Annotated in this window: 54 protein-coding genes and 1 pseudogene (1 of these 55 running past the window's edge); 37 read left to right on the top strand and 18 right to left on the bottom strand. The window is 59.0% G+C overall.

Features of this window, described 5'->3' with window-relative positions; genetic code table 11:
• The 9 genes from ACZZ0A_RS18670 to ACZZ0A_RS18630 form a co-directional block, all read left to right on the top strand.
• Nucleotides 1–713, top strand: the 3' portion of a protein-coding gene (locus tag ACZZ0A_RS18670; RefSeq protein WP_003227460.1) for a response regulator. 19 nt of this gene lie to the left of the window's left edge; the window shows 713 of its 732 coding nt (coding positions 20–732); the start codon falls outside the window, past its left edge; its stop codon occupies nt 711–713.
• Nucleotides 703–2,172, top strand: coding sequence for an ATP-binding protein (locus tag ACZZ0A_RS18665; RefSeq protein ID WP_463543567.1), 1,470 nt, complete (start codon nt 703–705; stop codon nt 2,170–2,172). The genes ACZZ0A_RS18670 and ACZZ0A_RS18665 overlap by 11 nt, the downstream gene beginning before the upstream one ends.
• A 185-nt stretch (nt 2,173–2,357) precedes the next feature.
• Nucleotides 2,358–3,617 carry a D-mannose isomerase gene (locus ACZZ0A_RS18660; RefSeq protein WP_463543566.1) on the top strand — a complete coding sequence of 420 codons (1,260 nt, stop codon included), beginning with the start codon at nt 2,358–2,360 and terminating at the stop codon, nt 3,615–3,617.
• 118 nt (nt 3,618–3,735) lie between these two features.
• The gene (locus ACZZ0A_RS18655) at nt 3,736–5,037 is read left to right on the top strand and encodes an ABC transporter substrate-binding protein (RefSeq protein WP_007917875.1); all 1,302 of its coding nucleotides are present in this window, start codon (nt 3,736–3,738) and stop codon (nt 5,035–5,037) included.
• A 150-nt stretch (nt 5,038–5,187) separates the two neighbouring features.
• Complete coding sequence (locus ACZZ0A_RS18650; protein WP_007917874.1) at nt 5,188–6,096, top strand: carbohydrate ABC transporter permease; 909 nt, start codon at nt 5,188–5,190, stop codon at nt 6,094–6,096.
• Nucleotides 6,089–6,934 (top strand): carbohydrate ABC transporter permease, encoded by an 846-nt coding sequence (locus ACZZ0A_RS18645; RefSeq protein WP_007917872.1) that lies wholly within the window; start codon nt 6,089–6,091, stop codon nt 6,932–6,934. The genes ACZZ0A_RS18650 and ACZZ0A_RS18645 overlap by 8 nt, the downstream gene beginning before the upstream one ends.
• A 2-nt stretch (nt 6,935–6,936) precedes the next feature.
• Nucleotides 6,937–8,097 carry an ABC transporter ATP-binding protein gene (locus ACZZ0A_RS18640; RefSeq protein WP_463543565.1) on the top strand — a complete coding sequence of 387 codons (1,161 nt, stop codon included), beginning with the start codon at nt 6,937–6,939 and terminating at the stop codon, nt 8,095–8,097.
• A gap of 223 nt (nt 8,098–8,320) precedes the next feature.
• The gene (locus tag ACZZ0A_RS18635; protein WP_007917870.1) at nt 8,321–9,670 is read left to right on the top strand and encodes a carbohydrate porin; all 1,350 of its coding nucleotides are present in this window, start codon (nt 8,321–8,323) and stop codon (nt 9,668–9,670) included.
• Between the two features lie 113 nt (nt 9,671–9,783).
• A complete protein-coding gene (locus tag ACZZ0A_RS18630) occupies nt 9,784–10,638 on the top strand; it encodes a D-hexose-6-phosphate mutarotase (protein WP_007917868.1) in 855 nt (284 codons plus the stop codon).
• Between the two features lie 151 nt (nt 10,639–10,789).
• Here ACZZ0A_RS18630 and ACZZ0A_RS18625 read toward each other — a convergent pair whose 3' ends face one another.
• A complete protein-coding gene (locus ACZZ0A_RS18625; RefSeq protein ID WP_171057240.1) occupies nt 10,790–11,650 on the bottom strand; it encodes a MurR/RpiR family transcriptional regulator in 861 nt (286 codons plus the stop codon).
• Nucleotides 11,651–11,876: 226 nt separating this feature from the next.
• On the opposite strand from ACZZ0A_RS18625, the gene zwf reads away from it, so the two are divergent.
• The 4 genes from zwf to ACZZ0A_RS18605 all read left to right on the top strand — a co-directional run bounded on the left by zwf (nt 11,877) and on the right by ACZZ0A_RS18605 (nt 15,584).
• Nucleotides 11,877–13,343, top strand: coding sequence for a glucose-6-phosphate dehydrogenase (gene zwf / locus ACZZ0A_RS18620; RefSeq protein WP_007917863.1), 1,467 nt, complete (start codon nt 11,877–11,879; stop codon nt 13,341–13,343).
• Complete coding sequence (pgl, locus tag ACZZ0A_RS18615; protein WP_007917859.1) at nt 13,330–14,043, top strand: 6-phosphogluconolactonase; 714 nt, start codon at nt 13,330–13,332, stop codon at nt 14,041–14,043. Before zwf ends, pgl begins: the two co-directional genes overlap by 14 nt.
• A gap of 17 nt (nt 14,044–14,060) precedes the next feature.
• Complete coding sequence (locus ACZZ0A_RS18610) at nt 14,061–14,726, top strand: bifunctional 4-hydroxy-2-oxoglutarate aldolase/2-dehydro-3-deoxy-phosphogluconate aldolase (RefSeq protein WP_016773539.1); 666 nt, start codon at nt 14,061–14,063, stop codon at nt 14,724–14,726.
• A 279-nt stretch (nt 14,727–15,005) separates the two neighbouring features.
• A complete protein-coding gene (locus tag ACZZ0A_RS18605) occupies nt 15,006–15,584 on the top strand; it encodes a peptidase associated/transthyretin-like domain-containing protein (protein WP_095112261.1) in 579 nt (192 codons plus the stop codon).
• Here the strand turns inward: ACZZ0A_RS18605 and ACZZ0A_RS18600 are convergent.
• Nucleotides 15,581–16,762, bottom strand: a complete 1,182-nt coding sequence (locus ACZZ0A_RS18600; protein ID WP_463543564.1) for an aminotransferase class V-fold PLP-dependent enzyme — start codon at nt 16,760–16,762, stop codon at nt 15,581–15,583. The genes ACZZ0A_RS18605 and ACZZ0A_RS18600 overlap by 4 nt on opposite strands.
• Nucleotides 16,763–16,791: 29 nt before the next feature.
• On the bottom strand, nt 16,792–17,028 hold the full coding sequence (locus ACZZ0A_RS18595; RefSeq protein ID WP_003227425.1) for a DUF3820 family protein: 237 nt from the start codon (nt 17,026–17,028) through the stop codon (nt 16,792–16,794).
• 205 nt (nt 17,029–17,233) lie between these two features.
• Here ACZZ0A_RS18595 and ACZZ0A_RS18590 point away from each other — a divergent pair, with 205 nt between their 5' ends.
• Nucleotides 17,234–17,701 (top strand): ferritin-like domain-containing protein, encoded by a 468-nt coding sequence (locus tag ACZZ0A_RS18590; RefSeq protein ID WP_007917852.1) that lies wholly within the window; start codon nt 17,234–17,236, stop codon nt 17,699–17,701.
• A 393-nt stretch (nt 17,702–18,094) separates the two neighbouring features.
• Here the strand turns inward: ACZZ0A_RS18590 and ACZZ0A_RS18585 are convergent, their stop codons facing one another.
• Both ACZZ0A_RS18585 and ACZZ0A_RS18580 read right to left on the bottom strand, forming a co-directional pair.
• The gene (locus tag ACZZ0A_RS18585) at nt 18,095–18,565 is read right to left on the bottom strand and encodes a MaoC family dehydratase (protein WP_003227420.1); all 471 of its coding nucleotides are present in this window, start codon (nt 18,563–18,565) and stop codon (nt 18,095–18,097) included.
• Nucleotides 18,566–18,607: 42 nt separating this feature from the next.
• On the bottom strand, nt 18,608–19,552 hold the full coding sequence (locus ACZZ0A_RS18580; RefSeq protein ID WP_414893481.1) for an alpha/beta hydrolase: 945 nt from the start codon (nt 19,550–19,552) through the stop codon (nt 18,608–18,610).
• A 200-nt stretch (nt 19,553–19,752) separates the two neighbouring features.
• On the opposite strand from ACZZ0A_RS18580, the gene fadD2 reads away from it, so the two are divergent.
• Nucleotides 19,753–21,441, top strand: coding sequence for a long-chain-fatty-acid--CoA ligase FadD2 (gene fadD2, locus ACZZ0A_RS18575; RefSeq protein ID WP_095112256.1), 1,689 nt, complete (start codon nt 19,753–19,755; stop codon nt 21,439–21,441).
• Nucleotides 21,442–21,788: 347 nt separating this feature from the next.
• Nucleotides 21,789–23,486, top strand: coding sequence for a long-chain-fatty-acid--CoA ligase FadD1 (gene fadD1, locus ACZZ0A_RS18570; RefSeq protein ID WP_007917844.1), 1,698 nt, complete (start codon nt 21,789–21,791; stop codon nt 23,484–23,486).
• Between the two features lie 340 nt (nt 23,487–23,826).
• Here fadD1 and ACZZ0A_RS18565 read toward each other — a convergent pair whose 3' ends face one another.
• Nucleotides 23,827–24,204, bottom strand: a complete 378-nt coding sequence (locus ACZZ0A_RS18565) for a hypothetical protein (RefSeq protein WP_007917843.1) — start codon at nt 24,202–24,204, stop codon at nt 23,827–23,829.
• A gap of 196 nt (nt 24,205–24,400) precedes the next feature.
• Between ACZZ0A_RS18565 and ACZZ0A_RS18560 the strand changes: the two genes are divergently transcribed.
• From ACZZ0A_RS18560 to def, 3 genes are all read left to right on the top strand, one after another.
• Nucleotides 24,401–24,592: a CsbD family protein gene (locus tag ACZZ0A_RS18560; RefSeq protein WP_007917841.1), complete on the top strand. Its 192-nt coding sequence runs from the start codon at nt 24,401–24,403 to the stop codon at nt 24,590–24,592.
• Nucleotides 24,593–24,756: 164 nt separating this feature from the next.
• Complete coding sequence (locus ACZZ0A_RS18555) at nt 24,757–25,707, top strand: YihY/virulence factor BrkB family protein (protein ID WP_007917840.1); 951 nt, start codon at nt 24,757–24,759, stop codon at nt 25,705–25,707.
• 2 nt (nt 25,708–25,709) lie between these two features.
• Complete coding sequence (def, locus tag ACZZ0A_RS18550; RefSeq protein ID WP_007917839.1) at nt 25,710–26,249, top strand: peptide deformylase; 540 nt, start codon at nt 25,710–25,712, stop codon at nt 26,247–26,249.
• A gap of 123 nt (nt 26,250–26,372) precedes the next feature.
• Here the strand turns inward: def and ACZZ0A_RS18545 are convergent, their stop codons facing one another.
• Nucleotides 26,373–26,789, bottom strand: a complete 417-nt coding sequence (locus tag ACZZ0A_RS18545; protein WP_463543563.1) for a GNAT family N-acetyltransferase — start codon at nt 26,787–26,789, stop codon at nt 26,373–26,375.
• Nucleotides 26,790–27,114: 325 nt separating this feature from the next.
• Here ACZZ0A_RS18545 and ACZZ0A_RS18540 point away from each other — a divergent pair, with 325 nt between their 5' ends.
• The 6 genes and pseudogenes from ACZZ0A_RS18540 (at nt 27,115) to ACZZ0A_RS18515 (ending at nt 32,623) form a co-directional block, all read left to right on the top strand.
• Entirely contained in the window at nt 27,115–28,056 is a 942-nt protein-coding gene (locus ACZZ0A_RS18540) for a fatty acid desaturase (RefSeq protein WP_095112253.1), read from the top strand.
• Nucleotides 28,057–28,196: 140 nt separating this feature from the next.
• Nucleotides 28,197–28,988, top strand: coding sequence for a phosphate/phosphite/phosphonate ABC transporter substrate-binding protein (locus tag ACZZ0A_RS18535; protein WP_463543562.1), 792 nt, complete (start codon nt 28,197–28,199; stop codon nt 28,986–28,988).
• Nucleotides 28,989–29,184: 196 nt separating this feature from the next.
• Nucleotides 29,185–29,712 carry a sigma-70 family RNA polymerase sigma factor gene (locus tag ACZZ0A_RS18530; RefSeq protein ID WP_463543561.1) on the top strand — a complete coding sequence of 176 codons (528 nt, stop codon included), beginning with the start codon at nt 29,185–29,187 and terminating at the stop codon, nt 29,710–29,712.
• Nucleotides 29,709–30,722: an ABC transporter substrate-binding protein gene (locus ACZZ0A_RS18525; RefSeq protein ID WP_007917822.1), complete on the top strand. Its 1,014-nt coding sequence runs from the start codon at nt 29,709–29,711 to the stop codon at nt 30,720–30,722. Before ACZZ0A_RS18530 ends, ACZZ0A_RS18525 begins: the two co-directional genes overlap by 4 nt.
• Nucleotides 30,723–31,303: 581 nt before the next feature.
• Nucleotides 31,304–32,080 (top strand): annotated as a pseudogene (locus ACZZ0A_RS18520) (PAS domain-containing protein); the annotation flags it as partial.
• Between the two features lie 3 nt (nt 32,081–32,083).
• Nucleotides 32,084–32,623 (top strand): methyl-accepting chemotaxis protein, encoded by a 540-nt coding sequence (locus ACZZ0A_RS18515; RefSeq protein WP_225919999.1) that lies wholly within the window; start codon nt 32,084–32,086, stop codon nt 32,621–32,623.
• A 139-nt stretch (nt 32,624–32,762) separates the two neighbouring features.
• Here ACZZ0A_RS18515 and ACZZ0A_RS18510 read toward each other — a convergent pair whose 3' ends face one another.
• From ACZZ0A_RS18510 to ACZZ0A_RS18500, 3 genes are all read right to left on the bottom strand, one after another.
• Nucleotides 32,763–33,308 carry a hypothetical protein gene (locus ACZZ0A_RS18510; protein ID WP_007917816.1) on the bottom strand — a complete coding sequence of 182 codons (546 nt, stop codon included), beginning with the start codon at nt 33,306–33,308 and terminating at the stop codon, nt 32,763–32,765.
• A gap of 155 nt (nt 33,309–33,463) precedes the next feature.
• Nucleotides 33,464–34,888, bottom strand: coding sequence for an MFS transporter (locus ACZZ0A_RS18505; protein ID WP_007917814.1), 1,425 nt, complete (start codon nt 34,886–34,888; stop codon nt 33,464–33,466).
• A 126-nt stretch (nt 34,889–35,014) separates the two neighbouring features.
• The gene (locus ACZZ0A_RS18500) at nt 35,015–35,455 is read right to left on the bottom strand and encodes a PACE efflux transporter (RefSeq protein WP_095112248.1); all 441 of its coding nucleotides are present in this window, start codon (nt 35,453–35,455) and stop codon (nt 35,015–35,017) included.
• A 122-nt stretch (nt 35,456–35,577) separates the two neighbouring features.
• On the opposite strand from ACZZ0A_RS18500, the gene ACZZ0A_RS18495 reads away from it, so the two are divergent.
• Nucleotides 35,578–36,450: a LysR family transcriptional regulator gene (locus tag ACZZ0A_RS18495; protein WP_463543560.1), complete on the top strand. Its 873-nt coding sequence runs from the start codon at nt 35,578–35,580 to the stop codon at nt 36,448–36,450.
• 147 nt (nt 36,451–36,597) lie between these two features.
• On the opposite strand, the gene gntR is transcribed toward ACZZ0A_RS18495, so the two are convergent.
• Nucleotides 36,598–37,629, bottom strand: a complete 1,032-nt coding sequence (gene gntR / locus ACZZ0A_RS18490) for an HTH-type transcriptional regulator GntR (RefSeq protein ID WP_007917805.1) — start codon at nt 37,627–37,629, stop codon at nt 36,598–36,600.
• A gap of 215 nt (nt 37,630–37,844) precedes the next feature.
• On the opposite strand from gntR, the gene ACZZ0A_RS18485 reads away from it, so the two are divergent.
• Both ACZZ0A_RS18485 and ACZZ0A_RS18480 read left to right on the top strand, forming a co-directional pair.
• Complete coding sequence (locus tag ACZZ0A_RS18485; protein WP_007917804.1) at nt 37,845–38,378, top strand: gluconokinase; 534 nt, start codon at nt 37,845–37,847, stop codon at nt 38,376–38,378.
• 82 nt (nt 38,379–38,460) lie between these two features.
• Nucleotides 38,461–39,816: a GntP family permease gene (locus ACZZ0A_RS18480; RefSeq protein WP_463543559.1), complete on the top strand. Its 1,356-nt coding sequence runs from the start codon at nt 38,461–38,463 to the stop codon at nt 39,814–39,816.
• A 167-nt stretch (nt 39,817–39,983) separates the two neighbouring features.
• Here ACZZ0A_RS18480 and alaC read toward each other — a convergent pair whose 3' ends face one another.
• A complete protein-coding gene (gene alaC / locus ACZZ0A_RS18475) occupies nt 39,984–41,201 on the bottom strand; it encodes an alanine transaminase (RefSeq protein ID WP_007917802.1) in 1,218 nt (405 codons plus the stop codon).
• A gap of 138 nt (nt 41,202–41,339) precedes the next feature.
• Between alaC and ACZZ0A_RS18470 the strand changes: the two genes are divergently transcribed.
• The 3 genes from ACZZ0A_RS18470 (at nt 41,340) to ACZZ0A_RS18460 (ending at nt 43,363) form a co-directional block, all read left to right on the top strand.
• Complete coding sequence (locus ACZZ0A_RS18470; protein WP_007917797.1) at nt 41,340–42,002, top strand: LysE family translocator; 663 nt, start codon at nt 41,340–41,342, stop codon at nt 42,000–42,002.
• Nucleotides 42,003–42,069: 67 nt separating this feature from the next.
• Nucleotides 42,070–42,564 (top strand): GyrI-like domain-containing protein, encoded by a 495-nt coding sequence (locus ACZZ0A_RS18465; RefSeq protein ID WP_007917791.1) that lies wholly within the window; start codon nt 42,070–42,072, stop codon nt 42,562–42,564.
• A gap of 310 nt (nt 42,565–42,874) precedes the next feature.
• A complete protein-coding gene (locus tag ACZZ0A_RS18460) occupies nt 42,875–43,363 on the top strand; it encodes a GNAT family N-acetyltransferase (protein ID WP_414894733.1) in 489 nt (162 codons plus the stop codon).
• A 140-nt stretch (nt 43,364–43,503) separates the two neighbouring features.
• On the opposite strand, the gene ACZZ0A_RS18455 is transcribed toward ACZZ0A_RS18460, so the two are convergent.
• Both ACZZ0A_RS18455 and ACZZ0A_RS18450 read right to left on the bottom strand, forming a co-directional pair.
• Complete coding sequence (locus ACZZ0A_RS18455; protein WP_095112243.1) at nt 43,504–44,109, bottom strand: pyridoxamine 5'-phosphate oxidase family protein; 606 nt, start codon at nt 44,107–44,109, stop codon at nt 43,504–43,506.
• 18 nt (nt 44,110–44,127) lie between these two features.
• Nucleotides 44,128–44,613 (bottom strand): GNAT family N-acetyltransferase, encoded by a 486-nt coding sequence (locus ACZZ0A_RS18450; protein ID WP_122844465.1) that lies wholly within the window; start codon nt 44,611–44,613, stop codon nt 44,128–44,130.
• Nucleotides 44,614–44,754: 141 nt separating this feature from the next.
• On the opposite strand from ACZZ0A_RS18450, the gene ACZZ0A_RS18445 reads away from it, so the two are divergent.
• The 3 genes from ACZZ0A_RS18445 to ACZZ0A_RS18435 are packed head-to-tail and all read left to right on the top strand — an operon-like array spanning nt 44,755 to nt 46,799.
• Entirely contained in the window at nt 44,755–45,180 is a 426-nt protein-coding gene (locus ACZZ0A_RS18445) for a YybH family protein (protein WP_007917780.1), read from the top strand.
• A 40-nt stretch (nt 45,181–45,220) separates the two neighbouring features.
• The gene (locus ACZZ0A_RS18440; RefSeq protein ID WP_463543558.1) at nt 45,221–45,565 is read left to right on the top strand and encodes a YciI family protein; all 345 of its coding nucleotides are present in this window, start codon (nt 45,221–45,223) and stop codon (nt 45,563–45,565) included.
• Entirely contained in the window at nt 45,558–46,799 is a 1,242-nt protein-coding gene (locus ACZZ0A_RS18435; protein ID WP_007917778.1) for an RNA polymerase sigma factor, read from the top strand. Before ACZZ0A_RS18440 ends, ACZZ0A_RS18435 begins: the two co-directional genes overlap by 8 nt.
• Nucleotides 46,800–47,132: 333 nt before the next feature.
• Here the strand turns inward: ACZZ0A_RS18435 and ACZZ0A_RS18430 are convergent, their stop codons facing one another.
• A complete protein-coding gene (locus tag ACZZ0A_RS18430) occupies nt 47,133–47,987 on the bottom strand; it encodes a LysR family transcriptional regulator (RefSeq protein ID WP_414894730.1) in 855 nt (284 codons plus the stop codon).
• Nucleotides 47,988–48,076: 89 nt separating this feature from the next.
• Here ACZZ0A_RS18430 and ACZZ0A_RS18425 point away from each other — a divergent pair, with 89 nt between their 5' ends.
• The gene (locus ACZZ0A_RS18425; protein ID WP_447786793.1) at nt 48,077–48,514 is read left to right on the top strand and encodes a multidrug/biocide efflux PACE transporter; all 438 of its coding nucleotides are present in this window, start codon (nt 48,077–48,079) and stop codon (nt 48,512–48,514) included.
• A gap of 60 nt (nt 48,515–48,574) precedes the next feature.
• Here ACZZ0A_RS18425 and ACZZ0A_RS18420 read toward each other — a convergent pair whose 3' ends face one another.
• A complete protein-coding gene (locus ACZZ0A_RS18420) occupies nt 48,575–49,333 on the bottom strand; it encodes an SDR family NAD(P)-dependent oxidoreductase (RefSeq protein WP_414894728.1) in 759 nt (252 codons plus the stop codon).
• A 120-nt stretch (nt 49,334–49,453) separates the two neighbouring features.
• On the opposite strand from ACZZ0A_RS18420, the gene ACZZ0A_RS18415 reads away from it, so the two are divergent.
• Entirely contained in the window at nt 49,454–50,350 is an 897-nt protein-coding gene (locus ACZZ0A_RS18415; protein ID WP_007917769.1) for a LysR family transcriptional regulator, read from the top strand.
• Between the two features lie 124 nt (nt 50,351–50,474).
• On the opposite strand, the gene ACZZ0A_RS18410 is transcribed toward ACZZ0A_RS18415, so the two are convergent.
• Nucleotides 50,475–52,088 (bottom strand): inorganic phosphate transporter, encoded by a 1,614-nt coding sequence (locus tag ACZZ0A_RS18410; RefSeq protein WP_123376430.1) that lies wholly within the window; start codon nt 52,086–52,088, stop codon nt 50,475–50,477.
• A gap of 225 nt (nt 52,089–52,313) precedes the next feature.
• Nucleotides 52,314–53,336 (bottom strand): transporter, encoded by a 1,023-nt coding sequence (locus ACZZ0A_RS18405; RefSeq protein ID WP_007917764.1) that lies wholly within the window; start codon nt 53,334–53,336, stop codon nt 52,314–52,316.
• A gap of 276 nt (nt 53,337–53,612) precedes the next feature.
• On the opposite strand from ACZZ0A_RS18405, the gene ACZZ0A_RS18400 reads away from it, so the two are divergent.
• Entirely contained in the window at nt 53,613–55,235 is a 1,623-nt protein-coding gene (locus ACZZ0A_RS18400) for a methyl-accepting chemotaxis protein (protein WP_007917763.1), read from the top strand.
• The last annotated feature ends 94 nt before the right edge of the window (nt 55,236–55,329 follow it).

Here is a 55,329-nt window from a genome sequence, read left to right as displayed (position 1 = left end):
CGATATTGTTGGTCGATGACGACCAGGAAATACGCGAGTTGCTGGAAACCTACCTGACCCGCGCCGGGTTTCAGGTGCGGGCCACCGCCGACGGTGCCAGTTTCCGTCAGGCCCTCAACGAGGCGCCGAGCGATCTGGTGATCCTCGATGTCATGCTGCCCGACGAAGACGGCTTCAGCCTGTGCCGTTGGGTGCGTCAGCATCCGCGTCAGGCGCAGGTGCCGATTATCATGCTCACCGCCAGTTCCGATGAAGCCGATCGCGTAATCGGTCTCGAACTCGGTGCCGACGACTACCTCGGCAAACCCTTCAGCCCCCGCGAACTGCAAGCCCGCATCAAAGCTCTGCTGCGGCGTGCGCAATTCGGTCAGGAGCGCAGTGGCAGCGACGTGCTGGCCTTCGATGAATGGCGCCTAGACATGGTCAGCCACCGCCTGTTTCACACCGACGGCGAGGAAGTGATTCTCTCCGGCGCCGACTTCGCCCTGCTGAAACTGTTCCTCGATCACCCGCAGGAAATCCTCGACCGCGACACCATCGGCAACGCCACCCGGGGCCGCGATCTGATGCCACTCGATCGCATCGTCGACATGGCCGTCAGCCGTTTGCGCCAGCGCCTGCGCGACACCGAGAAACCGCCACGACTGATTCGCACCGTGCGCGGCAGTGGCTACCAACTGGCAGCCAACGTGGTTGCCGGCAATGGCCACTGAGTCGCTGCGTAAACTCGCCGCCAAGGTGCCGGTGCCGCGCTCGCTGCTCGGGCGCATGTTGCTGCTGACGTTGCTCGCGGTGTTGTTTGCGCAGACCTTGTCGAGCGTGATCTGGGTTTCGCAACTGCGCGCCACGCAGCTCGAAGGTCTGGTCACCAGCGCCCGCAGCCTCGCCCATTCGATGACCGCCAGCGTCAGTTATTTCCGCTCGTTGCCGGTGGCATATCGACCGCTGGTGCTCGATCAATTGCGCAGCATGGGCGGTACCCGCTTTGTCGTGACGCTCAACGACAAGCCGTTGGGCATGGACGTGCTGCCGGTCACACCGCGTAAAGCGGCGGTGATGAAAGCGGTCGACGAAGTACTGCGGCAGACGTTGGGCCATGACACCGATATTTCGGTGACCTTTGTCAGCCCCGAAGATCTGCGGATTTTCAATGCCGGGCTGAAGCTGGATGAATTGCCACGTTCCTGGGCGCATTACGCGCTGACCCTGGAACCGGTGAATCCGCCCGTTTTGGTCACGCAAATTCAGATGGCGCCGGGCGAATGGCTGTACATCGCCTCACTGTTGCCCGAGCCGTACACCAGTCTTGAAGAACAGGGACTGCCGTCGCAACAAGTGTGGTTCATCGTCCTCACCAGCGGATTTTTGCTGCTGTTCATCGGCCTGTTGGTGCACTGGCAGAGCCGGCCGCTCAAGCGTCTGGCACGTGCCGCACGGGATCTGTCGCTGGGCGCCGACGTCGAACCGGTGGCCGAGGGTGGTGGCAGTGAAGTGGTCGAAGTGGGGCGCGCCTTCAACACCATGCGCGAGCGCATCAGCCGCTACCTGACTGAGCGCAGCCAGTTGTTCAGCGCTATTTCCCATGACCTGCGCACGCCGATTACGCGTTTGCGTTTGCGCGTCGAATTGCTTGAAGACGAGAAGCTGCAAGCCAAGTTCGGCCGTGATCTGGATGAGCTTGAACTGCTGGTCAAAGGCGCGTTGCAATGCGTGAAGGACACCGATATTCACGAGAACATCGAACCGGTGGATCTCAACCACGTGCTTGATTGTCTGGTCGAGCCCTATCTGGCGCCGAACGGCAACGGTCGGGTGACTCAGCATGGTCGCGCGTTGGCGGCGTATCCGGGTAAACCTTTGGCTTTGAAGCGTTGCATCGGCAACCTGATCGACAACGCCTTGAAGTACGGGCAGAACGCGCATCTGCATATCGATGACGATGACAGCGCGTTTGTCTTGCACGTTGATGATGAAGGGCCGGGGGTGCCGGAGCAGCGTTTGGAGCAGGTGTTTGAGCCGCACTTCAGATTGGCGGGGCAGCAGCAGGGTTATGGCCTCGGCCTCGGGATTGCGCGCAATATCGCTCATAGCCATGGCGGTGAGGTGACGTTGCAGAACCTGCGTGAGGGTGGGTTGCGGGTGACGTTGCAGTTGCCGCGGTCGATGGATTGAAGATCAAAAGATCGCAGCCTTCGGCAGCTCCTACACCGATCCCTGTAGGAGCTGCCGAAGGCTGCGATCTTTTGACTTTGCTTTTCATGTCACGAATCAGTGACAAACCCCGCCCCCTTCGTTACAAGCCCACCCCGACCCGTTGTTTAGACTCCCCGCAGTCATAACAACAAAAAAGGCCCCCCATGGATCTCTTCCAACCCGGCTTCAGCAGTTGGCTGAACGCCCCTGCGCACCAGCAATGGCTCGCCGCCGAAGGCCTGCGTCTGCTGGATTTCGCCAAGGCATCAAAACTGCCCGAAGGCTTCGGCAACCTCGACGAACGCGGCCGTCTGCCAGCGAACGCGCAAGCCGAAACCATGAACACCGCGCGCATGACCCACAGCTTCGCCATGGCCCACATTCAGGGCTTGCCGGGTTTTGCCGAGCTGGTCGATCACGGCATCGCCGCCCTGCGCGGGCCATTGCGTGATGCGTTGCATGGCGGCTGGTTCGCGGTCGCCGAACACCGCGATGACAACACCGGCAAGAACGCCTACCTGCATGCCTTCGTTGCGCTGGCGGCCAGCTCTGCGGTGGTTGCGCAGCGTCCCGGCGCGCAAGCGTTGCTGGATGACGCCATCGATATCATCGACACGTATTTCTGGAGCGAAGAAGAGGGCGCCATGCGCGAATTCTTCAATCGCGACTGGAGCGAAGAAGAAGCCTATCGCGGCGCCAACAGCAACATGCACGCCACCGAAGCGTTCCTCGCGCTGGCCGATGTCACTGAAGATCCGCGCTGGCTGGTGCGCGCGCAACGTATCGTCGAGCGGGTGATCCACGGTCACGCTGCCGGCAACGGTTACATGGTCATTGAGCATTTTGACCGCGACTGGCAACCACTGCGTGACTACAACCTAGACAATCCTGCTGACGGTTTCCGCCCCTACGGCACCACGCCGGGTCACGGTTTCGAGTGGGCGCGGCTGTTGCTCCATCTCGAAGCCGCGCGGGTGCAGGCCGGTATGCTCACGCCCGGTTGGCTCGCCACCGATGCGCAAAAACTGTTCGAGAACAATTGCCGCAACGGTTGGGACGTCGATGGTCTGCCAGGCATCGTCTACACCCTCGACTGGGACAACAAAGCGGTAGTGCGCCACCGCTTGCACTGGACCCACGCCGAAGCCAGCGCCGCCGCCAGTGCCTTGCTCAAACGCACCGGAGATGCGCAATACGAAACTTGGTACCGGTTGTTCTGGGAATTCTGCGAGATGAATTTCATCGACCGTTGCGACGGCAGTTGGCACCACGAACTCAATCCGCAAAACATCCCAAGTGCCGATATCTGGCCGGGCAAACCCGATCTGTATCATGCCTGGCAAGCGGTGCTGATCCCTCGTCTACCCTTGTCGCCCAGTATGGCGACTGCGCTGGCACAGTTATCCCAGAGCAGTCCTGTGTAACCATGTGGTGACATTCGCGCGTCCCTTCGTTACCTGCGAAGGGAAACGTCCTGTTTAAACTCCTGTGCAGCGCAAGCACCAGACTTGCATGCATAACAACAAGAAAGGTACATCTCAGATGAATGCGATTTCTCGCCTCGCTACTGTCATTTCTGTCGCCTCCCTGTTCCCGCTCGCAATTCTGCCTCTCAGTGTTTCCGCTGCCGAATCCAAAGGTTCGGTCGAAGTCGTGCACTGGTGGACGTCCGGTGGCGAAAAAGCTGCCGTTGATGTGCTCAAGGCCCAAGTCGAAAAAGACGGTTTCACCTGGAAAGACGGCGCTGTCGCCGGTGGTGGCGGTGCGACTGCCATGACCGTGCTGAAAAGCCGGGCAGTCGCTGGCAACCCGCCTGGCGTTGCCCAGATCAAAGGCCCGGACATCCAGGAATGGGCATCCACTGGCCTGCTCGACACCGACGTTTTGAAAGACGTCGCCAAGTCGGAAAAGTGGGACAGCCTGCTCGACAAGAAAGTCTCCGATACCGTGAAGTACGACGGTGATTACGTGGCCGTGCCGGTGAATATTCACCGCGTGAACTGGCTGTGGATCAACCCGGAAGTGTTCAAGAAAGCCGGGATCACCAAGAACCCGACCACCCTCGAAGAATTCTATGCCGCTGGCGACAAGCTGAAGGCTGCGGGCTTCATTCCGCTGGCTCACGGCGGTCAGCCTTGGCAGGACAGCACCGTGTTCGAAGCCGTGGTGCTCTCGGTCATGGGTGTCGATGGTTACAAGAAAGCCCTGGTTGACCTGGACAACGCCGCGCTGACCGGCCCGGAAATGGTCAAAGCGCTGACCGAGCTGAAGAAAGTCGCGACCTACATGGACGCCGACGGCAAAGGTCAGGACTGGAACCTGGAAGCAGCCAAGGTCATCAACGGCAAGGCCGGCATGCAGATCATGGGTGACTGGGCCAAGTCCGAATGGACCGCCGCCAAGAAAGTCGCGGGCAAAGACTACGAGTGCGTAGCTTTCCCGGGCACCGACAAGGCGTTCACCTACAACATCGACTCGCTGGCCGTGTTCAAACAGAAAGACGCCGGCACTGCGGCCGGTCAGCAGGACATCGCCAAAGTCGTGCTGGGTGAAAACTTCCAGAAAGTCTTCAGCATCAACAAAGGCTCGATCCCGGTTCGCAACGACATGTTAAACAACATGGACAAGCTCGGCTTCGACTCCTGCGCACAGACTGCTGCCAAGGACTTCCTCGCGGACGCCAAGTCCGGCGGCCTGCAACCAAGCATGGCGCACAACATGGCGACCACGCTGGCCGTGCAAGGCGCGTTCTTTGATGTCGTGACCAACTACATCAACGACCCGAAAGCCGACCCGGCCGACACCGCCAAGAAACTCGGCGCTGCGATCAAGTCCGCCAAGTAATGCTTGGCCCCGGTAGGAGTGAGCCTGCTCGCGATAGCAGTTGATCAGGTAACAGATTTATCAACTGACACACCGCAATCGCGAGCAGGCTCACTCCTACAAGGGGGCGAGTTGCCCAAGTAGTCCTTTTCTCTCGTACTGGATTTCCCCATGAGTTCTGTTGCTGTGTTCAGCAAGGCCTCGCCGTTCGATGCATTGCAACGCTGGCTACCCAAACTGGTGCTGGCGCCGAGCATGTTCATCGTGCTGGTGGGCTTCTATGGCTACATCCTGTGGACGTTCGTGCTGTCGTTCACCACCTCGACTTTCCTGCCCAACTACAAGTGGGCCGGTCTGGCGCAATACGCGCGGTTGTTCGACAACGACCGCTGGTGGGTCGCGAGCAAAAACCTCGCGGTGTTCGGCGGTATGTTCATCGGCATCACCTTGGTGATTGGCGTGTTGCTGGCGGTGTTCCTCGACCAGCGCATCCGTCGCGAAGGCTTTATCCGCACCATTTACCTGTACCCGATGGCGCTCTCGATGATCGTCACCGGTACCGCGTGGAAATGGCTGCTCAACCCGGGCATGGGCCTGGACAAATTGTTGCGTGACTGGGGCTGGGAAGGCTTCCGTCTCGACTGGCTGATCGACCCGGATCGCGTGGTTTACTGCCTGGTGATCGCCGCTGTGTGGCAAGCCTCGGGCTTCATCATGGCGATGTTCCTTGCCGGCCTGCGTGGCGTTGATCAATCGATCATCCGTGCCGCCCAGATCGATGGCGCGAGCATGCCGACGATCTATTGGAAAGTGGTGCTGCCAAGCCTGCGTCCGGTGTTCTTCAGTGCGGTGATGATCCTCGCCCACATCGCGATCAAGAGCTTCGACCTCGTCGCGGCGATGACTGCCGGCGGCCCGGGTTACTCCTCCGACCTGCCCGCGATGTTCATGTATTCCTTCACCTTCAGTCGCGGCCAGATGGGCATGGGCTCGGCCAGTGCGATTCTGATGCTCGGTGCGATCCTCGCGATCATCGTGCCTTACCTGTATTCCGAGCTGAGGACCAAGCGCAATGACTAGTCTCGCTGCCAAACCTGCTATCAGCCTGAGTCGCATCGCGATCTACGCGGTGCTGATCCTCGCCGTACTGCTTTATCTGGTGCCGCTGGTGGTCATGTTGCTGACCAGCTTCAAGACTCCGGAAGACATCAGCACCGGCAACCTGCTGAGCTGGCCGACCGTGGTCAGCGGCATCGGCTGGGTCAAGGCCTGGGCCACGGTTGACGGTTACTTCTGGAACTCGATCAAGATCACCGTTCCGGCCGTGATCATCTCCACCGCCATCGGTGCGTTGAACGGTTATGTGCTGTCGTTCTGGCGCTTCCGTGGTTCGCAGCTGTTCTTCGGTCTGCTGTTGTTCGGCTGCTTCCTGCCATTCCAGACTGTGCTGCTGCCAGCCTCGTTCACCCTCGGCAAGATGGGCCTGGCAAGCACCACCACTGGCCTGGTGTTTATCCATGTGGTTTACGGTCTGGCGTTCACCACGCTGTTCTTCCGTAACTACTACGTGAGCATTCCGGATGCGCTGGTGAAAGCTGCACGTCTGGACGGCGCGGGTTTCTTCACCATTTTCCGCCGGATCATTCTGCCGATGTCGACGCCGATCATCATGGTTTGCCTGATCTGGCAGTTCACCCAGATCTGGAACGACTTCCTGTTCGGTGTGGTGTTCTCCAGTGGTGATTCGCAGCCGATTACGGTAGCGCTGAACAACCTGGTCAACACCAGCACCGGCGCCAAGGAATACAACGTTGATATGGCAGCGGCGATGATCGCCGGCCTGCCGACCCTGCTGGTCTATGTGGTCGCAGGCAAGTATTTCGTGCGCGGGCTGACGGCCGGCGCAGTCAAGGGGTAATCATGGCAACGCTCGAACTTCGCAACGTCAACAAGACCTACGGTGCCGGCCTGCCGGACACCCTGAAGAACATTGAACTGTCGATCAAGGACGGTGAGTTCCTGATCCTCGTCGGCCCGTCGGGCTGCGGCAAATCGACCTTGATGAACTGCATCGCCGGTCTGGAAACCATCACCGGCGGCGCGATCATGATCGGTGATCAAGACGTCAGCGGCATGAGCCCGAAGGATCGCGACATCGCCATGGTGTTCCAGTCCTACGCGCTGTACCCGACCATGAGCGTGCGCGAGAACATTGAGTTCGGTCTGAAGATTCGCAAGATGCCGCAGTCGGCGATCGATGAAGAAGTCGCGCGCGTGGCCAAGCTGCTGCAGATCGAGCACCTGCTCAATCGCAAGCCGGGTCAGCTTTCCGGTGGTCAGCAGCAGCGTGTGGCGATGGGCCGTGCACTGGCACGTCGACCAAAGATTTATCTGTTCGACGAACCGCTGTCCAACCTCGACGCCAAGCTGCGCGTCGAGATGCGCACCGAAATGAAACTGATGCACCAGCGCCTGAAAACCACCACGGTCTACGTAACCCACGACCAGATCGAAGCGATGACCCTGGGCGACAAGGTTGCGGTGATGAAGGACGGCATCATTCAGCAGTTCGGCACGCCAAAAGAGATCTACAACGACCCGGCCAACCTGTTCGTCGCGAGTTTCATCGGTTCACCGCCGATGAACTTCATTCCGCTGCGTCTGCAACGCAAGGACGGTCGTCTGCTGGCGCTGCTCGACAGCGGTCAGGCGCGTTGCGAGCTGCCGATGAGCATGCAGGACGCCGGGCTCGAAGATCGCGAAGTGATCCTCGGCCTGCGCCCGGAGCAAATCGTGTTGGCGAACGGTGAGGGCAATGGCCTGCCAAGCATTCGTGCCGAAGTGCAGGTGACTGAGCCGACCGGCCCGGACACGCTGGTATTCGTCAACCTCAATGAAACCAAAGTCTGCTGCCGTCTGGCGCCGGACGTGGCACCGCAGGTGGGCGAGAACCTGACGCTGCAATTCGATCCGTCAAAAGTGTTGTTGTTCGATGCCACGACCGGTGAGCGCCTCGGCACTGCCGGCCAACCACAGACCGATGCGCGGTCTGCGAACGTGGCGCAATTCAAAGGCCGCTGAAGATCAATGCTGGAATGCGGTCATGTGGGAGCTGGCTTGCCAGCGATGAGGCCGGCACATCCAACATGGATGTCGCCTGAAGCACCGCCATCGCTGGCAAGCCAGCTCCCACAGGGATTGGATTCCAAAAGGAGCACGCGGTGGATTGCCTGTAATCCATCGCAATTTATGTAAACCGCGTTAGATAAAAACAGTTAATAACAATAAAGACGAGGATGTAGGGATGAAAAAGAAACACGTCAATGCCCGGTTGATCTGCCAAGTGTCGGCTGCGGCGGCCTTGGTGCTGGCCGGTAACGCCATGGCGGCGGATGCCTTCAGTTCCGATTCGAAATGGATGACCGGCGACTGGGGTGGCGAGCGTACCAAGCTGATCGAGCAGGGTATCGACATCAAGGCTGACTACGTTGGGGAAGTCGGTGGCAACCTGAACGGTGGCTACAACGACGACAAGACCGCGCGTTACGCTGACCAGTTCGGTCTGGGCGTGGCACTCGATCTGCAAAAGCTCTGGGGCTGGGATAACACCCAGGCGAAGATCCAGCTGACCAACCGTAACGGTTACAACATCTCCAACGACCGCGTTGGCGATCCGCGTGCCGGCACCTTGAGCTCCTCGCAAGAAGTTTACGGTCGTGGCCACATGGTGCGTCTGACCCAGTTGTGGATTCAGCACCAGTTCTTCGACAACAAACTCGACGTCAAGGCCGGTTACTTCGGTGAAGGCGAAGACTTCAACACCTTCCCGTGCGACTTCCAGAACCTCGCGTTCTGCGGTTCGCAAGTGGGTAACTGGGCAACCAACATCTGGTACAACTGGCCGGTCAGCCAGGCCGCGATCCGTGTGAAGTACAACATCAACGACGAGCTCTACGCGCAAATCGGTGCGTACAACCAGAACCCGTCGCAGCTGGAACACGGCAACGGCTTCAAACTCAGCGGCAGCGGCACCAAAGGTACTGTGTTGCCGGTTGAGTTGGTCTGGTCGCCGAAGGTCAACAGCCTGCCGGGCGAATACCGCGTCGGTTACTACAAGAGCACGGCCGATGCCGACGACGTTCGTGAAGACGTCAACGGTTTCGACGCCGCCACCACTGGCGACGCGTACAAAACCCACAGCAGCAAAAGCGGCTACTGGTTCGTGGCGCAACAGCAACTCACCAGCCACAACGGTGATGCTTCTCGCGGTCTGAATATCGCGGCCAACGCCACGTTCCACGACAAAGACACCAACTTCATCGACAACTACCAGTCGGTGATGTTCGTCTACAAAGGCCCGTTCGACGCGCGTCCGAAGGATGACGTCGGTATCGGCGCGGCGCGTATCCACGTCAACGATGACGTGAAGAAAAACGCCGAGCTGCTGAACGCTTCCAACGGTGTGTCGGACTACGACAATCCGGTGTTCTCGCCAATTCGCGAAACCGAATACAACTACGAGATCAACTACGGCTTCCACGTCACCAACTGGCTGACCGTACGTCCTAACCTGCAGTACATCACTCACCCGGGCGGTGTGGATGAAGTGGACAACGCATTGGTCGCTGGCCTGAAAATTCAGTCTACGTTCTAACGCGTCTGCGATAAGCTCCTCTCTATGTGCGCATATTTGCGGACAGCCCAGGCTGTCCGCTTTTTTTTGAGGGGCAGTAATCCCCGTGACAGTTGAATTCGGAACCGTGGCCAATGCATGAGCATCCGCTACAACGCTTCTTCAAATCCCTGCGTGAACAACCGGTGTTCGCTTGGGAGCGCTATCAGATGCGCGACGTCTTGGTGATCGATCACCCGCTGTGTCAGGCGGTGTTCAGTCGTCAGGGCGCGCAGTTGCTGCACTTTCAGCCGCGTGGGCAAAAGCCGTGGTTGTGGTGTGCGGCGAAGTGGCCGCACGTGGGTGCCATTCGCGGTGGTGTGCCGGTGTGCTGGCCGTGGTATGGCCGTCATCCGAGCGAAAACGCCTGGCCATCGCATGGCTGGGCGCGGTTGCTCGACTGGAAGTTGCTCGACAGCAGCAGCGCCGAAGACGGCGTGCGCCTGCATTGGCAATTGCAGCTGTGCGACTGGCAGGTTGATTTGCATGCACACCTGGGCGAACGCATGGAATTACGCCTGAGCACCGAGCATCAGGACGACATGCCGTGCCAGTTGAGCCAGGCTTTGCATGCTTACTGGCGTATTGGCGATGTCGGTGAGATAGCGCTGTCTGGGCTCGAAGGAGCGCAGGGTTATGACCAGTTGAATCGCCAGGTTTGCCAGCAGGAAGGTGAGTTGCGGGTGGATGGCGGCTGTCAGCGGGTGTTCCAGCACGACGGCGAATTGCAGTTGAAAGATCACGCCTGGCAGCGTGAGTTGTGCATCGATACCGGGGACAGCGCGGACACGGTGGTGTGGCATCCGGGAGCGCGGCCGTTGTTGGGCGTGACGTGGGATGAGATTTCCGAGTTCGTGTGCGTGGAAGCGGCGGCGGGCGGGACGGACAGTCTGCATCTGGCGCCGGGGGAGAAGGCGCATTTGAGTTTGCAGGCGTGGGCGGCGGCTTGATGATCGTTCCCACGCTCTGCGTGGGAATGCCTCAAGGGACGCTCCGCGTCCAGTGACGCGGAGCGTCACGGGCTGCATTCCCACGCAGAGCGTGGGAACGATCAACCCCTGTAGGAGCTGCCGAAGGCTGCAATCTTTTACGCGAAGCGTCCTAATTAAACTCGTCACCCACCGGATACCGGCTGGCATTCAAGCTCTCTTTGATCTTGCGCAGATGCGGCTGGAAATCCACGCCACGACGCAAGGTCATCCCGGTCGCCAACACATCCAGCACCGTCAACTGAATGATCCGCGACGTCATCGGCATATAAATGTCGGTGTCTTCCGGCAACGGAATATTCAGGCTCAAGGTACTCGCCTTGGCCAGCGGCGAATTCTCCGCCGTCAAACCCAACACCGAAGCGCCGTTCTCGCGAGCAATGCGCGCCACTTCGACCAGCTCACGGGTACGGCCGGTGTAGGAGATGATCACGAACAACTCACCGGTGTGCGCCACTGAGGCAATCATCCGTTGCATCAACACATCGGCGTGCGCGGTGACGGCGAGGTTGAAGCGGAAGAACTTGTGCTGCGCATCCAGCGCCACCGGCGCCGAAGCGCCGAGGCCGAAGAAGTGGATCTGTCGTGCTTGAATCAACAGGTCGACGGCGCGGCTGATCAGGTTCGGATCGAGCGCCTGGCAAGCACTGTCCAGCGACGCGATGGCGCTGCCGAAAATCTTCTGCGTGTACGCCTCGGGATTGTCGTCGGCCTCGACCGCGCGGCTGACATACGCCGCGCCGCTGGCCAGGCTCTGCGCCAGTTGCAGCTTGAGTTCGGGATAGCCGCTGACACCGAACGAACGGCAGAAACGGTTGACCGTCGGTTCGCTCACCGAGGCCGCCTGGGCGAGGGCGGCGATGCTGAAGCGGGTGGCCTGCTGCGGGTTGAGCAGGATCACCTCGGCGACTTTGCGTTCGGCCTTGTTCAGGTCTTCAAGGCGACTCTGGATCTGTTCCAGTAAATTTCGCACGCGGTCCATATGGAATTCCTAATTCACCTGCGCAAAGGTGCGCCGGGCTATGCAAATTGGGCCTTTGATATGGCCCGTAACGGTGGCCTATCCTACTGATGGCTCCGACCGACCACCACTCGGAATCTGTATTTTGCGAAAATGTTGTGGTTATTACTACATTTTCCCTTGAGTGATGCCTTGAAAAAAGGTATTTGTAGCTTAACTTGATAAAAGAACAAACATCATGCCTTCGATTACGGTTGAACCGTGCACCTTTGCCTTGTTCGGCGCGCTTGGCGATCTGGCCCTGCGCAAGCTGTTTCCTGCCCTTTATCACCTCGATGGCGCTGATCTGCTGCACGAGGACACGCGCATCATCGCGTTGGCCCGTGAAGAAGGTTCCGAGCAACAGCACATGGCGTTCATCGCCGCCGAACTGCGTCGTTATGTAGGCAAAGAGCTGGACGAGGCCGTCGCCGAGCGTTTTCTCGCACGCCTGACCTACCTGCACGTCGACTTCCTCAGATCTGAAGATTATGTGGCGCTGGCCGAACTGGCTGGCAGCACGCAACGCATGATTGCCTACTTCGCCACGCCGGCAGCGGTGTACGGCGCGATCTGCGAGAACCTGGCGAAAGTCGGTCTGGCAGAAAATACCCGTGTGGTGCTGGAAAAACCGATCGGCTCCGACCTCGAATCGTCGCGCAAGGTGAACGACGCGGTAGCGCAGTTCTTCCCGGAAAACCGCACCTACCGCATCGACCACTACCTGGGCAAAGAAACCGTTCAGAACCTGATCGCCCTGCGCTTCGCCAACAGCCTGTTCGAAACCCAGTGGAACCAGAATTACATCTCCCACGTGGAAATCACCGTGGCCGAGAAGGTTGGCATCGAAGGCCGCTGGGGCTACTTCGACAAGGCCGGCCAACTGCGCGACATGATCCAGAATCACCTGTTGCAGTTGCTCTGCCTGATCGCCATGGACCCGCCGGCTGACCTGTCCGCCGACAGTATCCGTGACGAGAAAGTCAAAGTGCTCAAGGCGCTCGCGCCGATCAGTCCGGAAGGCCTGACCACGCAGGTCGTGCGCGGCCAGTACATCGCCGGCCACAGCGAAGGCAAATCCGTACCGGGTTACCTCGAAGAACCGAATTCCAACACCCAGAGCGACACCGAAACCTTCGTCGCTCTGCGTGCCGACATCCGCAACTGGCGCTGGGCCGGCGTGCCGTTTTACCTGCGTACCGGCAAACGCATGCCGCAAAAGCTGTCGCAGATCGTCATCCACTTCAAGGAACCGTCGCACTACATTTTTGCGCCGGAACAACGCCTGCAGATCAGCAACAAACTGATCATCCGCCTGCAACCGGACGAAGGCATTTCCTTGCGCGTGATGACCAAAGAGCAGGGCCTGGACAAAGGCATGCAACTGCGCAGCGGGCCGCTGCAACTGAATTTCTCCGACACCTGGCGTAGCGCGCGGATCCCCGATGCCTACGAGCGATTGTTGCTGGAAGTGATGAACGGCAATCAGAACCTGTTTGTCCGTAAAGATGAAATTGAAGCCGCGTGGAAGTGGTGTGACCAGCTGATCGCCGGGTGGAAAAAATCCGGTGACGCGCCCAAGCCTTATGCGGCCGGGTCGTGGGGGCCGATGAGCTCCATTGCATTGATCACGCGGGACGGGAGGTCGTGGTATGGCGATATCTGATGTGCAACTGCCTGCGGGCGTGAACGCTCACGAATACAAGAGCCCGGTGCTGTTGGCCGAAGGTCTGGCGCTGAACGTCGCCAAGCAATTGAGCGAGGCCATTGCGGCACGCGGCAACGCGGTGCTGGTGGTGTCTGGCGGTCGTAGTCCGGTGGCGTTTTTCCAGCACCTGGCCAAGCAGGATCTGGACTGGTCGAAGGTCGTCGTGACCCTCGCCGACGAACGCTGGGTACCGGTTGAACACGCCGACAGCAATGCCGGTTTGCTCAAGCAATATTTGCTCAAAGGCCCGGCGGCCAAGGCGCAGTTCCTCAGCCTTTATAGCGCGGCGGCCAACGTCGAGCAGGCTGCTGAACAGGCTGATCGCTTGCTCGCCGAATTGCCGCCGATTGACGTGCTGGTGCTGGGCATGGGTGATGACGGTCACACCGCGTCGCTGTTCCCCGACAGCCCGAACCTCACCGAAGCCTTGCAGGCTGATGGCGCGCGTCGTTGCTGGCCAATGCTGGCGCCGAGCGTGCCGCGTCAGCGTCTGACCATGAGCCGAGCGCTGCTGGCCTCTGCGAAGCACAAGATTCTGTCGATTTCCGGTCAGTCGAAACTGACCACCCTGAATGCCGCACTGGCATCCGACGACGTCGCCACCATGCCGGTGCGCGCGTTTCTGCAACCTACGTTAGAGATTTACTGGTGCCCATGAGCCAAGGAACAGCCGCTATGACAACCCCATCCCCGACCGTTTCCATGGCGGACAAAGTTGCCCTGATCGACAGCCTCTGCGCCAAGGCGCGGATCCTGCCGGTGATCACCATCGCTCGTGAACAGGACGTGCTGCCACTGGCCGACGCTCTGGCTGCCGGTGGTCTGACCGCGCTGGAAGTGACCCTGCGTTCGCAGTTCGGCCTCAAGGCCATTCAGATCCTGCGCGAACAGCGCCCGGAACTGATGACCGGTGCCGGCACCGTACTGGATCGCAACATGCTGGCTGCTGCCGAAGCGGCCGGTTCGCAATTCATCGTCACCCCGGGCATCACCCGTGACCTGCTGGAAGCCAGCGTCGACAGCCCGATTCCGTTGTTGCCGGGCATCAGCAACGCCTCCGGCATCATGGAAGGTTATGGTCTGGGCTATCGCCGCTTCAAGTTGTTCCCGGCGGAAGTCAGCGGTGGCGTGGCGGCAATCAAGGCCCTCGGCGGCCCGTTCGGCGAAGTGAAATTCTGCCCGACTGGCGGCGTCGGCCCGGCCAACATCAAGAGCTACATGGCGCTGAAAAACGTCATGTGCGTCGGCGGTAGCTGGATGCTTGATCCGGAGTGGATCAAGAACGGCGACTGGGCGCGTATTCAGGAATGCACCGCTGAGGCGTTGGCGCTGCTGGACTGATTGTTACCAGACACTTCGTTGTGTGTTCTACGGCTTTACGGTGCGCTTGGTCGGTGCACCGTTTTTTTTGCCTGAAAATTGCTATGTAGAAGCTATGTAGGAGCTGTCGAGTGAAACGAGGCTGCGATCTTTTGACCTTGCTCTTGAGCGCCAACATCAAAAGATCGCAGCCTTCGGCAGCGCCTACATCGACACCGTTACGACGCGATACATAGTTACCGCACAACCGCGTTGGCGTGACGCTAATCTGCGTTCATCTTACGGAAGAGAGAACGCCTCATGGACGACCATCAATCAGCAGACTTGCCCCATCAGCCTCTTCGGCAACGGCACACTCATATCCCTGGCAGCTTCGATTGGCGCAAAACCGAAGGCAAGGTGCGCAACATCAGTGGCGGCATCGAAGGCCTGCCCCTGATTTTGCGTCTGGTCCTGGTCGACGCCATGACCGGTGAGCCAGTGGTTGGCGCCGAGGTCCGGATCGAACAGAACATCGGCGCCGACAGCCTGTGCGGCGCCCAGTCGACCGACAGCCAAGGCATCGTGCGGTTTACCAGTATTTACCCGGATCAGCACTCTGGCGGGGCCTCGTGCATCGCCATGACCGTGTGCATCGCCAGTGATGATCAACACCCGCAGTCACATCAGGAGGCCTGGGCAGGACGGCTGCATCTTCCCAGTGTATGTGGCTGTGAAGCGGTGGGCGATGACGCCTCGCGGCTGTCGTTGCGAGCGATTGGCGGGGAAGGTCTTGAGGACGGCTACTTCGGCAGCCTGACGATCGGCGTCGACACCTTTGCGGTGTCGTCGCAGATCGGCCTTGCAGGTTACGAGAAGTCCACAGGCGCGGTGTTTTAGCGCAGCTCGTTCAGCGCGCGGACCAGCAACTGCATGTCGCCAGCGGTGGTGGTCAGCCCCGGTGTAATGCGGATGCTCGGTCCGCTGGCGGCGCCGTTACGCACCACGGTGAACAGGTTGTAATCATTGAGCAGGCGCTCCGCCATCGCTTGTTGATCGTCGTGCCGGGTGAAACGCAGCGATGTGATGCCGCAATATAGCCTTGGATCGTCTGGCGTCATGACTTCGATGCCCGGCAAGTGCCTTACCGCGCTGACCCACAGATTGCGCAGATAATTGACGCGAGCGCCTTTGGCCGGCGCACCGCCGAGGGAGCGGTGCTCCTCGAACACCAGCGGCAAGGTCATCAGTGCTGGAATGTTCGGCGTGCTGTACGAGGTGCGCGCACGGATATCATTGGCCGGGTAATGCATTTCATCCATGTCCGGATCGATATCGGCCAAGCGTTGCGGCGCGATATAGAGGAAGCCGAGTGTGAGCGGTGCGCCGATCCATTTGTGCAGGTTGTATCCGGCGAACGCGATGCCGAGGGAGTCGAGGTCGAACTCGATCTGACCGAGTGCATGGGCGCCGTCGAGGATGACATCGACGCCATGCTCTTTGGCCAGCGCGGCGATGGCTTGTACCGGCATCACCAGACCGGTGCGGTGAGTGACGTGAGTAAGGGCCATCAGCTTGATCTTCGGGTGGCCGCTGAACGCTTCGCGGTAAGTCTCCACCAGGCTGTCGTAACTCGCTGGGTGCGCGTGGGCAATCTCGATCACATCGGCGCCACGATGTCTGGCCAGCCAGCGCATGGCGCCTTTGACCGTGTCGTATTCCAGATCACTGATCAGCACCTGATCGCCCGGTTGCAAACGGTTGTAGTTGCGGATCAGCGACTGCAGGCCTTCGGTGGCGTTACAGGTGAAGGCTACGCTCTGCGCGCGCACACCGATCAGCTCGGCCAGTTGCGCACGGATATCGAGGTTGTCGTGCTGCTCGAAACGCTGGCGCACGTACACCGAATTGCTGGTGTTGATCAGCTCGATATTGCGCTGGTATTCCTCGATTACTGTGCGCGACATGCGCCCGAAGTAACCGTTTTCCAGGTTCACGGGACCGGGTTGAACGTCGTAACGGTCGGCGAACGTTTGCCAGAAGGCTTCGTCACGGGCACGGCGGGTGTTATCGGGCATGGTCGGCTGACTCTAGAGAGGAGGGCGCTTCAATGGCGCGGGGCAGGTTTGCCGTGTTTGGCGCGCAGCGGTTCGAGCAAGTCCGAGAGGCCGTTATGGTCGATCTCCTGCATCAGCGCGAGCAGGCCGCCGAGTTCGCCGTGAGGGAAACCTTCACGGGCAAACCAGTTCAGGTACGGCCCCGGGAGGTCGGCAATGATTCGGCCCTTGTACTTGCCGAAGGGCATTTCGCGGGTGATCAGCAGTTCGAGTTTTTCGGGATTCATCAGGGATTTCGTCTGGCTTCAAATCAGCTTGGAAAATACAGGCATTCTGCATGCAGGCCAAATGACAGATCATGCAAATAACCGTGATACAGATAGTTCACTTATCTTTAACTCGTTGATAATTAAAGAAATTCTATAAAGAAAAAAGCTGGCACGCACACTGCAATATCCCTTGCATCTTCAACCAATCGCAAGGAATTGAAAAATGACCGACATGAATAAAGAAGCCATCTCTGTACTCAATGACCTGATTGAAACCTGCAAGGACGGTCAGGAAGGGTTCAAGACTTGCGCCGAAGACATCAAACATCCAGAACTGAAAACCCTGTTTGTCACCCGCTCTGCCGATTGCGCAACCGCTGCAGCAGAACTGCAGGCCGAAGTTCGCAAGCTGGGCGGCGATCCGGAAACTTCCACCAGCGTCAGCGGTGACCTGCACCGTCGTTGGGTCGACGTCAAAGCCATGTTCACCGGCAAGGACGAAGAAGCTGTGCTGAACGAAGCCGAGCGCGGTGAAGACCACGCACTGAAGGCCTACAAAGAAGCCCTCGAGAAAATCACCAAGCACAACCTGGTGGGTATTCGTGATCTGGTTGAACGCCAATACCACGGCGTACAACGCAACCACGACCAGGTGAAAGCCCTGCGTAACCAGGCTCGTGCTCGTTCGTAAGCGTTTGCCGGTTATAAAAAACGCCAGCTAGTCTGGCGTTTTTTTATGTCTGGGGGAAAGCCAAAGCAAGAGCCCCTCACCCTAGCCCTCTCCCGGAGGGAGAGGGGACTGATCCAGGTGTTCTGTCGAGGTACGCCGACCTGAAATATCCAGTCGAACTCAAGATCTGAAAACCACGGAGATCGGCTCCCTTTCCCCCTCGCCCCTTGGGGGAGAAGGGACTGATTGGGGTGAATGTGGGAGATACACCGACTTGAACGATCTGAGGTGAACTCAGGTTTTGAAAAGCATCGAGATCGGCTCCCTTTCCCCCTCGCCCCCCTGGGGGCGGTCCGACGTTTCGGGAGGGCTGGGGTGAGGGGGAAAAGCGCTCACTGACACACCACCAATCAATCAGCCAATACTAATCGCCGGCAGCGTTGGCAGTGTTACGGTCTGCTGCTTACGCGGCGCCAGAATCTCAGCCTCACCATCCACCACCAGCTCATCACGCTGGTTGAATACACGAGTGGCAATGCGCACACGAAACTTTGGCAGCTTCTCGAGAATTTCCAGGCGCACGGTCAGCGTGTCACCGATCTTCACCGGCTTCTGAAAGCTCATCTGTTGACCGATATAAATAGTCCCCGGCCCAGGCAGCTCGCAGGCAACGGCGGCACTGATCAGCGCGCCACTGAACATACCGTGAGCGATACGCTCCTTGAACATGCTCGCGGCGGCAAATTCGGCGTCAAGGTGCACCGGGTTGTGGTCGCCGGACATGGCGGCGAACAGTTGAATGTCGCGTTCTTCGACGGTCTTGCTGTAGCTGGCGGTCTGGCCGACTTCGAGGGCTTCGTAAGGGATGTTGGTAACCTGGGTCATTGGTCTCGATTCCTGTGACGGATTCAGTGAATCCACAAAAAATTATTCGCTGCGCTGAGGGCGCGGATGGCTCAGGGCCTGATCGATCCAGGCCAGCACATCAGCGATCACTTCGTCGCGATTGGTTTCGTTGAACAATTCGTGCCGCGCCTGCGGGTAGATCTTCAGTTGCAGGTGCTGGCTGCCGGCCGTGCGCAAGGCATTGGCCAGATCTGTCAGACGCTTGCCTTCACTCACCGGATCACATTCGCCGCCGATTACCAGCAGCGGCAGGCCCGGATCGATCTGCGCGAGATTGGACGCTTTGCTGATCTGCTGCAAGCCGCCGAGCAGGTCGATCCACAGTTGATTGGTGCAGCGAAAGCCACACAGCGGGTCGTTGGCGTACAAGTCGACCTCCGCCGGATCGCGGCTGAGCCAGTCGAAGCGTGTGCGCACCGGTTTGAATTGGTTATTGAACGAGCCGAACGACAGCCATTCGATCAGCGCACTGCGGCCCTTGCCACCCTGACGGAGTTTTTCCAGGCGGGCGATCTGCCGCGCAGCGCGGTACAGCGCAACGGGCTGAAAGTTGGAACCACTGAGAATCGCTCCGTGCAGACTGGCGCTGTGATGCAGCAAATAACCTTGGGCGATGTAACTGCCCATGCTGTGGCCCAGCAGGATGATCGGCACGCCGGGGTGCTGCTGGCCGATGTGCTGATTGAGGCTGGCCAGATCGCCGAGCACTTTGCACCAGCCATCGTCATCGGCGAAGTGGCCGAGGGTACCGTGATTGGCGGTTTTGCCATGTCCGCGTAAATCCGGCGCATATACGCCATATCCTTTGTCGCAAAACGTGTCGGCCAGTCGTGCGTAGCGGCCGCTGTGTTCCGCCATGCCATGGGCCAGCAGGATCACCGCTTTCAACGGCGCCGCCGGCAGCCATTGATTGACGAACAGGCGGCTGCGGTCACTCGCGTCCAGCCATAGGGTGTCGTGGATCATGGCGATTCCTTTGCTCAGAGTCGGATCATTGTATAGCGCGTCTGATCAGCCCACGCCACGGCAGGAAGATTCACACGATCAATGACGGCTTTGCCCATATTTGCCTCAATGGCCATAACTGCTAGTGTCCGTGAAGCTCCGCTTTTTCAGAAATGACAGAAAGCGGCCCCGGATCAGCTCAGGTAAAGAGGACAAGAACAATGCAACCTGATTTCTGGAACGACAAACGCCCGGCCGGCGTACCGCTGGACATCGACATGGGAGAGTTCAAGTCGGTGATCGAGGTGTTCGAGCGTTCCTGCAAGAAGTTCGCTGATCGCCCGGCGTTCAGCAACATGGGCATCACCCTGACCTACGCTGAACTCGAGCGTCAGAGCGCCGCCTTCGCCGGTTACCTGCAGGCGCATACCGATCTGGTTCCGGGCGATCGCATTGCGGTGCAGATGCCCAACGTCCTGCATTACCCGATTGCCGTGTTCGGTGCACTGCGTGCCGGGCTGATCGTGGTCAACACCAACCCGCTGTACACCGCGCGGGAGATGCGCCATCAGTTCAAGGATTCCGGCGCACGAGCACTGGTGTACCTGAACATGTTCGGCCAGAAAGTCCAGGAAGTGCTGCCCGACACCGACATTCAATACCTGATCGAAGCGAAGATGGGCGACCTGATGCCCACTGCCAAGGGTTGGCTGGTCAACACCGTGGTCAGTAAAGTGAAGAAAATGGTCCCGGCGTATTCGCTGCCGCAGGCGATCTCCTTCAAAAGTGCACTGCGCATGGGCCGTGGCCTTGGGGTCAAGCCGCTGAAGGTCGGTCTCGACGACATCGCCGTGCTGCAATACACCGGCGGCACCACCGGCCTGGCCAAAGGCGCGATGCTCACTCACGGCAATCTGGTGGCGAACATGCAGCAAGTGCGCGCCTGTCTCGCGCAACTCGGCCCGGACGGCCAGCCGCTGCTGCGCGAAGGCCAGGAAGTGATGATTGCGCCGCTGCCGCTGTATCACATCTATGCCTTCACCGCGAACTGCATGTGCATGATGGTTTCCGGCAACCACAACGTGCTGATCACCAACCCGCGCGACATTGCCGGCTTCATCAAGGAGCTGAAGAACTGGCGCTTCTCGGCGCTGCTGGGCTTGAACACCTTGTTCGTGGCGCTGATGGATCACGCGGATTTCAAGACCCTCGATTTCTCCAGTCTGAAGCTCACCAACTCCGGCGGCACCGCGCTGGTCAAGGCCACCGCCGAGCGCTGGGAGCAAATAACCGGTTGCCGCATCACCGAAGGTTACGGCCTCACCGAAACTTCACCGGTGGCCTGTACCAACCCGTACGGCGATCAATCGCGGCTGGGCACGGTCGGCCTGCCAGTGCCGGGCACGTTGCTGAAAGTCATCAACGATGACGGTGTCGAACAGCCGATGGGCGAGCGCGGCGAGTTGTGCATCAAGGGCCCGCAGATCATGAAGGGCTACTGGCACAAACCGGAAGCCACCGCCGAAGTGCTGGATGCCGAGGGCTGGTTCAAGTCCGGTGACATTGCGGTGATCGATCCGGACGGTTTTGTGCGAATCGTCGATCGCAAGAAGGACATGATCATCGTCTCCGGTTTCAACGTGTACCCCAATGAAATCGAAGACGTGGTGATGGCGCATCCGAAAGTCGCCAATTGCGCAGTGATCGGCGTGCCGGACGAGCGCTCGGGCGAGGCGGTGAAGTTGTTTGTGGTGGCGCGGGAAACGGGGGTCAGTCTTGAAGAGCTCAAGGCCTACTGCAAAGAGAATTTCACCGCTTACAAAGTGCCGAAACACATTGTGTTGCGTGAGTCATTGCCGATGACGCCTGTCGGGAAAATTCTGCGGCGCGAGTTGCGCGATATCGCTTAAAGACCAGAAGCAAAAAGATCGCAGCCTGCGGCAGCTCCTACCTTGGAATGCATTTCCTGTAGGAGCTGCCGAAGGCTGCGATCTTTTGCTTTAAGTCCCCGAAAACCGGGGCTTTAAGGTTGTTCTAGGATTTTTGCTCTAAAATGACTGCTAGATAGTCTTGAGTCATGATAATGACTGTAGGGGCCGCTTTTGGCTCTAGTCGACCCTTGGCAAAGCTGCTACTCTCGGCGCGCTTTGTGACTTCTCGGCCTATATAAAAGCCAGATTCACCAATACCAAACACACACCAATAATAATCGCATCAAATGCGGTGAAGAATTCGCGTTGCTGAGGAGTGGGCTTCCATGATCGAAGACTTTTGGAAGGATAAATACCCGGCTGGAATTGCTGCCGACATCAATCCGGACGAGTATCCGAACATTCAGGCAGTGTTGAAGCAATCCTGCCAACGCTTCGCCAACAAACCGGCTTTCAGCAACCTGGGCAAGACAATCACCTACGGTGAATTGTACGAATTGTCCGGTGCGTTTGCCGCGTATCTGCAACAGCATACCGATTTGCAGCCCGGTGATCGAATCGCCGTGCAACTGCCCAACGTTCTGCAGTACCCGGTAGCCGTCTTCGGTGCGATCCGCGCCGGGCTGATCGTGGTCAACACCAACCCGCTGTACACCGCGCGGGAAATGGAACACCAATTCAATGACTCCGGCGCCAAGGCGCTGGTGTGCCTGGCGAACATGGCGCACCTGGCCGAAGCCGTGGTGCCGAAAACCGGCGTCAAACACGTTATCGTCACTGAAGTCGCCGACCTGTTGCCGCCGATCAAGCGTCTGCTGATCAACAGCGTCATCAAGTACGTGAAAAAAATGGTGCCGGCCTATCACCTGCCCAAAGCCGTCAAGTTCAACGACGTGCTGAGCAAGGGCCAGGGCCAGCCGGTGGCCGAAGCCAATCCGCACAGCGGCGACGTTGCGGTGCTGCAATACACTGGCGGCACTACTGGCGTGGCCAAAGGCGCGATGCTGACCCATCGCAACCTTGTCGCCAACATGCTGCAGTGCAAAGCGCTGATGGGCTCCAACCTCAATGAAGGTTGCGAAATCCTGATCACGCCGCTGCCGCTGTACCACATCTATGCGTTCACCTTTCATTGCATGGCGATGATGCTGATCGGCAACCACAACATCCTGATCAGCAACCCGCGCGACCTGCCGGCGATGGTCAAGGAACTGTCGAAGTGGAAGTTCAGCGGTTTCGTCGGTCTCAACACGCTGTTCGTGGCACTGTGCAACAACGAAGGTTTCCGCAAGCTGGATTTCTCTGCGCTGAAAGTCACCTTGTCCGGCGGCATGGCCCTGCAACTGGCTGCTGCCGAGCGCTGGAAAGCGGTGACCGGTTGCGCTATCTGTGAAGGTTACGGCATGACCGAAACCAGTCCGGTGGCCACGGTCAACCCGATCCAGAACATCCAGATCGGCACCATCGGTATTCCGGTGCCATCGACACTGTGCAAAGTCATCGACGATGCCGGTGTCGAGCAGCCGTTGGGTGAAATCGGCGAGCTGTGCGTCAAAGGCCCGCAAGTGATGAAGGGTTACTGGCAGCGTCAGGAAGCCACCGATGAAATGCTCGACAGCGAAGGCTGGCTGAAGACCGGTGACATCGCACTGATCCAGCCGGACGGCTACATGCGCATCGTCGATCGCAAGAAAGACATGATTCTGGTCTCCGGTTTCAACGTCTACCCGAACGAACTGGAAGACGTGCTGGCGACCCTGCCGGGCGTGTTGCAGTGCGCGGCCATCGGCGTGCCGGACGAGAAGTCGGGCGAGGCGATCAAGATCTTCATCGTTGCCAAGCCGGGCGTCACGCTGACCAAGGAAACGGTGATGGAGCACATGCGCGCCAACGTCACCGGCTACAAGGTGCCGCGTTCGGTGGAATTCCGCGATGCGCTGCCGACCACCAACGTCGGCAAGATCCTGCGCCGCGAGTTGCGTGATGAAGAGCTGAAGAAGATCAAGGCCAAGTCCGCCGCCTAAAACACGAAGCCCCGCAGATGCGGGGCTTTTTGTTGGGGCAGGCTGTAGATTTGCAGTGCTTGGTAAATCTACCCCCTCACCCCAACCCTCTCCCCCAAGGGGGGCGAGGGGAAGGGCGCCGATCGGGGGCCTTTCAGAACCTGAGTTCGACTCGGAATCTCAGGTCGGTGTATCTCGCCCGAATTCCTCGGTCAGTTCCCTTTCCCAATGGGCGAGGAGGGGTGGGAACCGATCGGATGCTGTTCAGAACCTGAGTTCGACTCGATATTTCAGGTCGGTGTACCTCGTCCAGACACCTAGGTCAGTCCCCTCTCCCTCCGGGAGAGGGCTAGGGTGAGGGCTATTGACGGAACGGCGCGAAATTCACATTAGTCCCCGCCGGACGCATGTCCTGCAGATACGAGTCCTTGTCCGCACTCAATTCCAGGCTCAATGCCGCTTTACGCTTGCCTTCGTTGCGAATCACCAGCCCTTCAAGCTTTTCGCGCAGGAACACCGTCGGCACTTTCAGGTGCAGCAGTTCGTCAGTGGCCGGCGTGTGCATCAGCAAGTGAATCCACTCGTACTGACCGATGGCCAAACGCGACACTGGCAGGTCGAACCACCAGATGTTGCGGTTACGGTTCAGTTCGGCGAAATGGCAGTTGTTGGTGCCGAGCACGGCACCGCCCAGTTCCTTGTTGCGTCGGGCGATGGCCTGCGTTTTATCGAGTTTCATAACATTCCTGCGGGATCAGTTCCTGGCGCTTGGCGCCCATATGTTGCGCATTCTCGGGGCTACGCACGCAAACATAAAGCCCAACCTGCACGCCACGACGAAATGAACCCCTGAAAATAAATGAAACTTGGCGCAAACCCGGCCAGTCAATCATTACGTACTGACTTTTCCCCTAATTGCACCAAGGAGAAACACCATGAGTAGCACAGGCGATAAAGTAAAAGGCATGGCCAACGAAGCGGTCGGCAACGTTAAGCAAGGCGTCGGTAAAGCCACCGACAACAGCAAGCTGCAGGCCGAAGGCAAGATTCAAGAGAAAAAAGGTGAGGCCCAGCAAGCGGTCGGCAAAGCCAAGGACGCGGTCAAAAAAGGCGTCGACAAGGCGTAATTCAGCCTTGAACGAAAGACAAAAACGGCCATCCAAGGATGGCCGTTTTTGTGTCGAAATTCTGCAGAGACCCGGCAAGGTTCGCCAAACAGGCTACCTTGATGTAAAAAACGGCCCCTGAGTCGCCACGACTTCAACCTGTATTGCGGCGAAAGGAGACGCGAATGATTTTTCCGGACATGAAAGGTCTGCCCCTGCACCGGGTGATGGTGCGCACGGTCACTGAATTCGTCGACGACGAGATGTCGACCTACGCCTCGGCACTGGCCTACCAGATGCTGTTCTCGCTGTTCCCGTTCATTCTGTTTCTGATTGCCCTGATCGGTTTCCTGCACCTGCCGGACTTCTTCTCCTGGCTGCGCCTGCAATCGGAACTGGTCCTGCCGCCACAGGCGCTGGAGCAGGTCAATCCGGTGATCGACCAGTTGCAGCAGTCCAAGGGTGGCTTGCTTTCAGTCGGTATCGTTATCGCCCTGTACACCGCTTCCGCGGGCGTGCGCTTGATGATGAGCGCGATGAACGCCGCGTACGACGTGGTCGAGGGCCGGCCGATCTGGAAGCGTTTCCCGCTGTCGATTGTCTACACCGTCGGCATTGCCGGCATGCTGCTGGTGGCCGCCGCGCTGATGGTGCTCGGGCCGCAAGTGATGGGCTGGATCGCCGCGCAGGTGGGTCTGGAAGACTTCATCGTCACCGTGTGGACGATTGCGCGCTGGCCGGTGATCGTGATTCTGATGATGGTCGCCGTGGCACTGATCTACTACGTCATGCCCGACGTCAAACAGGAGTTCCGCTTCATCACCCCCGGTTCGGTGCTGGCCGTGGTGGTGTGGATCATCGCCTCGTTGGGGTTCGCGTTCTACGTGAAAACCTTCGCCAACTACAACGCGATGTATGGCAGCATCGGGGCGATCATCGTGCTGTTGCTGTATTTCTACATTTCCGCGGCGGTGCTGTTGCTTGGCGCCGAGATGAATGCGGTGATCGAGCACATGTCCAGCGAGGGCAAGGATGCGGGTGAGAAAGTCCCCGGCGAACTCGATGAACATCCCAAACAACACGTCTCGGGCCTGGGCCGCGATCATTCGCTCAAGCCGGACACTGACGAAGTCTGATCATGATTCGTGAAATTCTGAAAATGGGCGACGAGCGCCTGCTGCGTATCGCCCCGCCCGTGCCGGCCGAGATGTTCGACAGCCCTGAGCTGTGGCAACTGATCGACGACATGTTCCAGACCATGGAAAGCGTCGGTGGTGTCGGCCTGGCTGCGCCGCAGATCGGTGTCGATCTGCAACTGGTGATCTTTGGTTTCGAACACAGCGAACGTTACCCGGACGCTGAAGCGGTGCCGCAGACGATCCTGATCAATCCACTGATCACACCGTTGAGTCCGCTGACGGAAGAGGGCTTTGAAGGCTGTCTGTCGGTACCGGGGTTGCGCGGTGCGGTGGATCGTTATCAGCAGATTCGCTATGAAGGGTTTGATCCGAAGGGCGAGCCGATTGTGCGCACTGCGTCGGGCTTCCACGCACGGGTTGTGCAGCACGAATGCGATCACCTGATCGGTCGGTTGTACCCGTCGCGGATCACCGACTTCACTAAGTTCGGTTTTACCGAAGTGATGTTCCCGGACCTCGATCCCACAGCAGACGACTAATCCCCGAGAACACCACAATCCCCGTGTAGGAGTGAGCCTGCTCGCGATAGCGGTATGTCAGTCACCGAAAATGTCACTGACATACCGCTATCGCGAGCAGGCTCACTCCTACAGGGTTTTGCATCAGATTGACGGTCTCAGCTCCATCGCAATCATCGGCTTGCTCCGCGCATACCGGCTCAAGCGCTCCGCCATCGCCTGGGGCAGCGCAGGGTCGAAGGTGAACCCGCGCCGCTCATAAAACTCACGCAGATCCGGATGGCAGAACAGCCACACCGGCTCGCTCACATCCTGCACCGCCGCCGCGATCAACTGTGCGGCAATCCCCTGCTCACGACATCCCGGATCAACAAAAAGCCCGGTCAACCAGTGCCCTCCCGCCACCGGTCGCAAACACAACGCGGCAACAATCTCGCCCCGTCGCGCGACCCACAATTGCGCATCGCGAACCGCTTTCATCGAGGACTGGTGGCTGCGGTAAAACTTGTTCATCAACGGCCATAACGACTCGTCGAGCAGGCTGTATTGGGTGTCGGGCATGGGATCGGACTGTCGGCGTGCAAAGCGGCGATTATAAAAGAACGCGCGCAACAGGATAGGTGTATACCTGAGCCTACATCCCCTGTGAGTGGAGTACGCATCATGTCCAAAGGTATGGATTCAAAGAAAGCCGCGAAGAAGAAACCGGCCAAGACCGCGATTGAAAAACGCGCAGAGAAGAAAGCCAAAAAGGTCGACATCTTCGGTCACTGATCACGCCTTTCCGGAGCCCGGTTCTCGGGCTCCTGCCTGAACCCGAAAATAATCTGCAAGATTGCGCATCGTCGTTGCACAGAAGGGCAAGAATCCCGTTCCGAGCAATGCCATGCCCCATTACTTCGACGCCGCCCATCGTCAGCAGATCGAAACCCTGCGCCAACGCTTTACCGCCCGCACCGAATGGCCGACCTGGCTGTTGCTGATCGGCGTCTATGGCGGCTGGTTTGCCATTGTTCTCAATAGCCACTGGCTCGGTCGTGGCTTGAGCACGCTGTTGCTGATCCCGTTGCTGGTGCTGTGGCTGTCGTTGCAGCACGAGTTGCTGCACGGGCATCCGACGCGCTGGGTGCGCTTCAACAAGATCCTTGGCTACGCGCCTTTTGCCGTGTGGTATCCGTACACGCTGTATCGCGACAGCCATTTGCTGCATCACCGCGATGAGGATCTCACCGTGCCCGGCGTCGATCCGGAAAGCCGCTATCTGACCCGCGTTGGCTGGCAACGCAGTTCGCTGTTCGAGCGCAGCTTGCATTGGTTGAACAAAACCGTGCTCGGACGCTTCCTGGTTGGCGCCCCGCTGGCGCTGCTAGCGTTGGCCAAAGAACAGTTGCAGCGGCTGAAAAACGGCGAGCGCCAAGCCTGGTTGATGTGGTTGACTCATGGTGCGTTTACATTATTGATGCTGTGGTTTGTCGCCCGTGTCAGCGCGCTGCCGGTCTGGCATTACCTGCTGCTGATCAGCGTACCGGCGCTGTCGATCGCGATGATCCGCTCCTACTATGAACACCGTCCCCACGCACAACCCGAACAGCGCACGGTGTTGAACGAAGCGGCTTGGCCGTGGCGCTGGTTATTTCTGAATCTGAATTTTCATCTGGTGCATCACGACTTGCCCAAGCTTGCGTGGTACGACTTGCCCAAGGTTTACCGGATGCATCGCGAGCAATGGATCGCGCGCAGTGGCGGGTTTCTCGTGCGCGGGTATGGCGAGTTCTGGCGACGCCATGTTTTGAAGCCAATCGACAGCCCCGAGCATCCTTACCACTAACCCAAGAACACCACAAAACCCTGTAGGAGTGAGCCTGCTCGCGATAGCGGTGTGTCAGGCGCCGAAGATGTCACTGATGCACCGCTATCGCGAGCAGGCTCGCTCCCCCATTGGCTATTTGTAACTCGGAAAAAATGTGTATGGCTCAACACCACACCGAACTCCTGATGTACGTCGCCCCCGAGCCAATCCGCGCGGCGAATGAGCGCTGGATTGCGCGCATTCTTGAGCTGCTTGGCCACACTCGCTTGAGCGCTGAAGGTCTGTCGTTGCCCGAACTCTGGTTATCCCCCGATCTGCTGCTCACGCAAACCTGCGGCTATCCGCTTATGACTGCATTGCGCGGACAAGTGCGCATCGTCGGACGTCCTCGCTACGAACAGCCTGACGCCAGCGCCGGCAATCATTGCAGTCTGATCCTCGGCCGCGCTGATGACCCACGCCAAATCCTCGCGGAGTTCCGCGACAGTCGCGGGGTGATCAACAGCGCGGATTCCAACAGTGGCATGAACCTGTTGCGTCAGCGCCTGGCGCCGTTGCATCAGGACGGACAATTCTTCGCCTCGGTCGGCATCAGCGGCGGCCATCGCGAGAGCCTGCGCTGGCTGCGCGAAAACCGCGCCGATCTGGCCGCCATCGACAGCGTCACCTACGCCTATCTGGCGCAATATGCGCCGGAAGAAGTCCGTGTCTTGCGGGTGATTGCGCGCAGCGCCCTGAGCCCGACCCTGCCGTTCATTACCGTCGCCAGCGCCACGGACGAGCAGGTTGAGACGTTGCGGCGGATGATGAATCTGACTTTGCGCGAACTGCCCGAGGTCGCGCAGACCTTGGGGTTGCCTGAGGTGCTTGCTGCCAGCGAAAGCGATTATCAGATCCTGCTCGACTATCAGCGTGAGGCTGAAGAATGGGGCTATAGCCACTTACGCTAAAAGATCGCAGCCTTCGGCAGCTCCTACATCGAATGCGTACACCTGTAGGAGCTGCCGAAGGCTGCGATCTTTAGTTTTTATATTCTCGAATAGAATATAAAAATGAAATTTAAATATTATTAAAGAATAAGGCGCCTTGCTACGATCGCGCCACCGGAACACCGGACATTCAGCGACCCCTCATCAAGGAGCCCCTATGTCCGGCGCCGACCTTTCCCATCGTCACACCGTGGACGGCCTGTTTCGCGCCCACTATCGCGGGCTCTGTGCTTATCTGCACCGTCATCTGCATGACGCGGCCAGCAGCGAAGACATCGCCGCCGAAACCTTCGCCCAATTGCTCGAGGCCCCGGCACTGACGGCCATTCGTGAACCTCGCGCCTTGCTGACGACCATCGCCCAGCGTCTGCTGTATCAGCGCTGGCGACGTGCTGATCTGGAGCGTCGTCATCGCCAGTCAATCGACATTGATTACGCCGCCTCGCCTGAAGAATTCGTCCAGCAATCGCAAACGCTCACTCGACTCGACCACAGCTTGCAGCGCTTGCCCGGCAAAGTCCGCGCGACGTTTCTGCTCGCCCGCATCGACGGCCTGACCTACCCGCAAATCGCCACCGAACTGGGCATCTCCCAGCGCTCGGTCAGCGTTTACATGAACCGTTCCCAAGCGTTGTGCGATCGCCACAGCGCCAACCAATTCCTGCAAGACAAGAGGTCCGCATGAGATCGATCAAAACCCTGCTCGGCACGTCGTTGCTGGCTCTGAGCCTCAGCGTTGGTGCTGTTTCGGCTACGGAAAAAACCACGCCGATCCACTTCGGCGACATCACCTGGGAGAGCGGCAGTTTCATCACCGAAGTGCTGCGCCTGATCGTTGAAAAAGGCTATGGCTACCCGACCGACACGTTGCCCGGCAGTACGGTCAGCCTTGAGGCCGCATTGGCGAAAAACGATATCCAGGTGATTGGCGAAGAATGGGCCGGGCGTAGTCCGGCGTGGGTCAAGGCGGCCGCCGAAGGCAAGGTGTTCGGTTTGGGCGATACGGTCAAAGGCGCCACCGAAGGCTGGTGGGTACCTGAGTATGTGATCAAGGGCGACCCTGAGCGCGGGATCAAAGCGTTGGCGCCGGAGTTGAAGTCGGTGGCGGATCTGCCGCGCTACAAAGACGTGTTCCGCGACCCGGAAGATCCGTCGCGTGGGCGCTTCCTCAACAGCCCGACCGGCTGGACCTCGGAGATCGTCAACAGCCAGAAGCTCAAGGCTTATGCGCTAAATGACAGCTTCGTCAACTTCCGCACCGGTTCCGGCGCGGCGCTGGATGCCGAGGTGGCATCGTCGATCAAACGGGGCAAACCGGTGTTGTTCTACTACTGGTCACCGACGCCGCTGCTTGGCCGATTCAAACTGGTCAAACTGGAGGAACCGCCATTCGATGCCGAGGCCTGGAAGACCCTGGCCGATGCCAACAATCCCAACCCCAAGGGCACCCGCTCAATGCCGGCGAGCCTGGCGATTGGCGTATCGGCGCCGTTCAAGGCGCAGTATCCGGAGTTGGTGACGTTTTTTGAAAAGGTTGATTTGCCGATCGATCTGTTGAATCAGACCCTGGCCGGGATGAGTGAAAAACGTTTGCAGCCGAGGGTGGTGGCGCAGGCGTTTTTGCGTGATCAGCCGCAGGTCTGGAAGCCTTGGGTGCCTGCAGAGGTGGCGACCAAGGTGACTGGAAGTCTGTAAGTCGTTTCTGTCGTTTTTGTAGTGTTTGTAATGGCCTCATCGCTGGCAAGCCAGCTCCCACAGGAATTGCGCTGATTTGCAGAAGCGCAGAATCCTGTGGGAGCTGGCTTGCCAGCGAAAGCGTCTGCCCCGCCAGCAATTCTCCCCGCGCTGAACCGTTTCTTGTGCAAAAAGTGCCAGATACTGGCCGACTAGTGGCCTTGCGCAGGTCTTTGCACTGGCTATGCTTCCCGTAACTAACTATGTCGACCGTCATGTCAAAACTTGCCGGACGCACAGCTTAGTCCGTGAATTCATGCTGCCAGAGTGCGCAACCCAAGGCACCGACACTGAACCAACAAGGAGCGTCGCTTACATGGAAGTTCTTCAACGCGTTAGGGCTGGCCCGCGTGCGGGCTATCAAGAGAAGGATGTCTTGATTAGAGCGTCGCTGCATGGACGCTCCGATTGATCATCATTTATCACCTGACAACTTCCTCCCGTGGAGGAATGCGTGTGCCTGTTCTGTGGAACGTAGTGGTGGATCGTGAAAGAACTGAACTTTCATCAAATCAAAAGTCCGCGCGGAAGGTGATACAACCATGTTCAACCTACATCACAAGGCTGACCTGCAGGAAATCGAGCGCTTCAGCTGCGCCCTGACCGAGGCCAACGCCAAGTTGGCGGCGATCAGCCGCTCGATGGCAATGATCGAGTTCAGCCCTGACGGCATCGTTCTGGATGCCAATGAAAACTTCTGCAAGACCATGGGCTACAGCGCCGATGAAGTGCGTGGCAAACATCATCGGGTGTTTTGTGAAGAGGCTTTCTATCGCAGCGAGGAGTACGCCAAATTATGGCGTGACCTGGCTCGCGGTGAGCCGATCAGCGGCACTTTCCTGCGCTTGAACAAGGCCGGCAGGGAAGTCTGGCTCGAAGCCAGTTACATGCCGGTGTATGGCCCGGACAAGCAAGTCCACAGCGTGATCAAAGTGGCTGCCGACATCACCGCTCGGGTGAATAAAGAGCACGAAGAAGAAAGCATGCTGGCGGCGATCAGCCGTTCCATGGCGGTGATCGAGTTCACCCCGGAAGGCAACGTCATTGCCGCCAATGACAACTTCCTCAAGACCATGCAGTACTCGCTCAACGAAATCGTCGGTCATCACCACAGCCTGTTCTGCCATCGTGCCGAAGCCGAGTCTGCGCAGTACAAGGCATTCTGGGCCTCGCTCAACCGTGGCGAATATCACTCGCACCGTTTCGAGCGCAAGAACAAGTCGGGGCAGATGGTTTATCTCGAAGCCTCGTACAACCCGTTATTCGATGCCAAAGGCCGCCTGTACAAAGTGGTGAAGTTCGCCAGCGACATCACCCATCAGATGACCACCTTGCAGAACGCCGCCGAATCGGCCCACAGCACCTCGGTACAAAACGACGCCTGCGCGCAAAAAGGCTCACAGGTCGTACAGCAAACCGTGCAGATCATTCAGGACATTTCCCGCGACCTCAACGAAGCCGCCGCCAGTATCGATGCGGTGAGCAAACAGTCGGACATCATCGGCACCATCGTTCAGACCATTCGCGGCATTGCCGATCAGACCAACTTGCTGGCGCTCAACGCGGCAATTGAAGCGGCGCGGGCCGGGGAGCATGGGCGCGGATTTGCGGTAGTGGCGGATGAGGTGCGTAGCCTCGCGGCGCGCACCAGTCAGGCGACGCTGGAGATTGTCGAGGTAGTGCGCAAAAACCATGATCTGTCGCTGAGTGCGGTGTCGAGCATGCAATCAAGTCTCAGCCGCACCGGGCTCGGGGTTGAGCTGGCGAATGAGGCGGGGGAGGTGATTCTGGAAATTCAGCAGGGCTCGCGGCATGTGGTGGATGCGATCAGTCAGTTCAATGAAACCCTGCAATTGAACTGATTCCACAAAGTGGCCTGTAGGAGCTGTCGAGTGGAACGAGGCTGCGATCTTTTGATTCGTTGTTGGAAGCAAGATCAAAAGATCGCAGCCTTCGGCAGCTCCTACAGGGATACCGTGCGGTAGCCTGGAATCCGTGGTCTCAGAGCGCAGCGAGAAACTTGCCCGCCTGCTTGTCGCTGTCCTTCACATCGTTGTCTTTCTCCGCCTGCGCCAACTTCATCTTGTCCTGCAAGCGCTCGGCGATCTCTTTGCCGATGGCCAGTTGTTTCTCCGGCGGCATGGCTTTGATGTCGTCTTCGGTCAGCCCCATCGACTGCAGGATACTGTCGCGCAGACGCTGTTCCGGCGTCTTGCTCATGTAATCCTTGAACTCGTCGGTGGCGGACTTTGCCGAGGTTGTGGTGGCATCGGTGGCTTGCAGGTTGACGCGGGTCTTGGCGAACGCTTCGTCGACGTTGTCGCTGATGCGCGTGGCTTCGCTGACTTGCTGAGTGGCAATCTGCGTGGCCGAGTCCTGTACCTTGGCGGTGGCTTCGGCGGTTTGCGCTTGGGTCTGGTTTTGCAGGGTTTGCAGCATGGCGCCGTGCAGACCACCCTGCAGACCGGCGGCAGCAGTGGACGTCGCATCGTCATTCAGCGCTTTGGGCAGATGAATGATTTGCTGTTGTTTGGCACTGATCAACATGATGTGTGGACCTGAAGGTAATTGCTGACTGGCGTATCGGAGCAATTACCGTGCCTTCTAAGTAAGTCCTTTTATTTCAACAAGTTGACCATTGGCCAGGTGTGCGTGGCGGTCATCCCTTGCCGATAAGCGGCAGAGGATGACCGTTGCCACCCTCAGCGATGGGCAATGTTCTCCAGCGCCAGATTGCGTGTACGCGGGCCGAACCAGCCGATGGTTACCATCACGATCAGCATGCTGCTGACGATGAATGCCAATACCCCCGGCGTACCGAAGTTGTCGAGAAACAGGCCGATCAACAGACTGCTGAACACCGTCGACAACCGACTGAACGAATAGCAGAAACCCACAGCGCGGGCGCGGATGTTGGTCGGGAACAGTTCGCTCTGGTACGAGTGATAACTGAAGCTCAACCAGGCATTGCAGAAGGTGATCATCACCCCGCAGAAGATCAGCCCGAACGCGCTGGTCTGCAGGGCGAACAGGGTACCAAAGGTCATCGCGCCGAGGGCCGAGCCGACGATCTGCCATTTGTTTTCGAAACGATTGGCGAACTTCACGAACAGCAGCGGCCCGAGCGGGTAGGCGAGGGTGATGATGAACGCATACATCAAACTGTGGGTGACACTGACACCCTGACCGGACAGCAGCGCCGGCAGCCAGTTGCCGAAACCGAAGAACCCAATGGCCTGGAAGATGTGGAAGACAATCAGCATCAACGCGCGGCGGCGATACGGCGGCTGCCAGATGTCGGCGAAGCGACCCTTGCCTTCGACGTCGACCGGAACGGTTTCCGGCGTATCCAGCGGTTTACCGTGATCCTTCTCGCATCGTGCTTCGATGCCATCGAGAATCCGCTTGGCTTCATCAAAGCGGCCATGTTGCGCGAGCCAGCGCGGCGATTCCGGCAGACGCTTGCGCAGCCACCAGATAAACAGCGCAAACACCGCGCTCGCCAACACCACCCAACGCCAGCCGGACACGCCGAATGGCGCCTGCGGCACCAGCCACCATGACATCAACGCCACCGCGGGCACCGACAGAAACTGCACGAAAAACGCAAAAGCAAATGCCGAACTGCGCATGCGTTTGGGCACCAGTTCCGAGAGGTAAGCGTCGATGGTCACCAGCTCGATACCCAAACCGATGCCAACCAGAAAGCGCATGCAAATGATGCCCAGCGCCGAGCTCTGAATGCCCATCAACACCGTCGCCACCGTGTACCAGACCAGCGCGAAGGTGAAGATCGCGCGACGACCAAAACGATCAGCCAAAGGGCTGAGCAGGCTGGCGCCGAGGAACAGGCCGAGGAACGTCGCCGAGGCGAACGCCGCCTGATCGGAGAAGCCGAACACGCCCTGATTACCAGTGGCGAAGATGCCATCGCGGATCAGACCGGGGCTGATGTAGGCGGTCTGAAACAGATCGTAGAGTTCGAAGAAACCACCGATTGACAGCAGCGCCACCAAGCGCCAAATCGTCGCGACCGCCGGAAGGCGATCGATGCGGGCGGACACCTGAGCGGCGCGGATCGGGTCGATGCCGTCGCTTTGCGCGGCGGCGGAGGCGTGAGCAGTCATGGGGCTGATCCATTTTTTATTGATGGAAAAGCTTAGCCTGCTATCGGAGTTAACGGATTGTGAATATCGGCGGTTTAACCGGGTAAACCGCTGATTCCTTGCAATATCTGTTTACGAATTAACGATTTATGCCGCAGCCGCCGAATCTGGCAACGCCGAGGCCGGCAACCCGAAGATCCGGTCGAACAGCCAGTTGAAGGCAAACGTGTAGCACGGGATGAAAATAATCAACGCCAGATCCAGCAGAAACGCCTGCACCAGACTGATATTCATCCACCAGGCGATCAACGGAATCAGGAACACGATCAGCGTCAGTTGAAAGCCGACGGCGTGAGCAATGCGTCGTTTCACCGTGCGGGTGCGCGATTGCTGGCGGCTTTCCCAGTGTTCGAACATCGAGGTGTAAATGAAATTCCAGGTGACGGCGATGGTGGTGATGATCACCGCCAGCGGCCCGGTGCTGCCCGGGGAGGTGCCGGACAACAGCGCCAGGCCGAGGGCGGAGAAGGTCATGCCGATCACTTCGTAGAGCGATACGTAGACCAGTTTGCGTTTGACGCCTTGCATGGGGATTTGCCTCTTTCTTGCCGTTTGTTGGCCAGTGGGACTGGCGAAGGCGGCGAAAGATAGCTTCAATAGGGCTGACAGAAAAAGTCAGCTACTTTCAGTTCTATTGATAGGTGTTCAGGGTGAATTTCAACAGCGACAGTATCGAGCTGTTTCTTGCGGTGATTGAGCGCGGCTCGTTTTCAGCGGCGGCTCGCGCATTAGGTCGGGTGCCTTCCGCCGTCAGCATGAGCATTGGCAACCTTGAAGCCGAACTGGGTTATCTGCTGTTCGACCGCAGCCATCGCGAACCGCATCCCACGGCGATGGCGCTGTCGCTGGTGCCACACGCGCGGCTGATTGCCGAGCAGCTCAAGCAACTGCAAGTGCACGCGGTGGAGTTGTCGTTGGGACTGGAGAGCAAGTTGTCGATCGGCGTGGTCGCGGACATCGACCGCCGTCGTTTGCTGGCGGCAATCAAGGAGATCGCCGAGCGGCATCCGCTGTTGGATATCGAAGTGCTGACCGCGCCGCAAGATGACGTGCTGGCGATGCTGCACAGCGGCCGGGTCAGCGTGTGCCTGGCGTTCGCCGGGCTGAGCATGAATGTGCTGGAGCGTTTTCAGTTTGTCGGCAGCGAGCGGATGATCGCCACGCTGGCGGCGGACAGCCCGTTGTTGCAGGGGCAGGATGTGTTTCTTGAAGATCTGGTGCACGTGCGGCAGATCATCGTCGCCAGTCGCGACTTGCCGATCAGTGAGACGCGACCGTTGGTGGCAGAGTCGTATTGGCGCACGGACAGCCTTGAGACGGCGATGGAAATGGTCGAGGCGGGATTGGGCTGGGGTAATTTTCCGTTGTCGGTGGTGCAGTCGCGGATCGACTCCGGGCGACTGAAACGGCTGAATTTTCGCAACATCGAAAACGGTCTGGTGATGCCGGTGCACGCGGTGTGGCTCAAGAGCCAGCCATTGCAGAAGGGCGCGCATGCCCTCGTCGAATTGTTGGGCGGTTGATCGTTCCCACGCTATGCGTGGGAATGCAGCCCGGGACGCTCTGCGTCCCATCAAAAGCCGAACGCGGAGCGTCCGTTGAGGCATTCCCACGCAGAGCGTGGGAACGATCGGTGAAGGGTTGTGTTTCAACTCAGCGTTTGTGAAGGGTCAGGTGCTTTCGCGGATCTTCAGTTCAAAGCCCATGTCTTCAACCGGGCGCGCGACGCTGTTACCGGCCATCAACGTCAGCATCTGCTCCGCCGCGCGCCGGCCGATCGCTTCACGCGGGGTGTTGATGCTGCTCAAGCGCGGCACCATGTGTTCGGACATCGGCAAGTCGTTGAAACCAAGAATCGCCACTTGCTCAGGAATCTTGATGCCATTGCGCAGCGCTTCCAGCAAAGCGCCCTGGGCCAAATCGTCGTTACCAAAGAAGATCGCATCGACATCCGGGTGCGCCGCGAGCAACTGCAAAAACAGTTCCCCGCCCAAGCCCACCGATGAAGAGCGAGGCGTCAGCACTTCCAGATCCGGGTCATAACGCCCGGCCTTCTGCAACGCTTTGCGAAAACCCTCACCGCGCAGCAACGTACGCTGATCGAGTTGCGCGCCAATGTAAGCCAGACGTTTGCGCCCACGGGAGAGCAAATGCTCGGCCGCCGTTTCACCGGCACTCAGTTGCGAAAATCCGACGCAATTCACCCCGGCGGCGCTGTCCAGTTCCATCATGTACACGCAGGGAATGTTGCTCGCCTCGATCATCCGTCGCGAACTTTCGGTGCGGTCAAACCCGGTCAACAAGAAACCACGCGGCTGATAGGCCATGTAGTTGCGCAGCAGGTTTTCTTCTTCATCGCGTGAATAGTGGAAGTTGCCGATCAGCACTTCGAAGCCTTTGGGCGTGAGCACCCGATGAATGGCTTCCAGCGTGTCGATAAACAAAAGGTTGGACAGCGACGGTACCAACACCACCACCGAATGGCTCTGCGCCGAGGCTAAAGCGCGGGCGGCCGGGTTGACCACATAGTTGAGTTCGAGGGCGGCTTTCTGCACTTTTTCCACCAGTTCGGTGGCCACGGTGCTGACCCCGCGCAAGGCGCGAGAAGCGGTAATCGGGCTGACACCGGCGAGGCGGGCAACTTCATTCAGGGTGGGACGGCCGGTGGTGCGGGTATTTTTATCGTTTTTAGGGGTGGTCATCGACGGCTTGCCAAACAAAAATCAAGGCACTAAGGTAGCGCTGTCCTGATGCAGCTGTAAATGCGTAAGCGAGGTCCTGCCTGATCTTCGCTTTTTGGTGTTGGGAACAAACCTGCTGCAACCCAAAAAAACGACAAGAAGGCGTCGGCAACTTCTGCCTGTGCACTAGAGTCATAGCTAGCAAAGGTAGCGCTGTCTGCGCGCTGAGGTGTTATATGAGTCATCCCATCACCGCCCTGGTCATCATGGGCGTTGCCGGTTGCGGCAAGACGTGCGTCAGCGAGGCCCTGTGCCAATTGAGCGGCGCGACTGCCATTGAAGGCGATACTTTCCATCCGGCCGCGAACATCGAAAAGATGAGCGCGGGGATCCCCCTGAACGACGACGACCGTGCCGGCTGGCTCGACAGCCTGTGCGATGAACTGCGTCGCGTCGATGCATCGGGCAAACGTCCGGTGCTGACCTGCTCGGCCCTTAAACACAGTTATCGCGAAGTGTTGCGCAGTGCCTTGCCGGGCCTGGGCTTCGTGTTTCTCGAATTGACCCCTGAAGTTGCCGCTGAGCGTGTGTCCCATCGTCCGGGCCACTTCATGCCGGCCACGCTGATCGAAAGCCAGTTCGCCACCCTCGAGTCGCCCAAGGGCGAACCGTTGACGTTGGCCCTGAATGCCTCGATCCACAGCGTTGAAGAACTGGCGTCCCAGGCTCACGTCTGGTGGCAGGCCCACGGTCTGAAACAGGCGGTATGAGTGTGTTGAAAGAGATAGCGCTGTCCTCCCGACTTCTGTTTAACCCGCTTTAATAACAACAACAATCCAGGAGACACCCCCAATGTTTGGCATGTCCCACGACGCCTACCTGCTGCTCGATGCAGTGGTCACGGTAATCGGCCTGATTATCCTGATCACCAAATTCAAGATTCACCCATTTATCTCCCTGACCATCGCTGCTGCGTTCCTCGGTCTGACCTCCGGCATGCCGATCGGCACCATCATCAAGGCGTTCCAGGACGGCTTCGGTGGCGTCCTCGGTTTCGTCGGTATCATCCTTGCGCTGGGCACCATGCTCGGCAAAATGATGGCCGAGTCGGGCGGGGCGGATCAAATCGCCCAGACCCTGATCCGTGCGTTCGGCAAAGACAAAGTCCAGTGGGCGATGATGTTCGCCGCGTTCCTGGTGGGCATCCCGCTGTTCTTCGAAATCGGCTTCGTGCTCCTGATTCCGTTGGTGTTCATCGTTGCCCGTCGCACCGGTGTGTCGATCATCAAGATCGGTATTCCGCTGCTCGCCGGCCTGTCCGCCGTGCACGGTCTGGTGCCACCGCACCCGGGCCCGCTGCTGGCCATCGGCGTGTTCGGCGCTGACATCGGCAAGACCATTCTTTACGGTCTGATCGTTGCGCTGCCGACGGCAATCATTGCCGGTCCGATCTTCGGTACGTTTATCGCCAAGCACATTCCGGGTCACCCGAATCAGGAACTGGTCGATCAACTGGCCCGTGAAAGCGACGACTCGACCAAGCTGCCAAGCTTCAGCATCACCCTGATCACCGTGCTGTTGCCGGTGTTCCTGATGCTGCTGAAAACCTTTGCTGACGTGGCGTTGCTGGACGGTCACTTCTTCCGCACCTGGATGGACATGATCGGTCACCCGATCTCGGCACTGCTGCTGGCGTTGCTGTTGTCGCTGTACACCTTCGGGCACAAGCAGGGCATCGGTTCCCAGCAAATGCTCAAGTGGCTCGACGCAAGCCTGGCGCCAACCGCGGCGATCATCCTGATTATCGGTGCTGGTGGCGGCTTCAAGCAGATGCTGGTCACCAGCGGTGTCGGCGATGTGATCGGCCACATGGCCGTTAGTGCGCAGATCTCGCCGATCCTGCTGGCGTGGCTGGTGGCGGCGGTGATCCGTATCGCGACCGGTTCGGCCACGGTGGCGACCATTACCGGCGCGGGCATTGTGGTGCCGGTGGTGGGGATGATTCCGGGTGTGAACCGTGAGCTGCTGGTACTCGCTACCGGTGCCGGTTCGTTGATTCTGTCGCACGTGAACGACGCCGGTTTCTGGCTGGTGAAGCAGTACTTCAACATGACCGTGGCCGAGACGTTCAAGACCTGGACGGCGATGGAAACCATCCTGTCCATCGTCGCGTTGGGCTTTATCCTGCTGTTGTCGCTGTTCGTTTAAGCGGCTTCTCGCAGACACAAAAAAACCGCAGCGATGCGGTTTTTTTGTGGGTGATCGTTCCCACGCTCTGCGTGGGAATGCCTCAATGGACGCTCTGCGTCCGCTTTGGGACGCGGAGCGTCCCGGGCTGCATTCCCACGCGGAGCGTGGGAACGATCAGATAGGTGTCAGGCAGTGGTTTTCGGGGCCAGGCCATCCGCCCGGAACATCCCGCGAATCCCGCGCACCGCCTGACGAATCCGGTCTTGGTTTTCGATCAGCGCAAAGCGCACGTGATCATCGCCATACTCACCAAAACCAACCCCCGGCGAGACGCAAACTTTAGCCTCGGCCAGCAATTTCTTGGCGAATTCCAGCGAACCCAGATGCGCGTACTGCTCGGGAATCTTCGCCCAGACATACATCGACGCCTTCGGGTTCTCGACCATCCAGCCCAGTTCATGCAGACCTTTGACCAGTACGTTGCGACGCTGGCGATACTGCTCGGCGATGTCGCGCACGCATTGCTGATCGCCTTCCAGCGCAGCAATCGCCGCCACCTGCAGCGGAGTGAAAGTGCCGTAGTCGTGGTAGCTCTTGATCCGCGCCAGCGCGTTGACCAGTTCCGGGTTGCCGACCATGAAACCGATGCGCCAGCCGGCCATGTTGTAGCTTTTGGACAGGGTGAAAAACTCCACCGCGATGTCCTTGGCGCCCGGCACCTGCATGATCGACGGGGCTTTCCAGCCGTCGTAGACGATGTCGGCGTAGGCCAGATCGTGAATCACCAGCACGTCGTATTGCTTGGCGAGGGCGATCACCCGTTCGAAGAAATCCAGTTCCACGCACTGCGCGGTCGGGTTCGACGGGAAGCCGAGGATCATCATTTTCGGCTTCGGAATCGAGCCACGAATCGCTCGTTCCAGTTCATCGAAGAAGTCCACGCCCGGCACCAGCGGCACCGAACGCACCTGGGCGCCGGCTATCACCGCACCGTAGATGTGAATCGGGTAACTCGGGTTCGGCACCAGTACGGTGTCGCCCTGATCGAGGGTCGCCAGCATCAAATGCGCCAGGCCTTCCTTGGAACCGATGGTGACAATGGCTTCGCTTTCCGGGTCGATATCGACCTCGTAGCGCTGCTTGTACCAATTGGAAATCGCCCGGCGCAGGCGTGGAATGCCCTTGGATGTGGAGTAACCGTGGGTGTCTTCGCGTTGCGCAACTTGCACGAGTTTTTCGACAATGTGCGGCGGCGTGGCGCCGTCGGGGTTGCCCATGCTCAAGTCGATGATGTCTTCACCACGACGACGCGCGGCCATCTTCAGCTCGGCGGTGATGTTGAAAACGTAAGGGGGGAGTCGATCTATGCGCGCAAAGCGGCGCGGCGAACCTTGTTCAGCCATTGTTGCCTCGGATACGTAAGCGCCCGGAACCGTCCGAGCGACGCTGGTCACTGCGGTGACCTGTGGCGGAAGATAAGGTCAGTGGTGGCATACTGTCCAGCCCGTTTGTAAACAATTTTGTCCCAAGGAAATCGGTAGATGGAATTCACCAGCGGCTTCTTGCTGAGCCTTTCGCTGTGCCTGGATATCGGCGTGGCCAACATCGCGATGATCACCCTGGCGATGCAGCGCGGTTACTTTCAGGGCTTCGCGCTGGGCCTCGGTACCTGTGTCGGCGACCTGATTTACGCGGTGCTGGCGCTGGCCGGCATGACGGTTTTGCTGCAATACGAAACAGTGCGCTGGGTGCTGTGGATTGGTGGTTCGGCGCTGCTGATCTACTTTGCAGCGAAGATGATTTACTCGGCGATTCACCACGAGGCGCAGTTGGCGGCCACGGCGGAAGTGGGGCAGAACTCCCATCGCAAGGAGTTCTTCCGGGGCATTTTTCTCGCGATGTCGTCGCCGAGCGCGATTCTCTGGTTCGCTGCTGTTGGCGGTACGTTGATCGCCCGTTCCGGTGGCGGTGGGCCGGTGAGTTCGGCGCTGTTCCTTGGCGGATTCCTTTGCGCCGGGCTGCTGTGGTCGGCGGGTTTATGCTTTGCCGCGAGCCATGGTGGCAAGCTGTTGGGCGATAAGCTGTTGCGCTATTCCTACCTGGCATCTGCAGCGATCTTCTGCTATTTCGCGGTGTACGTGATCGTATCTGGCTATAACGAATTTGTCGGTTCCGGCGCCGTCGAGCAGTTGCACGCGCTGTAAACGTGCGAATCGGCTTTGGCTTTCTATACTCCCAGCCGAACCCCTCTTTTGTTCCAGGAGTCGAGTCATGGATGAGCAAAAACGCGTCGAAGTGGCTGAACCTCGCTTCGAACATGGACACTTCCTGCTGATTGCAGGTTTTCGCGGTCGATTTACCCAAGACACAGCCAAAGACATTCCGGCGCTGTGGGAAAAGTTCTTGCCGCACCTGGGAAAGATCCAAGGGCAAAAGAACGAAGTGACCTACGGTGTTTGCTGCAATTTCGACGGCAAGGGTGGCTTCGATTACATCGCCGGGGTGGAAATCAGCAAGCTTGATGACCTCGATCAGAAGGTCTATCAGTGGGTGGAAGTGCTGCCCCGGCAATACGCGGTGTTCGAGCACAAGGGACCGCTCGATCAATTGCCGCAAACCCTGCAATACATCTACAAAACCTGGTTGCCGAGCTCTCACTACGTGGAGCTCAACGCCCCGGAACTCGAGCGTTACAGCGCCGACTTCAACCCGAAGGAGCACACCGGCAAACTGGAAATCTGCGTGCCTGTCGATACCAAGGTTTGAGCGGACAAGCATGAGGCGGATCCATGTCCGCCTCATGCTTTCAACGCTGTTTACGTCGCGCCCGCAACAGGTCGATGCCCAAGGTGATAAAGCCGAAAGTACTGATGCCCAACACCATCAACAGGCCGATTTCAACGCTGCTCATAAGCGGTTTCCCCCAAGGGTGATCAGAGACACACCGCAGAAATAGCCCGCTCCGACCGCGAAGAAAAGCGCTTATACGCAAGCTTTACGCCGCCCGTGCGCATCGATATGCAGGCCTTATTCCTTTATGCTTTCGGCACTTTCTTCTGCTGATTTCCGAGCCGCCATGAACACCCTCATCCGCAACGTCACCGCCGCCGACCTGGACCGCTGCTACGCCATCGAAACCGTTGCCTATGAAGGCGACGAAGCGGCGACCCGCGAGAAGATCGCCACGCGCATCGCCACCTGGCCGGAAGGCTTCGTGGTGGCCGAAGTGGATGGCGTCGTCGCAGGCTTCATCAATTCCGGCGCGGCGTTTGATGTGCAGATGTCGGACGAGGCGTTCAAGGAACTGATCGGCCACGACCCGAAAGGGCCGAACGTGGTGATCATGTCGGTGGTGGTGCACCCGGATTATCAGGGGCAGGGGCTGGCCAAGCGCTTGATGGGCGAGTTCATTGAACGTATGCGCGGGATGGATAAAGCGACGATTCATTTGATGTGCAAGGAACAGCACATTCCGTTGTATGCCGGGTTTGGTTTTGCCTACATCAAACCGTCGGAGTCGGATCACGGCGGCATGGCGTGGCACGAGATGATCCTGACCCTCTAACCCATTTCTTCCTGTCAATGATCGTTCCCATGCTCCGCGTGGGAATGCAGCCGGGGACGCTCTGCGTCCCAAAATCGTGACGCAGAGCGTCACAAGAGGCATTCCCACGCAGAGCGTGGGAACGATCATTCACGGGAGGGTCAGTAAAGGGTGTCGCTTACCCGTTTCGGCGCTTCGCGGTCGTAGGTTTCGGCGTCGAACTCGCCATCATTCAGGCGCTTGTGGAAGGCGCCAGCAGAGGGCAGGGCTGAGCGCGGCAAGTGCGTTTCCGGGTTCCACGCATCGGAGCGGACGAAGGCTTTCGAGCAATGAAAGAACGCCGCCTCCACTGTCACCAGCAACACCGTTTTCGCCGGTTTGCCATTCACCGCAAAGCTTTCCAGCAACTGTGGATCTGCACTGATCGTCGCTGTGCCATTGACCCGCAACGTTTCACCAATCCCCGGAATGATGAACAGCAACGACACCCGCGAATCCTGCAGCACATTGCGCAAGGTATCGATGCGGTTATTGCCCGGGCGATCCGGCAGCGCGAGCGTGCGCTCATCAATGATCCGCACAAACCCGGCTTTGTCACCGCGCGGCGAATTATCCAGGCCATCGGCGCCCACCGAGCTGACGATCACCAGCGGCGAAACCCGCACCATCGCCTGATAATCCTCGTTGAGAAAACCGATCTGCTTGCGCACCGCCCGCTCGTGGGGCAATCCGTAAATAGCTTCCAGTGCTTCGATTGAATCGATCATCGTGCTTCCCTCGATGACTTAGAAAAACAGCCCCATGCGCCGCTCATAACCGATTCGGCCCTTGTACGCTTCTCCGCTGTCGACGTAACCATGTTTGGCGTACAGCGCGATCGCCGCGTCGTTATCGGCATCCACTGACAACTCTAACCCTTTGATCTCCGGCCACGCCTGACGCGCAACCTCGGGCAGTGCTTGCAGACACGCCTTGCCGTAACCCTTGCCCTGCGCCCTGCGATCAACCTGCAACGCATGCAAGGTGGCGCTATGTTCATTGGCCCAGGCCGGCAACACCGGCGGGCGTTTGAGCAGCAGAAACGCCACCGGCACTTCATCCGCCAACAGGGCAAAACCCTTCACGCCGGGGCCGGGCTTCGACAGCAGCGTGTGCAACGCACCATGAATATCGCCAGAGAACTTGATCTGCTCGGCATGGATTTCAATCGCCTCGACTTGCTCACGCTGCAAGGCGTTGAGGCTGTCGTACGGCACGAGTTGGGCTGACACGGGAATTTCCTTTTTCCTACAAAGATGAGCCTCGGATTCTAGCGATTTTGTCTTCTGTAGAATTTTTTTGTTTGCTCTGTCGATCTGCCGGTTCACCAAGCGACTAAGAGTGTCTTCACAACAAAAACCACGGAGAACAGCATGAGCGCACAATCTGAAATCCAGACCCTGATCAACACCTACCGCGAAGCCGTCATGACCAAGGACGTGGAGAAAGTCATGGCGTTGTATGCCGACGACATCGTCTCCTTCGACGCGATCAAAGCCCTGCAATTCAAAGGCAAAGCCGCCTACCGCGCGCACTGGGTCGACTGCATGGAAATGTGCCCCGGCCCGCACATTTTCGAGTTCCACGAAATCGCCATCGAAAGCGCCGACAACATCGCCTTTGCGCACTGGGTGGCCAACTGCGGTGGCACCAATGAGAAAGGCGAAACCCAGAGCTGCTGGATGCGCGTCACCGCCTGCTATCGGCAGGTTGGCGGGGCCTGGAAAATCGTCCACGAACACTGGTCGGCACCGTTCGATCCGATGAGCGGCGCGACCCTGTTTGATGTACAGCCCTGATCTTCAGCCATAGTTGAACCGTCCGCTTCAGGAGAACGCCATGAAGTATTTATGCCTGGTCTATAGCGATGAGCGCCTGCTGCATTCGTCGCCCGACAGCCCGAAAGACGCTGAGTGCTGGGCGTACGCCGAGTCGATTCAGGGCAGCGGGCGGATGGTTGCTGCCGAGGCTCTGGAGTCGGTGCAGACCGCCACCACGGTGCGCATGCGCAACGGCAAACTGTCGATTACCGACGGCCCGTTCGCCGAAACCAAGGAGCAACTGGCCGGTTTCTACCTGATCGACGCCAAGGACCTCAACGAAGCGCTTCAGGTCGCCGGCAACATTCCGGCGGCGCGGGTCGGCAGCGTTGAAGTACGCCCGGTGCGACAGTTGAATGTCTGAGGTTCGGGCGCGGGTCGAGCAGGTCTATCGCGAAGACTCGCGGCGGATTCTGGCGACACTGATTCGCCTGCTCGGCGATTTCGACCTCGCCGAAGAAGCCTTGCACGAGGCGTTCTTCGTCGCGGTCGAACGCTGGCAGCGCGACGGCGTACCGGACAATCCGCGCACCTGGCTGGTGTCGACCGGGCGCTTCAAGGCGATTGATGTGTTGCGTCGACGTGCACGCTTCAAAGCTTCACAGCCCTTGCTGTTGGCGCAGTTGGAAGAACTTGAGCAGGCCGACTGGAGTGGCGAGGACGTGGAAGACGATCGTCTGCGGCTGATCTTCACCTGTTGTCACCCGGCGCTGGCGGCGGATGCGCAAGTGCCGCTGACCTTGCGCGAAGTCTGCGACCTGACCACCGAGGAAATCGCTCGCGCCTTTCTCTGCGCGCCAGCGGCGATTGCCCAGCGCATCGTGCGGGCGAAAGCCAAGATCCGTGATGCGAAAATCCCTTATCAAGTACCGAGCCTGAGCGAATTGCCCGAACGCCTCGACAGCGTGTTGCGGGTGATTTATCTGGTGTTCAACGAGGGGTATTCGGCGTCGATTGGCGCGGAGTTGATCCGTGAGGATCTGACGCGTGAGGCGATCAGGTTGGGGCGGTTGTTGATGGAGTTGTTGCCGGAGCCGGAGGTCATGGGGTTGTTGGCGATGATGCTGTTGCACGAATCACGGCGACCGGCGCGGACTTCGCCGAGTGGTGAACTGGTGCTGCTGGATGATCAGGATCGTGCCTTGTGGGATGCCGGGTTGATTGCCGAAGGGTGTGCGCTGGTTGAGCGTGCGCTGACCACGCGGCGGTTTGGGCCGTATTGTCTGCAAGCGGCGATTGCCGCGGTGCATGCCGAGGCGCCGTCAGCGGCGGAGACGGATTGGGCGCAGATCGTCGGGCTGTATGACGTACTGCTGCGCGCGGTGCCCTCGCCAGTGATTGAATTGAATCGAGCGGTCGCGGTGGCCAAGCGCGACGGGGCGCTATCCGGGTTGAGTCTGATTGAAGGAATTTTGGCGCGCGGCGAATTGCAGGATTACCACTTGGCGCATTCTGCGCGGGCGGAGTTTTGTCGGCAGTTGGGCCGGGTGGAGGAGGCGCGGGCGGCGTATTTGCGGGCGTTGGAGCTTACGCGGCAGGAACCGGAGCGGCGGTTTATTGAAGGGCGGCTTTCGGCGCTGGAATTGCCCTCACCCTAGCCCTCTCCCAGAGGGAGAGGGGACTGATTGGGGGATATTGGAGAATTTCACCGACTTGAACGATCGGCTTTGAATCCAGAATCGATCCAGTCTGGTCGAGGTTAAGGCCGCAATGAATCCAGAATCGACCCAATCTGGTTGAGCTTTAAGGTCGCAGTGAATCCAGAATCGATCCAGTGTGGTCGAGGTTTAAGGTCGCAATGAATCCATAATCGACTCGGTCTTTCAGGTCGATGTCTGACGCAAGACACCTCGGTCGGCTCCCTCTCCCTCCGGGAGAGGGCTGGGGTGAGGGGCTTTTGACTTCAGGCTTGCCAGCGATCAGCAGCGCCGTTATTCCAGCATCTTGCTCAATAACCAACTCCCCGCCGGCCCCGGTGGATAAAGCCGCGACCACAACGCATCAACAAACACCGGCTTAGGCCAGCCGCGCACCTTCAACTCCACCAGCAAATCATTGCCATAACGTTGCGCCAGCCAACGCGGCAGCGGCGCCCAGCCAAAACCCTTTTCGGCCATTTCCAGCAGCATCAGATAACTTGGTGCCGACCACACGCGACCTTTGCCGCGGCTGTCATACGGATTGACGATGGTCGCCAGGCGCAATTCACGGTGCTGTTCCAGGATCTGCTGATCAATGTGACCAAGCCTGGCCAGCGCATGGTCGCGATTGACGAACAAGGCGATTTCCGTGCGCTCGGCCACTGTCGACGTCACCAGATCCGGCGGGTAGTTCTCTTGCATCTCAGCGAAGGCCAAGTGCGCGCGACCGCGTTGCACCAGCTCAATCAAGTCATCGCATTCGGCAATCAGGCATTCCAGTTCCAGATCCGGATAACGCTGCTCAAACCCGACCAGCGCCGCTTCAAAACGGTACGACTGATACGTGTCGGAAATCGCCACCGTCAGCTTCGGTTCGACGCCTTGGGACAACTGTCGTGCGGTCATTTCCAGGCGACTGCTGGCCGCCAGAATCGCCTCGGCGCGTTGCAGCATCACATGCCCGGCCGGGGTCAGCGTCGGTTTACGACTGCTGCGATCAAACAACTGCAGGTCCAGATCGATCTCAAGACTGGCCACTGCCGCGCTGATGGTCGACTGACTGCGCCCGAGTTTGCGTGCCGCTGCGGAAAACGAGCCTTGGGTGGCTGCCTGGACAAATGCCAACAGCACTTCTTGCGAAATCATCAACTATCGCCTTGATCGATGGTTATTGGTTATGAAGTATCGATTCGAGCATAGATCATGGCAATCATATTCACTCAAGGACTCAGGCCATGACTGCCCACAAATCCATCTCTGAACGTATTTTCCAGGCCATCGGTTTCGAACTGCTGGCCATCCTGATCTGCACACCGTTGCTGGCGTGGATCATGCAAAAACCGATGCTGGAAATGGGCGCGGTGACGGTGTTGATCGCCCTGTTGGCGCTGGGTTGGAACGTGGTGTTCAACCGCTTCTTTGATCGTATGCTTGCGCGCATGAACGTTGCGCACAATGCTTGGGTGCGAGTGGTACACGCGCTGCTGTTCGAGGGTGGTTTGATCGTAATGGGCGTGCCACTGATTGCCTGGTGGTTGTCGGTCAGCCTGTGGCAGGCGTTTTTGCTCGACATCGGCGTGTTGCTGTTCTTTCTGCCGTACACCTACGTGTATCACTGGGGCTATGACGTAGTGCGCGAGCGCTTCATGACCCGTAATGCCTGCCAGAACTAATCTCGATCCCCGTGTAGGAGCCTTCGGCAGCTCCTACATGTGAAGGTGTTTCAGCGTTGGTTAGAGGAACATGCCGCCGGATGCCTCAACCCGCTGGCCATTGATCCACTGTCCACCCGGCGACAGCAGCAACGCCAACGCCCCGCCAATATCGTCCGGTTGCCCGGCACGGCCCAGCGCGGTATTGCTGGCGACCATCGCATTCACTGCTGAGTTGTCGCGTACTGCGCCACCACCGAAGTCCGTTTCAATCGCCCCCGGCGCAAGAATGTTCACGCCAATCTGCCGCGCACCCAGCTCTTTGGCCTGATAACGGGTCAGCACTTCCATCGCGCCTTTCATCGCCGCATAAGCGCCGTAACCCGGCAGGCTGAAACGGGTCAGGCCGCTGGAAATATTGATGATCCGGCCGCCGTCGTTAATCAGTGGCAGCAATTGTTGGGTCAGGAAGAACGGCCCTTTCAACTGGATGTTCATCAGCAGATCGAACTGCTCCGGCGTGGTTTCGGCAAACAGGGCATGCACGCCGATCCCGGCGTTGTTGATCAGGAAGTCAAAACGCTGACGGTCGAACGTCTGCTGCAATGCCTGCTCAACACGTATACCAAAATCGGCAAAGGTTTCGCTGCGGCCGACGTCCAGTTGCAGCATCACGGCTTTCGCGCCGAGTGCCTGCAGTTCGGTTACCAGTGCCTGGGCTTCATCGGCGCGGCTGTTGTAGGTGCCGATGATGTCGATGCCTTGAGCGGCAAGATGCAGTGCGGCGTTTTTACCGAGGCCACGGCTGGCGCCGGTGATCAATGCGATTTTACGGTTCATAGGGACTTCCTCGATTGCAGTGATTGGTGATGGGCTCAGTTTATTTATCCGTCCTGAGGTGATAAACAGAGTGAATCCGGAATCACTGATCGGCTCAGCCGAACAATCTACGAGCGGCCCATGAACAAACTGGAACTGCTGCGCACCTTCGTCAGGGTCAGCGAGCTGTCGAGTTTCACCCTCGCTGGCGAGAGCTTGGGCTTACCGCGCTCGACCGTGTCCGAACACGTGCAAGCGCTGGAAGCACTGCTCGGTACACGCCTGCTGCAACGCACCACGCGCAAGGTTCAGGCGACGCAGGACGGTTTGGTGTTATACGAACGCAGCAAGGACCTGCTCTCGCACATGGACGAGATCGAAGGCCTGTTTCGCCAGGACGAAGCGTCGTTGACCGGGCGCATTCGGGTCGACATGCCGAACATTCTCGCGCGGCGCCTGATCATGCCGCGCTTGCCACAGTTCATGGAGCGTCATCCGAATCTGGAGCTGGAAATCAGCAGCACCGATCGCCGTGTTGATCTGCTCAGCGAAGGCTTCGATTGTGTGGTGAGGATTGGCGCGCAGCCGGATCAATCGGTGGTGGCGCGGCACCTCGGTGACTTTCCCATGGTTAACTGCGCCAGCCCGGCCTACCTTGAGCGCTACGGGGTGCCGCAGACCCTGGAAGATCTCGCGCAGCATCGGCTGGTGCATTACGTCGGCGTGCTCGGCTCGCGTTCGGAAGGTTTTGTGTACGAGGAGGGCGGTCAGGTTAAACGCTTGCCGATGGCAGGCAGCATTACGGTCAACAGCACCGACGCTTACGAGTCGGCGTGCCTCGGTGGATTTGGTCTGACGCAGGTGCCGCGTACCGGCATGCAGCCGCATCTGGATAACGGCGAACTGGTGACTGTGTTGCCGCAATTCACCGCGCCAGCGATGGGGATTTCATTGTTGTATGCGCGGCAACGGCATTTGCCATTGCGGGTCAGGGTGTTTATGGATTGGCTCGGCGATCTGATTCGCTCCGCGCTCTGAACCTGATCACCGGTCAAAACTGTAGGAGTGAGCCTGCTCGCGATAGCGGTGTGTCAGTTTAATCAATGTTGACTGATACACCGCTATCGCGAGCAGGCTCACTCCTACAGGGGGTCTTCGTCCGTTAGAAAATTTGGGTGAACAGCCAGTAGAGGCTGCCCGACAGCAGAATGGCGGCGGGCAGCGTCAGCACCCACGCCATCAACAGATTGCGGATGGTCTTCATCTGCAACCCGCCGCCATTGGCGACCATGGTCCCGGCCACACCCGAGGACAAAACATGGGTCGTCGACACCGGCAAACCAAACATGTCCGCCGCACCGATGGTCAGCATCGCCACGGTTTCCGCCGAGGCGCCCTGCGCATAGGTCAGATGGGTCTTGCCGATCTTCTCGCCGACCGTCACCACAATCCGTTTCCAGCCAACCATGGTGCCCAACCCGAGCGCGATGGCCACGGCGATTTTCACCCACAGCGGAATAAACCGCGTGGCGTTGTCGATCTGCTGTTTGAACAACTGCAGTTTGCCGCTGGTGTCGGCGTCGAAATTGCCGACCTTGTTCTTGTCCATCAGGCGAATGCTTTCGCTGGCCAGGTACATGTCGTTACGCACGTTGCCCATGGCTTCGGCCGGGACTTTCGCCAGCGAACCGTAGCCTTTGACCTCTTCGCCGATGTGCCCGGTGAGGGCGGCAAGGGCGGGGATCAGTTGTGGCGTGGCGTCCTTGCTGCGCACGTAATCGGAGAGCACCGCACGCGGATCGGCGGGCGTCGGCAGCGGTGCACTTTTCACCAGCGCTTGCTGGGTGACTTGCGCCACGGCGGCAAACTGCAGCGATTGTTCTTCCGGCATGGTGCGGTTCAAGGCGTAAGCCATCGGCAGCGTGCCGACCAGAATCAGCATGATCAGGCCCATGCCTTTCTGGCCGTCGTTGGAGCCGTGAGCGAAGGACACGCCGGTGCAGGTCAGAATCAGCAACCCGCGAATCCACCATGGCGGCGGGGTGTTGCCTTCCGGGGCCTTGTACAGCGAACGATTTTTCACGAACGCGCGTAGCGCCAACAGCAACAGCGCCGCGCAACCGAAACCCACCAGCGGCGAGAGCAACAAGGCGTATCCAATCTTGGTCGCCTGCGCCCAGTCGACCCCGCTGGTGCCGTCACGGCCGTGCATCAAGGCATTCGCCACGCCGACGCCGATGATTGAACCGATCAAAGTGTGTGACGACGACGCCGGCAAACCCAGCCACCAGGTGCCGAGGTTCCACAGGATCGCCGCGATCAGCAGGGCGAAAATCATCGAGAAACCGGCGGAAGAACCGACCTGCAGAATCAATTCCACCGGCAGCAAAGCGATGATGCCGAACGCCACCGCGCCGCTCGAAAGCAGCACGCCGAGGAAGTTGAAGAAACCCGACCAGACCACCGCCACGTTCGGCGGCAGCGAGTGGGTGTAGATCACCGTCGCGACGGCGTTGGCGGTGTCGTGGAAACCGTTGACGAACTCAAAGCCCAGGGCAATCAGCAGCGCCACACCGAGCAACAGAAACGGCGTCCACGTGGTGACCACCGTGCCGAGTTCGTGCATGTCGTGCATCAGGCTGTAGGCGGTGAACAGCATCCCCATGGCCAACACGGCGAAAAAGATCACGTAGGTGAACGGACCGGTTTTCTTGTCGAGGGCTGGCCTGCCACTGTGGGCGGACGCGGGGCTGACGGTCAGGGAGGGAGTAGCCATGGCAGGACAATCCTGAGCGAGGGAAGGAATGTCGCCCATGATCGTTGCAGAATGTTACAGAGAGACTGCGCCATGTCAGTGTTTGGCTGAATACCCCAACCGTCGGTCTTCTGCTCGTTCCCACGCTCTGCGTGGGAATGACGCCCGGGACGCTCCGCGTCCCCTGTGACGCAGAGCGTCACTCGATGCATTCCCACGCAGAGCATGGGAACGAGCGTTGAGGCGTCAATAATCCCCGCGCTTGCGAAACGCCCAACGCCCGGCAATCACGGTAAACGTCGCCACCAGTGCGACCAAAATCCAGAACCCTTCCGGATCCTGCGACAACGGCACCCCGCCCACATTCATCCCGAAAAAACCGGCAATGATGTTGATTGGCAACGCAAGCACAGTCACCACCGTCAAAGTAAACAGCGTGCGGTTGCTCTGTTCGTTGAGGTTGGCGGCGATCTCTTCCTGCAGCAGTTTGATCCGCTCACCCAGTGCAGTGAGGTCGTTGATGATCAGCGCAAACTCCTCGGTGGATTTGCGCAGTTCCTTGACGTCCTCCTTCTGCAACCAGGGCGGCGGCCGATTGAGCAAACGCAATAACGAACCCGGCTCCAGCGCCAACAGCCGTTGCAGACGCACCAGCACCCGCCGGTTGGCGCCGAGTTCGGCACGGTTGGTCGACAGCCGCGAGGAGAGCAATTCATCCTCGACCTGATCGACGCTCATGCTGGTCTTGCGCACGATCTGCGTCAGCACTTCGCCTTGATCGCGCAGCAGATGCACAAGCAGTTCCGAGGGGGAACGAAAGCGCTCGCCGGCCTTCACCGACGAGCGCAGTTTGTCCACCGAATGCAGCGGTTGCAGACGCGCACTGACGATCAGTTTGCTGCGCACACAAACCCACAGCGTCGACACGTCCGAGGAGACCATGCTGCTGAGGTTGAACACCACATCGTTGACCACCGCCAGCAACGCCGAATCGACATGCTCGATGCGCGTCGAGCGCGAGCCTTCGTGCAGCGCCTCGAAAAACTCTTCGGGCAATTGCAGATGACTTTTCATCCAGCGCTCGCACGCCGCATGCGCCAGATTGAGGTGCAGCCAAAGGAATTCACCGCTGTCGCTGTCGTCCTGCAAACAGCGCAACGCTGTGGCCGAATCGACTTCGCGACCACGTTCGCCGGGCAGGAAGCGATAGCCGTAGAGCAGGCCAAACAGATCAGGATCGCGATGACTGATGTCGAGGCTGTGGTTCATGGAGGCTCGCTGCGAGGAGGGTGCGTCGGTACGCAAATGGCAGGTTCACTGAGCCGCATCATCGCAATGTCACATGACGTTTATGTGACAGCAAAGTGACGTCAAATCAGCGACTTACCGACGGTCGGATTTTCTTCAAGAAGCGATATGGCGCGCCGATCACCGGTGCGTTAGGTTGCGCGCTATTGGCCATGAGCCAAGGCTCGCCGACATGGATGTCCGGCAAAATTTCACGCCTTACCGGGCGTGCCTCATCCTTGTCCTGAGTATCTTTCGATGCTGCAAAAATCCCTGAGAACGCAAATTCTCGCTCTGCTGAGCGGCAGCCTGTTGGCGGTGCTGTTGATTGCCCTGGCCTGTTTTCATTTCCTGTCCAACGGCGTGCAGAGTTACAGCCAGTTGATCGCCGGTCCCTTGCACACGTCGCAATTGATCGATGAGGCCAACCTGCAATTCAAGGTGCAGGTGCAGGAATGGAAAAACGTGTTGTTGCGCGGCAAGCAGCCGGCGGATCTGGCCAAGTACTGGGGGCAGTTCGAAGACCGTCAGCGCGATGTGCAGAACATCCTCGGTGAACTGGCCGGCCAGAAAGGTCTCGAGCCGAGCCTGAAAAACCGCATCGAACGTTTGCGTGATGAGCATCGTCAGTTGGGTTCTGCCTATCAGAAGGGCCGCGATGCCTACGTGGCTGCCGGTGGTGATCCGACGGCAGGTGACGCGGCGGTCAAAGGCGTTGACCGTGCCGCCAGCGATCAGATGAGCGAACTGGTCGCCGAGTTGCGCAAGCAAGGCACCGCGCAGTCGGCGCTGATCAGTGCCGAGGCTGATCGCACTGTGTGGCTGGGGCTGTTGGTGATGCTCGCGTCGGGCCTGTTGATCGGCCTGCTCAGCCTGTGGCTGGTCAACCGCAACCTGGTCGAGCCGATCCGCAAGCTCATCGATTACGTCACCCAATTGAGTCGCGGCAAACTGGCCGAACGTGTGGTCAGCGACCGTCAGGATGAACTGGGCAATCTCGCTGCTGCCGCCAACACCTTGCGTGATTTTCTCGCCGAAACCTTCACCCGTCTGCAGCGCAGCGCCAGTGATCTGGACAGCGCCAGCGGCGAGTTGAACGCGATCGCCACGACCATGGCTGGCGGCACCAACGAGCAGTTCAACCGCACCGATCAAGTCGCTACGGCCATGAACGAAATGTCCGCCACCGCGCAGGAAGTGGCGCGTCACGCCGCCGATGCCGCGCGTGCGGCCGACGATGCTGATCAGTCCGCCCAACAGGGTGAAAAGGTCATGCAGAGCACCATCCACTCGATCACGCAGATGCGCGGCGAAATCGCCAATACCGCCACGGTGATTCGTCGTCTGGAAGCCGACAGCGGCCGCATCGGCAAGGTGCTGGAAGTGATTCGCGGCATCGCCGAGCAGACCAATCTGCTGGCACTCAACGCCGCGATTGAAGCGGCGCGGGCCGGTGAGGCCGGGCGTGGTTTTGCGGTGGTTGCCGATGAAGTGCGCAACCTCGCACAACGCACAGCCGAGTCGATCATCGAGATCAACCAGATCATTCAGAGCGTGCAGACCGGCGCGGTGGATGCGGCGCAAGCCATCGACAGCGGCCAGACGCGCAGTGATGAAAGCGTTGAGCAAGTAACCCAGGCCGGTGCGATGCTGGAGCGCATCACCCACGCAGTGGAAGCGATTCGCGACATGAACCGTCAGATCGCCACCGCTGCGGAAGAGCAGACCTCGGTGGCCGAGGACATCTCGCGCAACCTCACCGAGATCACGTCGATCGCCAGCACCAACCTCGACAATGTGCAGCGCACTGAAAGCGCCAGTCAGAACCTGCATAGCCTGTCGGGGCAGTTGAACGAAGTCACCGCGCGCCTCAGCGCCTGAGGTCATTGAACGTGTACCGATTCGGATACCGAGTCGGTACACAGTCGATCTCAAATTGATGCAGCCATGGTCGATGACCGGTTATCTATCACCG

It is taken from the genome of Pseudomonas sp. AC242, assembly GCF_979258655.1.
Note: the sequence above shows the minus strand (reverse complement) of the source record. Positions and strands in the feature narration are given on the sequence as shown.

Excerpts from the sequence above, each read along its gene's own strand:
- ACZZ0A_RS18665 (WP_463543567.1), top strand. The coding sequence starts at position 703 with ATGGCCACTGAGTCGCTGCGTAAACTCGCCGCCAAGGTGCCGGTGCCG.
- ACZZ0A_RS18660 (WP_463543566.1), top strand. The coding sequence starts at position 2,358 with ATGGATCTCTTCCAACCCGGCTTCAGCAGTTGGCTGAACGCCCCTGCG.
- ACZZ0A_RS18655 (WP_007917875.1), top strand. The coding sequence starts at position 3,736 with ATGAATGCGATTTCTCGCCTCGCTACTGTCATTTCTGTCGCCTCCCTG.
- ACZZ0A_RS18650 (WP_007917874.1), top strand. The coding sequence starts at position 5,188 with ATGAGTTCTGTTGCTGTGTTCAGCAAGGCCTCGCCGTTCGATGCATTG.
- ACZZ0A_RS18645 (WP_007917872.1), top strand. The coding sequence starts at position 6,089 with ATGACTAGTCTCGCTGCCAAACCTGCTATCAGCCTGAGTCGCATCGCG.
- ACZZ0A_RS18640 (WP_463543565.1), top strand. The coding sequence starts at position 6,937 with ATGGCAACGCTCGAACTTCGCAACGTCAACAAGACCTACGGTGCCGGC.
- ACZZ0A_RS18635 (WP_007917870.1), top strand. The coding sequence starts at position 8,321 with ATGAAAAAGAAACACGTCAATGCCCGGTTGATCTGCCAAGTGTCGGCT.
- ACZZ0A_RS18630 (WP_007917868.1), top strand. The coding sequence starts at position 9,784 with ATGCATGAGCATCCGCTACAACGCTTCTTCAAATCCCTGCGTGAACAA.
- zwf (WP_007917863.1), top strand. The coding sequence starts at position 11,877 with ATGCCTTCGATTACGGTTGAACCGTGCACCTTTGCCTTGTTCGGCGCG.
- pgl (WP_007917859.1), top strand. The coding sequence starts at position 13,330 with ATGGCGATATCTGATGTGCAACTGCCTGCGGGCGTGAACGCTCACGAA.
- ACZZ0A_RS18610 (WP_016773539.1), top strand. The coding sequence starts at position 14,061 with ATGACAACCCCATCCCCGACCGTTTCCATGGCGGACAAAGTTGCCCTG.
- ACZZ0A_RS18605 (WP_095112261.1), top strand. The coding sequence starts at position 15,006 with ATGGACGACCATCAATCAGCAGACTTGCCCCATCAGCCTCTTCGGCAA.
- ACZZ0A_RS18600 (WP_463543564.1), bottom strand. The coding sequence starts at position 16,762 with ATGCCCGATAACACCCGCCGTGCCCGTGACGAAGCCTTCTGGCAAACG.
- ACZZ0A_RS18595 (WP_003227425.1), bottom strand. The coding sequence starts at position 17,028 with ATGAATCCCGAAAAACTCGAACTGCTGATCACCCGCGAAATGCCCTTC.
- ACZZ0A_RS18590 (WP_007917852.1), top strand. The coding sequence starts at position 17,234 with ATGACCGACATGAATAAAGAAGCCATCTCTGTACTCAATGACCTGATT.
- ACZZ0A_RS18585 (WP_003227420.1), bottom strand. The coding sequence starts at position 18,565 with ATGACCCAGGTTACCAACATCCCTTACGAAGCCCTCGAAGTCGGCCAG.
- ACZZ0A_RS18580 (WP_414893481.1), bottom strand. The coding sequence starts at position 19,552 with ATGATCCACGACACCCTATGGCTGGACGCGAGTGACCGCAGCCGCCTG.
- fadD2 (WP_095112256.1), top strand. The coding sequence starts at position 19,753 with ATGCAACCTGATTTCTGGAACGACAAACGCCCGGCCGGCGTACCGCTG.
- fadD1 (WP_007917844.1), top strand. The coding sequence starts at position 21,789 with ATGATCGAAGACTTTTGGAAGGATAAATACCCGGCTGGAATTGCTGCC.
- ACZZ0A_RS18565 (WP_007917843.1), bottom strand. The coding sequence starts at position 24,204 with ATGAAACTCGATAAAACGCAGGCCATCGCCCGACGCAACAAGGAACTG.
- ACZZ0A_RS18560 (WP_007917841.1), top strand. The coding sequence starts at position 24,401 with ATGAGTAGCACAGGCGATAAAGTAAAAGGCATGGCCAACGAAGCGGTC.
- ACZZ0A_RS18555 (WP_007917840.1), top strand. The coding sequence starts at position 24,757 with ATGATTTTTCCGGACATGAAAGGTCTGCCCCTGCACCGGGTGATGGTG.
- def (WP_007917839.1), top strand. The coding sequence starts at position 25,710 with ATGATTCGTGAAATTCTGAAAATGGGCGACGAGCGCCTGCTGCGTATC.
- ACZZ0A_RS18545 (WP_463543563.1), bottom strand. The coding sequence starts at position 26,789 with ATGCCCGACACCCAATACAGCCTGCTCGACGAGTCGTTATGGCCGTTG.
- ACZZ0A_RS18540 (WP_095112253.1), top strand. The coding sequence starts at position 27,115 with ATGCCCCATTACTTCGACGCCGCCCATCGTCAGCAGATCGAAACCCTG.
- ACZZ0A_RS18535 (WP_463543562.1), top strand. The coding sequence starts at position 28,197 with ATGGCTCAACACCACACCGAACTCCTGATGTACGTCGCCCCCGAGCCA.
- ACZZ0A_RS18530 (WP_463543561.1), top strand. The coding sequence starts at position 29,185 with ATGTCCGGCGCCGACCTTTCCCATCGTCACACCGTGGACGGCCTGTTT.
- ACZZ0A_RS18525 (WP_007917822.1), top strand. The coding sequence starts at position 29,709 with ATGAGATCGATCAAAACCCTGCTCGGCACGTCGTTGCTGGCTCTGAGC.
- ACZZ0A_RS18515 (WP_225919999.1), top strand. The coding sequence starts at position 32,084 with ATGACCACCTTGCAGAACGCCGCCGAATCGGCCCACAGCACCTCGGTA.
- ACZZ0A_RS18510 (WP_007917816.1), bottom strand. The coding sequence starts at position 33,308 with ATGTTGATCAGTGCCAAACAACAGCAAATCATTCATCTGCCCAAAGCG.
- ACZZ0A_RS18505 (WP_007917814.1), bottom strand. The coding sequence starts at position 34,888 with ATGACTGCTCACGCCTCCGCCGCCGCGCAAAGCGACGGCATCGACCCG.
- ACZZ0A_RS18500 (WP_095112248.1), bottom strand. The coding sequence starts at position 35,455 with ATGCAAGGCGTCAAACGCAAACTGGTCTACGTATCGCTCTACGAAGTG.
- gntR (WP_007917805.1), bottom strand. The coding sequence starts at position 37,629 with ATGACCACCCCTAAAAACGATAAAAATACCCGCACCACCGGCCGTCCC.
- ACZZ0A_RS18485 (WP_007917804.1), top strand. The coding sequence starts at position 37,845 with ATGAGTCATCCCATCACCGCCCTGGTCATCATGGGCGTTGCCGGTTGC.
- ACZZ0A_RS18480 (WP_463543559.1), top strand. The coding sequence starts at position 38,461 with ATGTTTGGCATGTCCCACGACGCCTACCTGCTGCTCGATGCAGTGGTC.
- alaC (WP_007917802.1), bottom strand. The coding sequence starts at position 41,201 with ATGGCTGAACAAGGTTCGCCGCGCCGCTTTGCGCGCATAGATCGACTC.
- ACZZ0A_RS18470 (WP_007917797.1), top strand. The coding sequence starts at position 41,340 with ATGGAATTCACCAGCGGCTTCTTGCTGAGCCTTTCGCTGTGCCTGGAT.
- ACZZ0A_RS18465 (WP_007917791.1), top strand. The coding sequence starts at position 42,070 with ATGGATGAGCAAAAACGCGTCGAAGTGGCTGAACCTCGCTTCGAACAT.
- ACZZ0A_RS18460 (WP_414894733.1), top strand. The coding sequence starts at position 42,875 with ATGAACACCCTCATCCGCAACGTCACCGCCGCCGACCTGGACCGCTGC.
- ACZZ0A_RS18455 (WP_095112243.1), bottom strand. The coding sequence starts at position 44,109 with ATGATCGATTCAATCGAAGCACTGGAAGCTATTTACGGATTGCCCCAC.
- ACZZ0A_RS18445 (WP_007917780.1), top strand. The coding sequence starts at position 44,755 with ATGAGCGCACAATCTGAAATCCAGACCCTGATCAACACCTACCGCGAA.
- ACZZ0A_RS18440 (WP_463543558.1), top strand. The coding sequence starts at position 45,221 with ATGAAGTATTTATGCCTGGTCTATAGCGATGAGCGCCTGCTGCATTCG.
- ACZZ0A_RS18435 (WP_007917778.1), top strand. The coding sequence starts at position 45,558 with ATGTCTGAGGTTCGGGCGCGGGTCGAGCAGGTCTATCGCGAAGACTCG.
- ACZZ0A_RS18430 (WP_414894730.1), bottom strand. The coding sequence starts at position 47,987 with ATGATTTCGCAAGAAGTGCTGTTGGCATTTGTCCAGGCAGCCACCCAA.
- ACZZ0A_RS18425 (WP_447786793.1), top strand. The coding sequence starts at position 48,077 with ATGACTGCCCACAAATCCATCTCTGAACGTATTTTCCAGGCCATCGGT.
- ACZZ0A_RS18420 (WP_414894728.1), bottom strand. The coding sequence starts at position 49,333 with ATGAACCGTAAAATCGCATTGATCACCGGCGCCAGCCGTGGCCTCGGT.
- ACZZ0A_RS18415 (WP_007917769.1), top strand. The coding sequence starts at position 49,454 with ATGAACAAACTGGAACTGCTGCGCACCTTCGTCAGGGTCAGCGAGCTG.
- ACZZ0A_RS18410 (WP_123376430.1), bottom strand. The coding sequence starts at position 52,088 with ATGGCTACTCCCTCCCTGACCGTCAGCCCCGCGTCCGCCCACAGTGGC.
- ACZZ0A_RS18405 (WP_007917764.1), bottom strand. The coding sequence starts at position 53,336 with ATGAACCACAGCCTCGACATCAGTCATCGCGATCCTGATCTGTTTGGC.
- ACZZ0A_RS18400 (WP_007917763.1), top strand. The coding sequence starts at position 53,613 with ATGCTGCAAAAATCCCTGAGAACGCAAATTCTCGCTCTGCTGAGCGGC.